Annotated in this window: 49 protein-coding genes (1 of these 49 running past the window's edge); 35 read left to right on the forward strand and 14 right to left on the reverse strand. The window is 62.7% G+C overall.

The annotated features are described in order from the left end of the window. From SO139_RS14680 to SO139_RS14700, 5 genes are all read left to right on the forward strand, one after another. Positions 1–339: extracellular solute-binding protein (locus SO139_RS14680; protein ID WP_498540182.1), on the forward strand; the 339-nt coding region annotated here is incomplete at its 5' end. 11 nt (positions 340–350) lie between these two features. Next, a complete protein-coding gene (locus SO139_RS14685) occupies positions 351–1,445 on the forward strand; it encodes an ABC transporter ATP-binding protein (protein WP_449381271.1) in 1,095 nt (364 codons plus the stop codon). A 215-nt stretch (positions 1,446–1,660) separates the two neighbouring features. Continuing rightward, positions 1,661–2,356 (forward strand): 5-oxoprolinase subunit PxpB, encoded by a 696-nt coding sequence (gene pxpB / locus SO139_RS14690; protein WP_449381272.1) that lies wholly within the window; start codon positions 1,661–1,663, stop codon positions 2,354–2,356. Continuing rightward, positions 2,353–3,330, forward strand: a complete 978-nt coding sequence (locus tag SO139_RS14695; RefSeq protein WP_449381273.1) for a 5-oxoprolinase subunit C family protein — start codon at positions 2,353–2,355, stop codon at positions 3,328–3,330. The genes pxpB (SO139_RS14690) and SO139_RS14695 overlap by 4 nt, the downstream gene beginning before the upstream one ends. A 37-nt stretch (positions 3,331–3,367) precedes the next feature. Continuing rightward, positions 3,368–4,135, forward strand: a complete 768-nt coding sequence (locus tag SO139_RS14700) for a LamB/YcsF family protein (protein WP_449381274.1) — start codon at positions 3,368–3,370, stop codon at positions 4,133–4,135. 26 nt (positions 4,136–4,161) lie between these two features. Here the strand turns inward: SO139_RS14700 and SO139_RS14705 are convergent, their stop codons facing one another. From SO139_RS14705 to SO139_RS14730, 6 genes are read right to left on the reverse strand one after another with little or no spacing between them, the layout of a single operon-like run. Further along, positions 4,162–4,584, reverse strand: a complete 423-nt coding sequence (locus SO139_RS14705) for an acetyl-CoA carboxylase biotin carboxyl carrier protein (RefSeq protein ID WP_449381275.1) — start codon at positions 4,582–4,584, stop codon at positions 4,162–4,164. After that, positions 4,575–5,543 (reverse strand): 5-oxoprolinase subunit C family protein, encoded by a 969-nt coding sequence (locus SO139_RS14710; protein WP_449381276.1) that lies wholly within the window; start codon positions 5,541–5,543, stop codon positions 4,575–4,577. Before SO139_RS14710 ends, SO139_RS14705 begins: the two co-directional genes overlap by 10 nt. Positions 5,544–5,551: 8 nt before the next feature. Further along, positions 5,552–6,214, reverse strand: coding sequence for a 5-oxoprolinase subunit PxpB (gene pxpB, locus SO139_RS14715; protein ID WP_449381277.1), 663 nt, complete (start codon positions 6,212–6,214; stop codon positions 5,552–5,554). Next, positions 6,211–7,566, reverse strand: a complete 1,356-nt coding sequence (gene accC / locus SO139_RS14720; RefSeq protein ID WP_449381278.1) for an acetyl-CoA carboxylase biotin carboxylase subunit — start codon at positions 7,564–7,566, stop codon at positions 6,211–6,213. The genes pxpB (SO139_RS14715) and accC overlap by 4 nt, the downstream gene beginning before the upstream one ends. Continuing rightward, on the reverse strand, positions 7,566–8,018 hold the full coding sequence (locus SO139_RS14725) for an acetyl-CoA carboxylase biotin carboxyl carrier protein (protein WP_449381279.1): 453 nt from the start codon (positions 8,016–8,018) through the stop codon (positions 7,566–7,568). Before SO139_RS14725 ends, accC begins: the two co-directional genes overlap by 1 nt. Before the next feature lie 44 nt (positions 8,019–8,062). After that, on the reverse strand, positions 8,063–8,821 hold the full coding sequence (locus SO139_RS14730; RefSeq protein WP_498540183.1) for an SDR family oxidoreductase: 759 nt from the start codon (positions 8,819–8,821) through the stop codon (positions 8,063–8,065). Between the two features lie 130 nt (positions 8,822–8,951). On the opposite strand from SO139_RS14730, the gene SO139_RS14735 reads away from it, so the two are divergent. The 9 genes from SO139_RS14735 to arfA all read left to right on the forward strand — a co-directional run bounded on the left by SO139_RS14735 (position 8,952) and on the right by arfA (position 19,340). Continuing rightward, positions 8,952–9,938, forward strand: a complete 987-nt coding sequence (locus SO139_RS14735; RefSeq protein ID WP_449381281.1) for a LysR substrate-binding domain-containing protein — start codon at positions 8,952–8,954, stop codon at positions 9,936–9,938. Between the two features lie 97 nt (positions 9,939–10,035). Then, complete coding sequence (locus SO139_RS14740; protein WP_449381282.1) at positions 10,036–10,707, forward strand: 4-carboxy-4-hydroxy-2-oxoadipate aldolase/oxaloacetate decarboxylase; 672 nt, start codon at positions 10,036–10,038, stop codon at positions 10,705–10,707. A gap of 112 nt (positions 10,708–10,819) precedes the next feature. Beyond that, the gene (locus tag SO139_RS14745; RefSeq protein WP_449381283.1) at positions 10,820–11,800 is read left to right on the forward strand and encodes a peptidyl-alpha-hydroxyglycine alpha-amidating lyase family protein; all 981 of its coding nucleotides are present in this window, start codon (positions 10,820–10,822) and stop codon (positions 11,798–11,800) included. 256 nt (positions 11,801–12,056) lie between these two features. Continuing rightward, positions 12,057–13,958, forward strand: a complete 1,902-nt coding sequence (locus SO139_RS14750; RefSeq protein ID WP_449381284.1) for an ABC transporter substrate-binding protein — start codon at positions 12,057–12,059, stop codon at positions 13,956–13,958. A 74-nt stretch (positions 13,959–14,032) separates the two neighbouring features. After that, a complete protein-coding gene (locus tag SO139_RS14755) occupies positions 14,033–15,037 on the forward strand; it encodes an ABC transporter permease (protein ID WP_449381285.1) in 1,005 nt (334 codons plus the stop codon). Further along, on the forward strand, positions 15,037–15,900 hold the full coding sequence (locus SO139_RS14760; protein ID WP_498540184.1) for an ABC transporter permease: 864 nt from the start codon (positions 15,037–15,039) through the stop codon (positions 15,898–15,900). Before SO139_RS14755 ends, SO139_RS14760 begins: the two co-directional genes overlap by 1 nt. Then, positions 15,900–16,931 (forward strand): ABC transporter ATP-binding protein, encoded by a 1,032-nt coding sequence (locus SO139_RS14765; RefSeq protein WP_449381287.1) that lies wholly within the window; start codon positions 15,900–15,902, stop codon positions 16,929–16,931. The genes SO139_RS14760 and SO139_RS14765 overlap by 1 nt, the downstream gene beginning before the upstream one ends. After that, a complete protein-coding gene (locus SO139_RS14770; protein WP_449381288.1) occupies positions 16,928–17,758 on the forward strand; it encodes an ABC transporter ATP-binding protein in 831 nt (276 codons plus the stop codon). The genes SO139_RS14765 and SO139_RS14770 overlap by 4 nt, the downstream gene beginning before the upstream one ends. Before the next feature lie 37 nt (positions 17,759–17,795). Further along, positions 17,796–19,340, forward strand: a complete 1,545-nt coding sequence (gene arfA / locus SO139_RS14775) for an arabinosylfuranosidase ArfA (RefSeq protein WP_449381289.1) — start codon at positions 17,796–17,798, stop codon at positions 19,338–19,340. A 58-nt stretch (positions 19,341–19,398) separates the two neighbouring features. On the opposite strand, the gene SO139_RS14780 is transcribed toward arfA, so the two are convergent. Both SO139_RS14780 and SO139_RS14785 read right to left on the reverse strand, forming a co-directional pair. Then, complete coding sequence (locus SO139_RS14780; protein ID WP_498540185.1) at positions 19,399–25,638, reverse strand: AAA family ATPase; 6,240 nt, start codon at positions 25,636–25,638, stop codon at positions 19,399–19,401. Positions 25,639–26,114: 476 nt separating this feature from the next. Then, complete coding sequence (locus tag SO139_RS14785) at positions 26,115–27,107, reverse strand: LacI family DNA-binding transcriptional regulator (protein WP_449381291.1); 993 nt, start codon at positions 27,105–27,107, stop codon at positions 26,115–26,117. 112 nt (positions 27,108–27,219) lie between these two features. Here SO139_RS14785 and SO139_RS14790 point away from each other — a divergent pair, with 112 nt between their 5' ends. The 5 genes from SO139_RS14790 to SO139_RS14810 all read left to right on the forward strand — a co-directional run bounded on the left by SO139_RS14790 (position 27,220) and on the right by SO139_RS14810 (position 34,127). Beyond that, positions 27,220–28,518, forward strand: coding sequence for an ABC transporter substrate-binding protein (locus SO139_RS14790; RefSeq protein WP_449381292.1), 1,299 nt, complete (start codon positions 27,220–27,222; stop codon positions 28,516–28,518). 151 nt (positions 28,519–28,669) lie between these two features. Next, positions 28,670–29,587 (forward strand): carbohydrate ABC transporter permease, encoded by a 918-nt coding sequence (locus SO139_RS14795; protein WP_449381315.1) that lies wholly within the window; start codon positions 28,670–28,672, stop codon positions 29,585–29,587. Continuing rightward, positions 29,584–30,633: a carbohydrate ABC transporter permease gene (locus SO139_RS14800; RefSeq protein ID WP_449381293.1), complete on the forward strand. Its 1,050-nt coding sequence runs from the start codon at positions 29,584–29,586 to the stop codon at positions 30,631–30,633. Before SO139_RS14795 ends, SO139_RS14800 begins: the two co-directional genes overlap by 4 nt. A gap of 16 nt (positions 30,634–30,649) precedes the next feature. After that, a complete protein-coding gene (locus tag SO139_RS14805) occupies positions 30,650–31,723 on the forward strand; it encodes an ABC transporter ATP-binding protein (RefSeq protein WP_449381294.1) in 1,074 nt (357 codons plus the stop codon). 49 nt (positions 31,724–31,772) lie between these two features. Beyond that, a complete protein-coding gene (locus SO139_RS14810) occupies positions 31,773–34,127 on the forward strand; it encodes a glycoside hydrolase family 31 protein (RefSeq protein ID WP_498540186.1) in 2,355 nt (784 codons plus the stop codon). A gap of 37 nt (positions 34,128–34,164) precedes the next feature. On the opposite strand, the gene SO139_RS14815 is transcribed toward SO139_RS14810, so the two are convergent. Genes SO139_RS14815 through SO139_RS14835 form a run of 5 tightly spaced genes read right to left on the reverse strand, consistent with a single transcriptional unit; the run spans position 34,165 to position 39,093 of the window. Beyond that, complete coding sequence (locus tag SO139_RS14815) at positions 34,165–35,262, reverse strand: Gfo/Idh/MocA family protein (RefSeq protein ID WP_498540187.1); 1,098 nt, start codon at positions 35,260–35,262, stop codon at positions 34,165–34,167. Positions 35,263–35,310: 48 nt separating this feature from the next. Continuing rightward, complete coding sequence (gene nagA / locus SO139_RS14820; protein ID WP_449381297.1) at positions 35,311–36,447, reverse strand: N-acetylglucosamine-6-phosphate deacetylase; 1,137 nt, start codon at positions 36,445–36,447, stop codon at positions 35,311–35,313. Continuing rightward, on the reverse strand, positions 36,447–37,472 hold the full coding sequence (locus SO139_RS14825; protein WP_449381298.1) for an SIS domain-containing protein: 1,026 nt from the start codon (positions 37,470–37,472) through the stop codon (positions 36,447–36,449). The genes nagA and SO139_RS14825 overlap by 1 nt, the downstream gene beginning before the upstream one ends. After that, positions 37,469–38,224, reverse strand: coding sequence for a GntR family transcriptional regulator (locus SO139_RS14830; protein WP_449381299.1), 756 nt, complete (start codon positions 38,222–38,224; stop codon positions 37,469–37,471). The genes SO139_RS14825 and SO139_RS14830 overlap by 4 nt, the downstream gene beginning before the upstream one ends. After that, a complete protein-coding gene (locus SO139_RS14835; RefSeq protein ID WP_449381300.1) occupies positions 38,215–39,093 on the reverse strand; it encodes a glucosamine kinase nucleotide-binding domain-containing protein in 879 nt (292 codons plus the stop codon). The genes SO139_RS14830 and SO139_RS14835 overlap by 10 nt, the downstream gene beginning before the upstream one ends. A gap of 90 nt (positions 39,094–39,183) precedes the next feature. Between SO139_RS14835 and SO139_RS14840 the strand changes: the two genes are divergently transcribed. The 10 genes from SO139_RS14840 to SO139_RS14885 all read left to right on the forward strand — a co-directional run bounded on the left by SO139_RS14840 (position 39,184) and on the right by SO139_RS14885 (position 50,121). Next, entirely contained in the window at positions 39,184–40,131 is a 948-nt protein-coding gene (locus tag SO139_RS14840) for an N-acetylmuramic acid 6-phosphate etherase (RefSeq protein ID WP_449381301.1), read from the forward strand. Between the two features lies 1 nt (position 40,132). Next, positions 40,133–41,395 carry an ABC transporter substrate-binding protein gene (locus SO139_RS14845; RefSeq protein ID WP_449381302.1) on the forward strand — a complete coding sequence of 421 codons (1,263 nt, stop codon included), beginning with the start codon at positions 40,133–40,135 and terminating at the stop codon, positions 41,393–41,395. Positions 41,396–41,571: 176 nt separating this feature from the next. Continuing rightward, positions 41,572–42,489: a carbohydrate ABC transporter permease gene (locus tag SO139_RS14850; RefSeq protein WP_449381316.1), complete on the forward strand. Its 918-nt coding sequence runs from the start codon at positions 41,572–41,574 to the stop codon at positions 42,487–42,489. Between the two features lie 10 nt (positions 42,490–42,499). Next, on the forward strand, positions 42,500–43,333 hold the full coding sequence (locus SO139_RS14855) for a carbohydrate ABC transporter permease (protein ID WP_449381303.1): 834 nt from the start codon (positions 42,500–42,502) through the stop codon (positions 43,331–43,333). A 9-nt stretch (positions 43,334–43,342) separates the two neighbouring features. Further along, complete coding sequence (locus SO139_RS14860; RefSeq protein ID WP_449381304.1) at positions 43,343–44,434, forward strand: ABC transporter ATP-binding protein; 1,092 nt, start codon at positions 43,343–43,345, stop codon at positions 44,432–44,434. A gap of 3 nt (positions 44,435–44,437) precedes the next feature. Then, complete coding sequence (locus SO139_RS14865) at positions 44,438–45,016, forward strand: histidine phosphatase family protein (RefSeq protein WP_449381305.1); 579 nt, start codon at positions 44,438–44,440, stop codon at positions 45,014–45,016. Positions 45,017–45,392: 376 nt separating this feature from the next. Continuing rightward, positions 45,393–47,024 (forward strand): 3-(methylthio)propionyl-CoA ligase, encoded by a 1,632-nt coding sequence (locus tag SO139_RS14870; protein WP_498540188.1) that lies wholly within the window; start codon positions 45,393–45,395, stop codon positions 47,022–47,024. Between the two features lie 33 nt (positions 47,025–47,057). Beyond that, positions 47,058–48,188: an acyl-CoA dehydrogenase family protein gene (locus tag SO139_RS14875; protein WP_449381307.1), complete on the forward strand. Its 1,131-nt coding sequence runs from the start codon at positions 47,058–47,060 to the stop codon at positions 48,186–48,188. After that, positions 48,188–48,964, forward strand: a complete 777-nt coding sequence (locus SO139_RS14880; protein WP_449381308.1) for an enoyl-CoA hydratase/isomerase family protein — start codon at positions 48,188–48,190, stop codon at positions 48,962–48,964. Before SO139_RS14875 ends, SO139_RS14880 begins: the two co-directional genes overlap by 1 nt. After that, positions 48,964–50,121 carry an acyl-CoA dehydrogenase family protein gene (locus SO139_RS14885; RefSeq protein WP_449381309.1) on the forward strand — a complete coding sequence of 386 codons (1,158 nt, stop codon included), beginning with the start codon at positions 48,964–48,966 and terminating at the stop codon, positions 50,119–50,121. Before SO139_RS14880 ends, SO139_RS14885 begins: the two co-directional genes overlap by 1 nt. 8 nt (positions 50,122–50,129) lie before the next feature. On the opposite strand, the gene SO139_RS14890 is transcribed toward SO139_RS14885, so the two are convergent. Next, a complete protein-coding gene (locus SO139_RS14890) occupies positions 50,130–50,945 on the reverse strand; it encodes an IclR family transcriptional regulator (RefSeq protein WP_449381310.1) in 816 nt (271 codons plus the stop codon). A 148-nt stretch (positions 50,946–51,093) separates the two neighbouring features. Between SO139_RS14890 and SO139_RS14895 the strand changes: the two genes are divergently transcribed. The 6 genes from SO139_RS14895 to SO139_RS14920 all read left to right on the forward strand — a co-directional run. Next, positions 51,094–51,855 carry an SDR family NAD(P)-dependent oxidoreductase gene (locus SO139_RS14895; RefSeq protein ID WP_449381311.1) on the forward strand — a complete coding sequence of 254 codons (762 nt, stop codon included), beginning with the start codon at positions 51,094–51,096 and terminating at the stop codon, positions 51,853–51,855. A 76-nt stretch (positions 51,856–51,931) separates the two neighbouring features. Beyond that, entirely contained in the window at positions 51,932–53,161 is a 1,230-nt protein-coding gene (locus tag SO139_RS14900) for an ABC transporter substrate-binding protein (protein ID WP_474798952.1), read from the forward strand. Positions 53,162–53,252: 91 nt separating this feature from the next. After that, complete coding sequence (locus SO139_RS14905) at positions 53,253–54,146, forward strand: SMP-30/gluconolactonase/LRE family protein (protein WP_449381312.1); 894 nt, start codon at positions 53,253–53,255, stop codon at positions 54,144–54,146. Between the two features lie 9 nt (positions 54,147–54,155). Further along, positions 54,156–56,279: an acetate--CoA ligase family protein gene (locus tag SO139_RS14910; RefSeq protein ID WP_498540189.1), complete on the forward strand. Its 2,124-nt coding sequence runs from the start codon at positions 54,156–54,158 to the stop codon at positions 56,277–56,279. 26 nt (positions 56,280–56,305) lie between these two features. After that, complete coding sequence (locus SO139_RS14915) at positions 56,306–56,842, forward strand: nuclear transport factor 2 family protein (RefSeq protein ID WP_474798949.1); 537 nt, start codon at positions 56,306–56,308, stop codon at positions 56,840–56,842. A gap of 33 nt (positions 56,843–56,875) precedes the next feature. Further along, positions 56,876–57,671, forward strand: partial view of an SDR family oxidoreductase gene (locus SO139_RS14920; protein WP_449384409.1) — the 5' portion only. Its footprint extends 785 nt past the window's final position; the window shows 796 of its 1,581 coding nt (coding positions 1–796); it begins with the start codon at positions 56,876–56,878; its stop codon lies beyond the right edge, outside the window.

Raw genomic sequence — 57,671 nt, forward strand, 5'->3', positions numbered from 1 at the left:
CATACGGCGAAGGGAATGCCCCTCGACATGACCTTCCCCAAGGAAGGCGCGTTCACGGGCATCAACAGCATGACGGTGGTCAAGAATGCGCCCGAGCCGGAACTGGGAGCAGCACTCATCAACCGCATTCTCGAGCCGTCGGTTGCCAAGATGCTCTCTGAGCAGACGCTGAGTGCGCCCTCGGTCAGCGGCATCGACTTCAAGCCGGAGACGGCGAAGTTCCTCGCATATCCGGATACCAAGGCGACCGATCTCGGGCTCTTCACGCCGGATTGGAATTTCATCGTGCCGCGCCGCGGCCCCTGGCTGGAGCGTTACAACCAGGTCTTCACAAGCTAAGGCGGATAATCATGAGGTCCTCCGAAGTCAGGCTTGAACGTCTCAGCAAGGAATACAACCGCGTCGTCGCGGTCGATGAGGTGTCTCTGACGATCGAGCCGGGTCACATGGTGGCCCTGCTCGGTCCAAGCGGATGCGGGAAAACGACCTGCCTTCGCATGATCGCTGGGTTGATCCGCCCGACATCCGGTGATGTCCTGGTGAACAACGCGAAGATCACCGATGTGCCGGTGCATCGGCGCAACATCGGGATGCTGTTCCAGAACTACGCGTTGTTTCCGCACATGACGATCGAGGAGAACATCGCATTCGGCCTGCAGATGCGAGGGATCGCCAAGGCGGAGGCCGCCAAGAAGGTCGCCGCGGCGCTGAGCCTTGTCCAGCTTTCGAACTTCGGGAAGCGATATCCGACCCAGCTCTCGGGTGGCCAGCAACAGCGCGTTGCGCTCGGGCGAGCGCTGGTGATCGAGCCTGCGATGCTGCTGCTCGATGAGCCGTTGGGTGCGCTCGACAAGGGGCTTCGCGAAAGCATGCAGGTCGAATTGCGAGCCCTTCAGCGGCGACTGGGCCTGACCACGATCATGGTCACGCACGACCAGGACGAAGCCCTGACGATGGCTGACAAGATCGTCGTCATGCGGGACGGCAAGCTCGAGCAGGTCGGCTCGGCGACCGAGATCTATCAGCGGCCAGCCTCCAAATTCGTCGCGAAGTTCATCGGTGCCTCCAACCTGTTCGAGGGCAAGGTCGAGCAGCGCAACGGAAATGGCGCGATCATTCGCGTGTCGCAGGATCTGAAGCTCCAGGTCGATCAGGTACCGGCTTCTGCCGCGGACGTGATGGTCTCGATCAGGCCGGAAGCGATCATCGTCGAGGGAGCCGATCAGGTTGGTGCGGCGGATCGGCCAAACAGTGTGGCTGCGCGGATCGATCAGGTCGTCTATCGCGGCTTCGTCAGTCACTATTATCTGAAGACGGCGAGCGGTGAGCAACTGATTGTATTCGAGCAGAACCAGTCGCAGCAATCGGAGCTCCGCTACGCGGTAGGGCAGCAGGTCGTTGCGCGATGGAACGCACCGAGCAATCACGTCATTGCGCGGCACTAAAATTCGGGGTCGCAAGCCCGCGGATCATCAAACCGGATAGCGAGCGCAACTCATGCGCTCGCCGGCGTGCGCCCCGGTGCAGGCGGCAGGACATCTCGCCAGCAATCAATATCCCCTATACCCGCAGAGCGACAACGTGTTGGTTCGGCTCGCGCGGGTCATCTAGATTTGGGCGTAGCGGCCACGAGGCCGCGCGTCGATCTCCGGAGCGCTGTTTGTCGATCACCCACCGCGTTTCTCCCTTCATCGGCGTGCTCGAGAAGGACCCAAAGATCAGCTTGATCGGCACACTGGCCATGCTGGTGGAGGCGCCGGGGGAGTTCGACCTTGTTCAGCAGGGCCGCATCTGGTCGCTTGCCGATGTACTTTCGTCCTGGCCCAATGTCGAAGAAGCCGTCGTTGGCGTGACCAACGTCATGCTCACGTTTGTGCAGCCGCCGAACGACATCGGCGCGCTTGCAGCAGATATTATCGAGCTCTGGCATCGTTTGAGCCCGCGTAATGCGGACGGCAAGCTGATCGAGATTCCCGTCGTCTACGGCGGCGAGCTTGGCTTCGACCTGCCGGCGGTGGTGGCGCGCTCGGGATTGTCGGCGCAGGAAGTGATCAGGATCCACAGTGAGGGTGAGTATACCGTCTGTGCGATCGCTAGCTCCCCGGGATTCGGTTATCTCCACGGCCTCGATCCCCGCATCTTCATGCCGCGCAAATCGGTCCCCTCGCTCAACATGCGCGCGGGCTCGGTGACGATCGGCGGGATGCAGACCGGCGTTGCGGTGCTCACGAGCCCGAACGGCTGGAACGCGATCGGCTGGGCCGAGATCGCGATGTTCGATCCCCACAAGACACAGCCGTCGCTGATGGCACCGGGCGATCGCGTCAAGTTCAGAATCGATCGGATCGAACTGTGATCGAAATCCTGACCAGCCACGCGTTCAACACGATCCAGGACCGTGGTCGCCGCGGCGTGCGCCGCTTCGGTGTGAGTACGTCCGGCGCCATGGACCCGGTCGCTCTCGAAGCCGGCAACGCGCTTCTCGGCAACGATGGTGACGCCGCGGGCATCGAGGTGCAGACGTTTCCCTTCCGCCTGCGTTTCAATGCGGACATCTCATTTGCGCTCACTGGAGCTGATTGTGATGCGAGGCTGGGGCAGCGAGCCGTTCCGCCCTGGTGGCGGATGCGGGCGAGAGCAGGAGATGTCCTCACGATCGGCTCGCCCAAACGCGGTGCCCGCGTCTACGTCTCGCTCGAAGGTGGTATCGACGTTCCACCGGTGCTTGGCTCACGGAGCACGCATCTTCGCGCGGGATTCGGCGGATTGGACGGGCGTGCCTTGCAGTCGGGCGACGTCGTGCCGATCGGAAATCCGCGGCGGGACTCCTCGGGGCGCGTCGAGTTTGGTGCCGAGCCACCCGAGATCGCTATCGCGGAGTCCGATCCGCGGGAGGATCGCGTTCTGCGGGTGCGCGTCATCCGCGCTGGAGAGCACGACCTGTTTTCCGAGGAGATGCAGGCGATGTTCTGGTCGACAAGATGGAAGATCAGCGCGCAGAGTGATCGCGGCGGGTATCGGCTCAGCGGAGCGAAGCTGACATTGGCTGCACCGGTCGAGATGCGTTCGCATGGCGTGGTGGCCGGCGTCGTACAGGTGCCGCCGGGCGGTGAGCCGATCATCCAGATGAGCGACGCCAACACGGCGGGGGGGTATCCGAAGATGGCCGCGGTGATCCAGGCCGATCTGTGGCGCCTCGGCCAGGCGCGGTCGGGATCATTCATCGCATTCAGCGAGATCAGCTACCAGGATGCCGTTGCCGCCATGGCTCCCGTCAACGAGTACATCGGCAGGGTGCGCGCGACGGCCGATCTTTATCGAGCTCTTTGAGTGGAACTAAGCAACAATCAAGAAGGATGGTTCAAACATGAAAATCGGCATCAACTCGGACATGGGCGAAGGCTTCGGCAACTATCGCATTTGTGACGACGAGGCGCTCATGGGAATCGTCTCCTCCGCCAACGTGGCGTGCGGCTTCCATGCCGGCGACCCCATCATCATGGATCGCACGGTCCGCATGGCAAAGACCAAGGGGGTTGAAGTCGGCGCGCATCCGGGTCTGCCGGATCTGCTCGGATTTGGCCGCCGCGTGATCCAGATGGATGCGGCCGAGCTCGAGAAGCATATGGTCTATCAGATCGGTGCACTCCAGGGCATCGCGGCCAATGCCGGCCATCGCGTGACCCATGTCAGCTTCCATGCAGCGATGGGCAACATGGTGAACGCCGATCCGGATATGGCCGCCGTCGTCGCCCGCGCAATCGCAACCATCGATCGTGACTTCATCGTGTTCTCGCAGCCCGACGCCGCGATCGTACATGCCGCCCGCAAGGTCGGCCTGCGGGTGCTGACGCTCTTTCTTGCCGATCGTGCCTACGACGAGAACGCCCATCTCGTGTCCCGCAAGCTGCCCAATTCGGTCATCACCTCGTCGGAGGCAGTGGCGGAGCGGGTTCAGAGGTTTTTGGACAGCGGCACGGTGAAGACGATCGAAGGCAAATCGATCAAGGTCGAGGCGCGCTCGATTCTCATTCACAGCGACACTCCCGGCTCCGTCGATCTCGCGGCCACGGTGCGGCGTGTGGTGGAGCAGGGCGGCGGCGAGGTCGCCCCGGCGGCGGTGCTGGTCAACTAGCTGCGCGGGACCTCGCGGGCCCTCGCTCAGGTCGAGCTGGCCTCGACAAAGGGGCGAATTCTGGCGATGGGCGTTCCGTAGCCGACCATCGCGCCCGTCTCGGCGAGGACAGCATCGAGGATACCCTCGGCCGGAGAAAGAACCGGCGCATAGATCAGGCCAACCTTGACGAGGCCGACGATCGCGCCGGCCTCGATCCGTTGGCCCGATTCGACGAACGGCTTTGTCTGCCAGGGATGCCCGGCGAGGAAATGCCCCGCGATATCAGCCGTCGCGACGACGTGCGGATCCTCATGAGGGCTGGATGCTGCGACCGGCGCCGGCGAAGACCCGCCAGTCTCCACGACGAGTTTCAACGACTGGTCCTTGTCTTCGATCTCGATGGAGGCGACGCCGTATATCTCCAGGAGCCTGGCCAGACGTTCGATGTGGGATGCATCTATCGGCATCTGCGAAGCTCCTCGAGAAGTCGAACGTTGGTCCTGAGCCGGTCAAGATAGGCTGACATATCGGTCTCGGCAGCAAGCGCATCCGGATAGGCCGTTTGCTCGAAGCGCAGTCTACTGCCGAGCCTTGCCTGCCCGACGCGCCAAAGATCAGCCTTGATCACGGTTGCGATTTTCGGGTAGCCGCCGGAAGTCTGCGCATCGCGCATCTGGATGATCGGCTGTCCATTGGGCGGGATCTGGATGACGCCCGGGACGATGCCGTGCGACCGTTTTTCGATCGGTGAGATCGGTTTCACGGCGGGACCTTGCAGGCGGTAACCGTAGCGGTTGCTCTGCGGCGTGATCTTCCAACTGCTGCGCCAAAACAGGTCCTGCGTGGCGCCGTCGAACGCATCGTATTCGCCGGCGATCACGACCCTGACCGGGATATCGTCCTGCGCATCCGGCCGGGCGAGGGCGATGTCGGCCGGTTCGATCCCGAGTTCGCCGATGCCCGTTGCCGGGCTGGGCTCGGCGCATGGCAGCATATCCCCCGGCTGGAGAGGTCGCCCGTGAAGGCCGCCGAACTCACCGCGGAATTGGGTGCTCCGTGATCCCAAGACCACTGGCACGTCGATACCACCACTGACGGTCAGATAGCATCGTGCGCCACGAGGCATCGCCTTGAGGGTGAGAACGTCGCCGGCGCGTGCCTGCGACCGCCACCAGGGCGGGATCATTCGTCCTCCGATCTGGGCTTCGACCTCGGCGCCCGTGAGCGCAAAAGCCATGCTCTGGGAGAAACGGAGCTTGAACGGTGTCATCGGGATCTCAATGCCCGCGGCGTTCTCCTCATTGCCAAGCAGGATATTGCCGGCGCGCAAGGCGATGTCGTCCATCGCGCCCGAGGTGCCGACCCCGAACCGATATTGGTCGAAGCGGCCGAGGTCCTGGACACTGGTCGGGCCGAGGACTGACATGATCTCGATCAACGGATCACCCGTTCGATCTCGAAGCGGATGGTGTCGCCCGGCGCGAGCGCGGCCGGCGTCGGCCAGGATGAATCGAAGAACGTCCAGGTCGTGTGTCCGATGGCATGCCAACCACTGGGGCCCGGTGAAGCGGAGACCCCGGTCTGCGATCCACCGATGGACACCGAGCCGCCGGCGGAACGTTGCAGCGGCGTCTGACGGCGCGGCATCGTTATGCGAGGGTCCATGCCGCCGAGGTAGCAATAGCCGGGATGACTTCCCAGCGCGAACACGGTGTAGAGAGGCGCAGCATGGATCGATACCACGTCGTCAACGGACAGCCCGGAGTGTTCGGCAACGGCCTGGAGTGACGATCCGATCTCTCCGCCATAGGTGACGGGCAGCCTGATCTCGCGACCGCCGATCGCAAACTCCTTCGCTTCGTCCCATCCGTCGTTGAGGGCGGCGATCAGAGAGTCCAGTTCGCGGGGAGGTGTTTCGAAGGTCAGCATCAGATTGGTGATGCCCGGGATGGCTTCGCGGATTCCCGGCCACTTCGAAGCCGCCGCGGCGAGCGCCCAGATGCGTTGCTGGTGCGGCAGGTCGAACGTGCCGGGCGCCTCGAAAAGAAGAGCTGACGTGCCGAGCAGGCTGATCCGTGGTCGATCGCGAGCCGTCATTTCGCGGCTCTCCGCTCAGCCATCCAATGCTCCAGATGATGGATGTCGTAACCACCCCGGCAGAACGTTGGATCTGACAGAATAGCCTGATGCAGCGGAACATTGGTTCGAACGCCCTCGGCGCGTAGCTCGGAAAGCGCGACGCGTGCGCGTGCCAGTGCTTCGTCGCGGGTAGCGCCATGGGCGATGAGCTTGCCGATCAACGAGTCATAATGACGCGGAACATCGGCGCCGGTGACGATGTGCGAGTCGACACGGATGCCGATGCCGCCGGGAACATCCCAGCGCGTCACCGCGCCTGGTGAAGGTGCAAAGGTGATCGGGTCTTCCGCGTTGATGCGAAATTCCACGGCATGACCGCGCCGCGCGATATCCGCCTGCGAGATCAGCACCGGCTCGCCGCGTGCAATGCGGACCTGCTCCCTGACGATGTCGATGCCCGTGGTCATCTCGGTAACGGGGTGCTCGACCTGCACGCGCGTGTTCATCTCGATGAAGAAGAACTGCCCGTCTTCATAGAGGAATTCGAAGGTGCCTGCGCCGCGGTAGCCGATCCGCCGACAGGCTTCGACACAGCTCTCTCCGACTCGTTCGACGAGCGCGCGGTCGATGCCGGGGGCGGGGGCCTCCTCGACGACCTTCTGGTTCCTGCGCTGGAGCGAGCAGTCGCGGTCCCCGAGCCAAAGATGGTTATTGTGCTGATCGCACAGGACCTGAATTTCGATATGGCGCGGCTTTTCGAGGAATTTCTCGATGTAAACGGCGGCGTTCTTGAAGGCCTGGCTCGCTTCGGCGCGCGTCAGCGCGAGCGCGTCAGCGAGTTCATGCTCGGCGCGCACGATCCGCATGCCGCGCCCGCCACCGCCGCCTGCGGCCTTGATGATGACGGGATATCCGATCTCCCGTGCGATGGCGCGTACCCCGACCGGATCGTCGGGCAAGGCGCTGTCCGGGCCAGGCACGCAAGGAACGCCGGCCATCCGCATGGCTCGTTTGGCCGCGACCTTGTCGCCCATGATCCGGATACAGTCTGCCGGTGGGCCGATGAAGGTGAGGCCGGCCTGTGCGACCTTGTCGGCGAAATCAGCGCTTTCCGACAGAAATCCGTAGCCCGGATGAACCGCCTGCGCGCCGGTAACTTCCGCCGCGAGCAGGATCGCTGCAGAATTCAGATAGGTGCTGCTCGCCGCGGCCGGTCCGATGCAGAGCGCTTCATCTGCGAGCGCAACGTATCGCGCATTCCGGTCCGCCTCGGAGTGAATGACGACGGTCTTGAGGCCCATCGTCCGGCAGGCGCGCTGGATGCGAAGCGCGATCTCGCCGCGATTGGCGATCAGGACCTTGTCGAACATCAGGATGGGCCTGCAGGTCGGATCCGGAACAGCGCCTGTCCCGCTTCGATCTCGTTACCGTCCTCGGCGAGAACGGCCAGAACGACGCCGGATGTCTCGGCGGTGACGTCGATGAAGGTCTTCATGGCTTCGATGATGCATATTTTCTGGCCTGCTTCGATGGTGGTGCCGATCTCCACCAGCGGCGGCTCATTTGGCGCGGCAGCCCGATAAAACACGCCATGCATCGGCGCGGGTACGACGATCTCTTCGGCATCGGGCACGGCCGGCTCATGCCTGGGAACGCGCATCCCGTCTGATCCATGCGGGACACGAGGCGAGACCGGATTCGCCTCGCGCGGCACAGAGCCTTTCAGGATGCGGACGCGCGTCCCGTCTTGCGTCAGCTCCAGCTCCGCGATACGCGATCGCGAGACCAGATCGACCAGTTGCTCGATTTTAGCGAGGTCCACGGTCATCGCCCCTGTCTAGCGTATCGATATGCGCCTCTCGACCATCAGGTCGTGGTCTGCCGATGTCTCTGCGCGAAGTTGAGGCCGCCAACCACCTGCTGGGTCGGCAGCACCTCCATGAATGCGACGTTCATGCGCGCGGGCGAGCCGACCGCGAAAGCAATGGAATTGGCGATGTCCTCGGGCTGCAGCGCGTCGTAGTCGTCGAAAAAGCGACGCTTGGCCTCGGCAAGATCGCCCAGCAGCCGTCCGAAGACTTCCGTCTCCACGCGGGCTGGCGAAACTTCGGTCACGCGGACCCGGGTGCCATAGAGATCGACGCGAAGCTGCTGCGAGAGCGAATGGATGCCTGCCTTCGTTGCGTGGTACACGGTATTCCCCCCGCCGAAAGCATAATGGCCGGCGATCGACGAGATGTTGACGATGTGGCCACGGTCGCGCTTCGCCATACCGGGCGCGATCAGCCGCGTCAGATGCAGGACGGCGCGCAAATTGACGTCGATCAGGGCATCGACATCGTCAGGCGTGGTGTCCAGGATATTGCCACGCCGGGACTGGCCGGCATTGTTGACGAGAACGTCGAATTCGGCCGAATTTGCCAGCGCCGTCAGCGCTTCCAGGTCGCTGACGTCAACGGCGCAGGCGTGGCAACCGGTCTCGGCCGAGAGGGCCGTCAGCCGGTCCGCATCGCGCGCCACCGCATAGACGTCCAGCCCCTCGGCGCTCAGGCGGCGAACCGTCGCAGACCCGATGCCCGAGGACGCGCCCGTCACCAGCGCCGTTCGATAGTCTGAAAATCCCATTCGTTCGGCTCCTTCGTGCAGCGTTACCTATAGGCCCGGCGGGTTCCAGGTGGTAAGAATATTTCGTTCTAGTCCCATAGCCCCAGCGTATTGCTGCCGCCGTGATGACCTTGTTGTTGGGAACCCCGTATTGGATACGCGCCGCCTCGAAGCCTTCGTCAAAGTCGTCGATCTCGGAAGCATGTCGCGTGCGGCGAAACTGCTCAACATTGCCCAGCCGGCGCTGAGCCAGCAGATCGCCAGCCTGGAGGTCGATTTCAAGCGAAAGCTGCTGGACCGCAGCGCCCGGGGCGTCAGGCCGACCGACGCGGGGCAGATCCTCTACCGCTATGCCAAGTCGATCCAGCGGCAGATCGACGAGGCGCGGCGTACTATTCTGGAGAACCGATCGGGGCTGACCGGCAACGTTACGATCGGCCTGGCGCCCCTCAGCTCGGCGGCATTGCTCGCGATCCCGTTGCTGATGCAGCTACGTGAACGCTATCCCGGAATCGTGCTGCACATTTACGATAGTTCCGGGGTCATGCTCAGCGAAATGGTGCTGAAGGGCAGCATGGACATCGCCCTCCTGTACGGCGAACGTCCGGTGACCGGTCTCGATTACAAGCCGCTGATGCGCGAGCACTTTTATCTGGTCGCGCCCCGCAGCATGTATTCGAAGCAGGTGCCTCCGGAAGAGGTTTCGGCGGCGGAGCTCGCGCAATTCGACCTGCTTCTTCCATATCGAGAGTCCTTCCTGCGACAGGCGGTCGAACGGGTCTGCGCCGAGGTGGGACTCCGCCCGCGCGTCATCGCCGAGATTCATTCGCAATCGACTCTGTCCTCGGCGATCGCAGCCGGAATGGGTGCTGCCGTGCTACCCATGTCGATCGCAAAGGCATTGCCAAACCTCGATGAACTCAGCATTCGGCGGATCGATGCGGCGTCGGCGTCGCAGCAAATGTCGCTATGCATTTCCGACAACGTCGCTTTGTCCGATGCCGCATTCGCTGTCTACAAGATATTGCTCGAGATCATCGTCAAGAATTGGGGGCCGTTCGATTGCCCCTCCGACTCGGCTGCCGTCGCTAGTGGCAGCCCAACTTCGCCTCTGGGCGCTTCCAAGGACGAGCCATAACGAAATACGATGCGGCAATCCTAAAATCTGAAATTCTCCGACATGAGGCGGTCGACTATCTCAGGTGAAGCTCAGATTGCGGACCCTTGGAGGGATCATGGTTCACGTTGTCAGAACGTTCGATCGGCCTGCCGCTGACCTCGTCGAGCGCATCAAGCAATTTCCTCCATCCACCCTTCATGAAGCGCAGGGGCGTTCGGGTGCTCTGACGTCGCGGATCAAGCCGATCTATCCGGGAATGCGGGCCTGCGGGCCGGCGTTTACGGTGAGCTGCCACCCCGGCGACAACATGATGCTCATCACGGCGATCTCGCTGGCCAGACCGGGCGATGTGCTCGTGGTGAGCGCAGGTGACCATCCGGAGCAGGGCGGTTTCGGCGAGGTGCTGGCCACGGCCTGCGTCGCCAAGGGGCTCGCTGGCCTGGTCACGGATGCCGGCGTGCGCGATGGTCCGGCGATCCGCAACACCGGCTTCAATGTTTTCTCCTATGGGCTGTGCATGAAGGGAACCGTCAAGGAGACCCTCGGCTACATCAACCAGCCGATCGTCATTGGCGGCATCGCAGTCCGTCCAGGCGATATCGTCAGCGCTGACGATGACGGCGTGGTCATCGTGCCCAAGGAGAACATCGCAGACGTTTGCGTCAAATCCGCCGCACGCGAGGAAAAGGAAGCCGCCGTGATGAAAGCGCTCAAGGCGGGTGGCGACATTCTCGAATTGTCGGGCATTGGCAAGGTGCTCGAGGCCAAGAATTGTACCTTTGCCTGAGCAAGCAAACGACAATCGACTAGCACGCGGCTCCGGCAATCCGAACGTTAGAGCGTGACGTTCTGCGATAGATGCGGATCCATTGGCGCGACGCGACGGGCAAGGAGACTACATGCCGGCCTTTCTCGGCTCGGGTGAGCATCGTTACCGCGTCGTCGAGGACTGGGCGAAGCTGCCGGATGGCTGGCAGCTCACCGATGTCGCGTCCGTCGCGGTTGACAGCAAGGACCGCATCTACGTCTTCAATCGCGGCGCCCATCCGATGGTGGTGCTCGACCGCGAAGGCAATTTCCTGCGGAGCTGGGGTGAAGGGTTGTTTGCCCGCGCCCACGGCCTGCATATCGACGCCGACGATAATCTCTATTGCACCGATGATGGCGACCACACCGTGCGCAAATGCACGACCGACGGCAAGGTGCTGCTGACGATCGGCGTCCCCGAGAAGCCTGCGCCGTTCATGAGCGGCGATCCCTTCCATCGCTGCACCCATACCGCGCTGTCGCCGAAGGGCGAGATCTACGTCTCCGACGGCTACGGCAATGCCCGCATCCACAAGTTCACCCCGGACGGCAAGCTGATGATGGGCTGGGGCGAACCCGGCACCGATCCCGGCCAGTTCAACATCGTTCACAACATCGCCACCGACGCGGATGGTTATGTCTACGTCGCCGACCGCGAGAACCATCGCGTGCAGGTGTTCGACGGCAACGGCAGATACGAGACGCAGTGGAACAACCTGCACCGGCCCTGTGCGCTGTGCTGCTGTGGTGGAAGGAAACCAACCTTCATCATTGGAGAGCTCGGCCCCGCCATGCCGGTGAACCGCAAGGTGCCCAATCTTGGCCCGCGGTTGTCGATCGTCGATGCCAAGGGAAAACGCATCGCGCGGCTCGGCGGCGAAGATGGTCCGGGTGTCGCGAGCGGCAAGTTCCTGGCGCCGCATGGCATCGCGCTGGATTCGCAAGGTGACCTGTATGTCGGCGAGGTCGGCGTCACCGACTGGAAGACGAGCTTTCCCGACGATGAGATGCCGGCTGTCGTGCGCGCCACGCGCTGTCTGCAGAAGCTGGAGCGGGTGCAGGAAGGCTCCTAGCGTTCGGTGCCAGAATGCGAAAAGAACGGGTCGGCGCAGTCAGACCACGCGGGCGGTGACGGCCTTTCCTTCGATGCTTTGATGTTGCGATGCGGCGCGTGATAGCGGCCTTCCTATCCTCCTGGGCGAGCTGCGCGGGCAGACGAGCGAGCAGCCCATCTTTCCCGCGGCTCAAGATTTCTGTTGTTCGACCGATTTGGCGCCTCTAGCATCGCGCCAAAACAAGCGTTGAGACAAACCGCGCCGGGAGGACATGATGCGCTGCATTCGAGCATTTCTGCTGGTTGCGTGCGCGCTCGGCTCGCTGCTGGTGCCGCTGGCGGCTTCAAGCCGTGCTCAGGGCATTCCGCAAAACATCCCGAGAAAGGATTTGCTGATCCTGGAAAACCCGGAAGGAACCGTCAAGAACGCGGGCTGGTTCAACATCTGGGCGATCAATGCCGGATCGCAGTCGAACGGACTGCAGCAGGTCGGGCTCGATACGCTTTGGTACATCGATCCCGAGAGCGGCCTCGACGGTGTCTGGGACAATTCGCTCGCTGCCGACAAGCCGCAGTACAATGCCGACTTTACCGAAATGACGGTCAAGCTCCGCAGCGGCATCTTCTGGAGTGACGGGGTCGAATTCACCGCCGACGATGTCGTCTCGACGGTCACGACTCAGATCAAAAATTCGGGCATGCGCTTCAGCGCAGTGCTGGCGAGCAACGTCGCATCCGTGGCTGCACCGGACGCCCATACGGTTGTCTTCAAACTCAAGAAGCCCAATTCACGCTTCCATGCCAATTTTACGGTGCGCTGGGGGGCGGTGTGGATCCTGCCCAAACACGTCTTCGACAAGGTCGAAGATCCCGTCAAATTCGATTTCAACAAGCCGATCTCTCTCGGTGCCTACGTGCTGCACAGCTACGATCCGGACGGCAAATGGTACATCTGGCAGCTTCGCGAAGACTGGCAGCGCACCACGCTAGCGCGCTTTGGCAAGCCTGGTCCGAAATATCTCGCTTATGTCGATCCCGGACCGCCCGAGAAGCGGGTGATCGCGCAGCTCAACCACGAGCTCGACGTGATCCACGATATCGCGCCGGAGGGCATGTTTGCCCTGGCCAAGCAAAGCAAGACGACGCGGGCATGGTTCAAGGGCTTCCCCTATGGCCACCCCGATCCGACGCTTCCCGCCGTGATCTTCAACACCCAGAATGAGAGTTTCAAGAACCCAGACGTGCGATGGGCGCTGGCGCTGTTGATCGACATCAAGGCCGTGACCATGGCGGCCTATCGCGGTGCCGCCACGATATCGGCGATCGGCGTACCGCCGACCGGAACTCATCCGGCAACCTATCATGGGCCGATGGAGGAGTGGCTTAGGGCATTCGAGATCGATACCGGCAAGCGCAAGACCAAGCCCTACGACCCCACGATTGGCAGGCAGATCGCCGACATGCTGCGACCTTCCATGGGCGAACAGATCCCATCCGATCCTGCGGAGATTGCCAAGGCGTTCGGCAGGGGCTGGTGGAAGACCGATCCGCAGGCGGCGCAGGAACTTCTGGAAAAGGCAGGCTTCACCAAACGAGGCGGCACCTGGATGACGCCTGATGGGAAGCCCTTCAGCGTTCGCGTCATGGTCGAAGGGGATTTGCGCCCAGTGATGACCCGGGCCGGAACGATGATCGTGCAGCTATGGAAGCAGGCGGGCATCGACGCTAGGATCGATGTCGCGCAGGGAACGCTGCCCACGCGACGGGCGGCTGGCGATTTCGACACGTTCATCGGCTGGAGCGTCGAAACCTGGGGCGGCCACCAGGACTTGTCCTATTTCCTCGACAGCTGGCATTCGCAGTTCGTCGCCGAGCCAGGCAAACCGCAGCCGCTCCGCAACTGGCAGCGCTGGTCCAATCCCGCGCTCGACAAGATCATCGAGGAGATCCGGACGGTCGGCTTCGACGATCCGAAATCGATCGAGCTCGGCAAGGAGTACGTCAAGCTCGCCGTCAAGGAGATGCCCACCATACCGCTGATGGCCTACAACGTATTCACCGCAATGGACCAGACCTACTGGACCGGCTTTCCGACCGCGGAAAATCCCTACACCAACCCGGTGCCGAACTGGGGCAATTCGCGCTACATGTTCGTCAAGCTGAAGCCGGCCAGTTAAGACGCGATGATAGAAGAGCGATCGCATTTGCCGTGCCTGGCTGAACGACTTTGGCAGACAGCCCTGGGGCCCCCATGAGCGGATATCTCGCCTATGTGGGTCGGCGGCTCGGGCAGTTTCTGCTGGTTGTCTTCATCGGCATCAATATCGCTTATGTCGTCACGCATGCATCGCCGATCGATCCCGTCGAGCAGTCGATCTCGGCGGTGACCTCCTTCGGCAACACCGCCCCGGGGGCGATCGAGCAGATGCGCAACTCCTTGCGCGAGCTCTATGGTCTCAGCGGCACGCCTGTTGAGCAATACCTGTTGTTCTGGAAGCGGATCCTGCGCGCTGATTTCGGTCCATCGATGTCGGCGTTTCCGACCCCCGTCGGCACGCTCATCGGACGTGCGCTGCCCTGGACCGCCGGGCTCCTTGTGGTTTCGACCATTGTCGCCTGGGGGCTCGGAAATCTGCTGGGTGGGCTTGCCGGCTATTACCGGCAGAGCCGGGGTCTGAAGCTGATGGGGGTGATCGCCATGGGCCTCCATCCGATCCCTTACTATATTCTGGCGATGCTGCTGCTGATCGTGTTCGGCTTCCTTTGGCCGGTACTCCCGATTACCGGCGGATCCGCGATGAACCTGCCCCAGACGTGGACGCCCGAATTCGTTGTGAGCGTGCTGCAGCACGCGATCCTGCCGGCCCTTTCTCTGATCCTGATTGGCGTGGGGAGCTGGTTCCTCGGCATGCGCTCGCTGGTATCCAATGTCCTCGCCGAGGACTTCGTCGTCTACGCCGAACTCGCCGGCGTAAGGTCCTGGCGCATCCTGACATCCTACGTGATGCGTAACGCGCTCACGCCGCAGGTGACGGGACTTGCCATGTCGCTGGGCGGAATCTTCAACGGCGCCGTGATCACCGAAAAGGTGTTCGGCTATCCCGGTCTCGGCTCGCTCCTGGTCGACGCCGTCTATGCCGGAGATTACGGGCTTGTCCTCGGCGTCACCACCATCTCGATTCTCGGCGTATCGATCGGCGTGCTTGCGATCGATCTTCTCTATCCTCTGCTCGACCCGAGGGTGAAGGTCAGCTGATGGCCGTGCTCCTGCGTGATCTGCTGCGCTACAGCCCTGAATTTCGGATCGGGGCCGTGCTGCTCGCCTTCGTTCTGTTGCTGTCCGTCCTGGCGAGCTTTTCGCCCTATCCGCCGGACAGCGTGTATGTGGTGCCGCCCGATGTGCCGCCGTCGCTGACCTACTGGTTCGGAACGACATCGCGTGGCCAGGACGTGTTCTGGCAATTGAGCTTTGCCATCCGAAATACATTGTTGTTCGGATACACGGTGGCTTTGATCAGCCGCGTGATCGCGCTCGTGGTCGGACTCGTCAGCGGCTACAAAGGGGGCTGGATCGATCGTACCCTGATGTCGGTGAACGATACCTTCATCGTCATTCCTCTGCTCCCGATCCTGGTGCTGTTTTATTTCGTGATGCGCGACCGCATCTCCTGGCTGATGCTGGCGCTGATCATGGCCTGCTTCGGTTGGGCCTACGACGCCCGGCTGATCCGTTCCGTGGTCATGAGCCTAAAGGCGCGCGAATTCACCCAGACCAGCCTGTTCTCGGGGATGACCACGCGCCAGATTCTGACACAGGAGCATCTGCCCTATGTCATGCCGATCGTATTCTCTACGACGATGAACAACATGGTGTGGTCGATCGGGCTCGAGGTGACGCTCGCGGTGCTCGGTTTTACCGACATCAACACGCCGACGATCGGCGGCATGATCTATTGGGCCAACCAGCACACCGCATTGGTGGCGGGAGTCTGGTGGTGGATCGCCTTTCCGACCATCACGGTGATCATGGCGTTTATCGGGCTGTTTCTGCTCGCGGTATCGGCGAACGCCTACATCGATCCGCGAAGCCGCCTCTGGAGCCTCGGAGAGGCCTCGTGATGCGCGCCAATGTTGAGCAGCCGCATGCGCGCCAGGACGCCAAGCCGGTTCTCCGGGTTCACGACCTGCAGGCCTATTACCGGACCAGCCATTTCGGTGTCAGACGCGGCGTCAAAGCGGTTGATGGCGTCAGCTTCGCTGTTCGTCGTGGCGAGATCTACGGGCTTGCCGGAGAATCCAGCTCCGGAAAGACCACGCTGATCAAGAGCATCGCAGGAGCGATCAGACCGCCGCTCGAGATCGTGGGCGGCAGCGTGGAGTTTGCATTTCTGCCTGGCTATGGCGGATTGCACCGCGCTCCACCAGTGGACGTGGCGCGAATTCGCTGGCGTCACCTGTCCTATATCATGCAGGGATCGATGAACGTGCTGAACCCCGTTCGCCGCGTCGAATCGGCGTTCGTGGATTTCGCGTACCCGCATATCGGTGGCAGCCGGAAGCAGTTTGAGCAGCGGGTGGTCGCCCATCTGGCGCGGGTGAGGCTCGACCCGTCGGTGCTCGCTGCCTTTCCGCATGAGCTCTCAGGCGGCATGCGTCAACGCGCCACGCTTGCGCTTGCAACGATTTGCCGTCCTGATTTCATCATCGCCGACGAGCCCACGACCGCACTGGATGTGGTGGTGCAGAAGGAGGTGCTCGGCATGATCCGTGACATTCAGCGGGAGACCGGCTCGTCGGTCCTGTTCGTTACCCATGACATGGGTGTGCACGCGCACATCACTGACCGCCTCGCCATCATGTATGCCGGACGTCTCGTGGAAGAGGCTGCAACCGCGGAGATTTTCGGGAATCCGCTACACCCTTACACCAGGCATCTCATTTCGAGCCTTCCGCGCATCGGCGATGACGCGCCCCGCGAGGGACTTGGTGGCGCACCGCCAAATCTAGCCGATCCACCCGCCGGATGCCGCTTCCATCCGCGCTGTCCGCTCGCAAGCGAAATATGCAGGAATGAGGTCCCTGCGATGCTGGAGGCCGCCGCCGGGCATCGCGTTGCCTGCTTTGCCGTCGATCAGGGCAACCGAGCATGAACGAACTGCTCCTCGACATTTCCGAGGTCAGCAAGACGTTCGTCCGGGGAGGACTGTTGTCGAGGCAGAAGATCGCTGCGGTGAGCCAGGTAAGCTTCCAGCTTGCCACCCGGCGACCGGAGATCCTGGCGATCATCGGCGAGTCCGGGAGTGGCAAGACGACGCTTGCCCGGATGATCCTGAACATCGAAACGCCGACCAGCGGCGAACTAGTGCTCGATGGCATCAATCTTGCTGCCGTTCGAAACAGCGCCGGTCGTACGGCCTTCATGCACAAGGTGCAGCCGATCTTTCAGAATCCCTTTGAGTCCTTCAACCCGCTGAAGCGCCTCGATCGATATCTGTTCATGACGCGGCGCCGGTTTTCCGGCGTGGCCGGGCAGGGCACGGCTGAGGCTGCCGTCGATGCGGCGTTGCTCAAAGTCGGTCTGTCGCTCAAAGAGGTGAGCCATCGATACCCGCACGAACTGTCCGGGGGACAGCTTCAAAGGGTCGCGATCGCCCGAGCATTGCTGGCCGAGCCGAAACTGATTGTGGCGGATGAGCCAGTTTCCATGATCGATGCGTCGCTGCGCATATCCATCGTCAATCTGTTCAAGACGCTGCGCGACGATCTTGGGATATCAATCATCTATGTCACGCATGATCTGGCCACGGCCTATTATATCAGCGACCGCATCATGATCATGCAGAAAGGCCGCGTCGTCGAGAGCGGTGATGCGAGAACGGTGCTGAAGTCGCCGGAGCATCCCTATACGCGCCAATTGCGCGAAGCCGTGCTATTACCTGAAGTCGCCGATGCCACGGCAGACGTATCTCTTGCATGAACGATCTCACCAGCCCCGGGACATCCGAGAGAAGAGCATGAGGAAAGCCAGAGTTCTGATCGACCGCGACTTCGCCATCGGCCACACCGATCCTCGCCTGTTCGGTGCATTCATCGAACATTTGGGCCGGTGCGTCTATGGCGGCATCTACGAGCCCGGCCATCCAACCGCCGACGAGAACGGCTTTCGGAAGGATGTGCTCGCGCTGGTGAAGGAGCTTGGGCCAACGCTCATTCGATATCCCGGCGGCAATTTCGTCTCGGGATACAATTGGGAGGACGGCGTTGGTCCGCTGGAGGCGAGGCCGGGGCGCCTCGACCTTGCCTGGTTCAGCACGGAGCCGAATAGCTTCGGCACCAATGAATTCATGGAGTGGTGCAAGGTCGCCGCCGTCGAGCCGATGATGGCGGTCAATCTCGGCACCCGCGGTGGCGATGCGGCCCGCAGCCTGGTCGAATACTGCAACCACCCGGGCGGAACGACCTGGTCGGAGCTGCGCCGCACGCACGGCTGGGACAAGCCGCATGGCATCAAGCTGTGGTGCCTCGGCAACGAAATGGATGGGCCCTGGCAGATGGAGCACAAGAGCGCCGCCGCCTACGGCGCGGTCGCGAGCGAAGCGGCCAAGATGATGCGCTGGTTGGATCCGACCATCGAGCTTGCGGCGTGCGGTTCGTCGGGGCGCAACATGCCGACCTTCGGCCAGTGGGAAGACACGGTCCTCGAGCACACCTTCGATCATGTCGACTACATTTCGCTCCATACCTATCTCAACAACTACCGGCAGGACACGGCATCGTTTCTCGCGAGCCCCGACCTGATGGACCGCTTCATCGATGAGGTCGTCGCCTTGGCCGATGCGGTGGCGGCCAAGCGGCGCTCCAACAAGCGTCTCATGCTGAGCTTCGATGAATGGAACGTCTGGTATCGAACGCGCCGCACCCGGGCCGACCGGGTGAAGGAGGGCTGGCCGGTGGCACCGCCGATCCTCGAGGAAATCTATACGATGGAAGACGCTCTCGCCTTCGGCGGCGCCTGCATTTCCTTGCTCAATCACGCCGATCGGGTGAGGGTCGCCTGCCTTGCGCAACTCGTCAACGTCATCGCGCCGATTATGACCGAGACGGGCGGAGGCGCTTGGCGTCAGACCATCTTCTTTCCTTTCGCGCATATGAGCCATTTCGGCCGCGGCAGGGTTTTGCGTACGCAAGTCGAGTCGGAGACCTACGATTCATCCTACTACGATCCCCGCGGTACCCAGGATCTGACCTTTCCGGTACCTAACGTGCCGTATCTCAAGTTGGCGGCAGTCGCGGAGGAGGGCGGTGGCCTATCGCTCTTTCTGCTCAACCGCGACTTGAAGCAGGAATTGGAGGTGAGTATCGAGGCCCGAAGCTTCGGCCGCCTCACGGTGGGCGAGCGGCTTGAACTCCGGCACGATGATCTCAAGGCGACGAATACCAAGAATGCGCCTGGCAAAGTCAGGCCGGCGCCGTTGCAGAGTGTGAGCTTCGATGGTGGACGGTTGCTGGCGACGCTCAAGCCGGCGTCATGGAATGTGATCCATCTGTCGGCAAACTGAGGACATCGAACGGTAGGCCGCGAATGCAGGCCGAAGAGAATACTGATCGCTGACGCAATCAACTCGAGCGGTTGCGGTGCGCCCGTGAGTCGAGGACCTGACGAATCGACCGCGCCAAATCTGCCGGCCGGTAGGGCTTGCTGAGCAAGGTAATGCCAGGGTCCAGCCGACCGTCATGCATCATGGCGGCTTCCGGATACCCCGACATGTAGAGCACCGGCAGGCCAGGGCGCTGCCGAGCGACGGCTTCGGCGAGTTCGCGTCCGTTCATCCCGCCAGGCATCACAACATCGGTGAAGAGCAGATCAAACGCTGTGCCTCGGTTCACCAGGACGAGTGCATCGGGACCATTGGCAGCGGCGATCGTGCGATAGCCAAAACTCTTGAGCTGCGCCACTACATAGTTGCGCACCAGCTCGTCATCCTCGACCACGAGGATGGTCTCATTGCCGCGTTGTAGTTCGCTCCTCGGTGCAGCGTCTGAAATTGCCGCGGCCCGAGCCGAGCGCGGCAGATACAGGTTGATGGTCGTTCCGCGCGCTTCCTCACTATCGAGCCTGATGTGACCGCCGGATTGCTTGATGAATCCATAGACCATGCTCAATCCGAGGCCCGTTCCCTTGCCAAGCTCCTTGGTCGTGAAGAATGGCTCGAATATCTTGTCTCGTATCGCCAGCGGGATGCCGGCCCCGGTGTCGCTCACGGTGACCAGGACGAAGTCGCCGAGAATTCCGTCCGGGCCGGTGTTGTCCGCATCGAAACTCACATTCGCAGTGCCGAAGGAGATCTTGCCACCCCCTCCCATCGCGTCGCGGGCGTTCACCGCCAGATTGATCAAAGCGGTCGAAAGCTGACTTGGATCGATCAGCGCGTGCCAGCCATCGGCTTGCAGCGTCGAGCCGATCTCGACATGCTCGCCGAGCGTCGGCCGCAGCAGCCTGGCGGTATCGACAATGAGGTTGTTGACGTCGATATTGCGTGGTTGGAGGGGCTGCTTGCGGGCGAAGGCCAGGAGTTGGCTCGTCAGATCGGCGCCGCGCGTGGCGGCCTCATCGATCATGTGAGCGATGGCAACCAGCTCTGGTTGGTCCGAAAGACCATCGATCAGGATCTGTATGGTCCCAGTGATCACGGTCAGGATGTTGTTGAAGTCATGAGCCACACCGCCGGTGAGCTGGCCGATCGCATCCATCTTTTGCGATTGGCGCAGCTGCTGCTCTAGGCGCAGGCGATGGGTGATGTCGCGCCCGATGACGATGATCAGTTCTCGTTCTCCCGTCGACACGTGAGCGGCGGACAGCTCCGCATCGAGACCCTTGCCGTTAGAGCCATCCAGACGCAGCTGGAGCAGGACAGCTGAACCCGGCGCGAGCAGGCTGTCCACGTCGATCGCTCCCGCAGGATCCAGGACGGTTTGCAACGGGGCGCCGATGATCTGCTCGCGGGGCCGTCCCAGCATGACTCCGGCCGTGCGGTTTGCCTCGATCACCAACCCTTTCTGATCAAGCACCAGGATCGCATCACGCGCCTGCTCCATCAGCAGACGGTATTTCTCTTCCGCCTGCTTGCGCGCAGTGAGATCGAGTACGAACGAGACGCACTGATCGGCTGATGCGGCGAGCGAGGCGGAGCCGATCAGGACTGGGACGCGGCTGCCGTCTTTTCGGATAAACTCCTTCTCACGAGGTGCGTTCTGCCCCCATATCCGCAAGTGCTCGATCCGCTGCCTATCCTCGTTCCGGTACTCCGCCGGAGTCATGTCATTCCAGCGGACCGTGCCCGATACCAGCTCCTGCCTGGAGTATCCGGTCATGCTCAGGAAGGCATCGTTGGCGTAGCTGATATCGCCGCTACCGTCCCAGAAAAGTATTCCAATGATGTTGGAGTCGACGAGCCGTCGGATGCGGGCTTCGCGCTCCTGAAGGTCACGGTAGAGGAGCGTGTTTTCGAGCGAAATCGCAGCCTGAGCTGCTAGCAGATCCAGCACCGCAACACGATCGGGCGTGAACGCGTGCGTCGTCAGTGTGTTCTCGAGATAGAGCAATCCGGTGAGCTTGGCCTGCTTCATGAGCGGTAGGCAGAGGATCGATCTGGGAGGTCGGCGATGCACGTACCTTTCGCCGTAGAGCGGATCGGGCCGCGTTGCATCATCTACGATGAGCGGTTTTTGCGAACGAATGACGTAACGTACCAGTGCCTCTGGACAGTCAGGCGCCGAGAGAGGACTCGGATGCATCACAACCGTAAACTCGTCGCCCTTGGACTGGCCTTCGGCCTCGATCCAGAAGTCATCATGCCGCGACATGATCAGCAAGCCGCGATCCGCGCCTGCGTTCTGTAGCGCGATCTTCATCAGTGTTTCGATGAGCTTTGCCAGCTCAATTTCACTGGAGACCGCCTGAGACGCTTTCACCACGGTGGTGACATCCATTTGCTGGACGGTCGGCCTGCGGGCGGAACTGGTGTCCTCGGCGACGTGGAGGCGAGGATAGAGGCGTTCGAGCTGTCTTACCTTGGCATCGGCTCCCCAGCGGAGAAATCCGTAGTGAGCATCGCGCAGATAGGCATGGGCGATCTTCTCGAACCCGCGCGTCGCGTAGAAGCGCCCGGCGAGTTCGTTCGCGATTGCCTCATTCTGAGGAAACCCGTTTGTGCGCGCGGAGGCGACAGCCTGGTCGTAAAAGCGCATCGCATCGAGCTCGCGACCTTCAATCCGTGCAATCTCCGCGGCGACGAGAGCGGCGCGATCGGCGAAGTCTTCAGGGCAGATCTCGGCCCATTGCTGAAGCTGGCGATGATGGACCGCTAGCGCATCGAGACGTAGAGCTCGTTCGCTGGCTGTTGCGTTCTCGCCCGATGCGGCCTGCGCCAGCGCAGCATAGAAGTGAAATTCGACCCGGTCGAAAAGCGCCTTCGACGTCCAGAGCAGTTGATCGGCCTTCGTCGCCGCAGCGATCGCGCCGGGATCGTCGGCGAGCACACGAGCCTGCAGCTTGCGGACCCAGTACCAGAAGCCAGCCTGTTCCAGACGTGGGTCCTCCTCGAGGCGGCGTTCAAACTGCGTCTCGTTGAACTCGGCTTGATCGAAACAGCCAAACTTTGTGGTGAGGCCGCGTAGCGTCCGGACCAGCTGAAGCTGCCCGGCGAGTCGGTCGGCCGCCAGATCAACGCACGCCCGATGTGCGAATTCGAGTCCGGCCTCGGCCTCGCGCTGCACGTCGGCGAGTGGATCGCCGCAGGCGAGAAGATGCGTCAAGAGGTGATGACAGGTAAAGCTGGCGTAGTTGAGGTCGCCGACCTGCTGCGCGGCGTCGAAGGCCCGCCGGAGCCAGGGGCGGCCTGTCCTCACATGCCGCGTCCAGCTCCCGAAGCCGAGATAGACGCGAGCCTTGAACCGATCCAGTCCCTGTCGTTCGACGAGGTCGAGGCCGAGCTGGGCGAAGCGGTATCCGGCAGCATAGTCGCCGAAGTCGGGGCCAAGCACGGTGCCAAGCACGATATAGGCGAGACATGAGGCATCGGAGTTGCCGTATTCCATGCTCAGATTGGCCATGCGTCCGATGATGAGACGGCGCAGGCTCTCGTCGATGTACCAGGCGGGTGAGACAAGGACCGTGAGAACGTCCATCGTTCCGCGCGCGATCGGGTCGAACATCCGGGGCAGCTCGAGCAGGGCCTCGATCGGGCGCTCACCGATCTGTTGCCACATCCGCTCATATTCCCGCTCGACCTCCTCCGATGTGGGATGCGACGACCAGGCGATGCCGACGCGACGCAGATAGTCGAGAGCAACCTCGACGTCACGATCACTTGGCTCCATGCGCAGCCGGGTGACGGCGGCGAGGTCGGGTAGGGTGGCTGCACGGCTCGACAGCTCGGCAAGGCGGTCTTTCGCCGTTGCCTGCTCGCCAGCGAGGAACTCGCACTCGGCCCGGTGTAGCGCCAGAGCGAAGCTGAGCGCGTAGCGCTGCTCCCAGCAATCCTCTGGAAGCGTGGCCTCTCCGGCAGCGAAGTGAGCGAGTGCCATAGTCAAGGCGGACGCCCCCTTGGCACGCCGGCCGGCCAACAGGTTCAGCTCCGCTACCTTCACGCGCTCCTCGACCGCGGTGATCAAGGTCGCGCCGCGGTTGAGTTGGCTCACGATCTCGAAGACGTTTTCCTCGACCGCTCCCGGCGGGGTTCGCGCCGCGAACAGGCGGCCAATACGCAGATGGGCGGCGTCCCGTTCTCTCTCCGGGATAAGTGCGTAGGCCGCCTCTTGGAATCGATCGTGTACGAACCGATAGGCGTCGGCTTGGGGCTCTACGAATTCCTGTCGAACGGCGGGCCATAGGTCTGCGTGGACTTGCTGCTCTGATGTCCCGAGGACGATCGAAAGCACCGCGACCTCGGCAATATTTCCCAGACAGGCCATCTGCTGCAAGGCTGTACGCGTTGCAACGGGGAGCCGAGTGAGCTTTCCGAGCATGAGATCGATGACGTTGTCGGTATATCGCTTGGCATAGATGCGATCGAGATCCCAGGACCAGTGCGCCGCATCATGGTCAAACGCGAGCACTCCTTCTTCGACCAGCGAAAACAGGAACTGGATAGCAAAAAACGGGTTACCACCAGTTTTCTCGTGCACGAGCTGCACCAGCGACGCGGCGCGCTTCGGTTCGCAGCGAAGCGCATCCGCAAGCAACTGGGCGAGATGCCTGCTGCCGAGCGGCGCGAGCGTGATCTCCACGACCCGGCCATCCCGCGCCTTGATGGCCTCACGCATACGCATCACGGGATGAGCGGAATCCACCTCATTGTCCCGATAGGCGCCGATCAGCATCAGGTGCTTCAGATTCGACCGGGTCAAGAGATCTTCGAGCAGCTCGAACGTCGCCAAGTCGAGCCATTGCAAGTCATCGAGAAACAGCACCAAGGGATGTTCGGACCGGGCAAACACGCCGATGAATTGCTCGAACACACGGTGAAAGCGGCTTTGCGCGTTCTGGAGCGGTAGCTCTGGGACGGGTGGCTGTTCACCGATGATCGCCTTCAGCTCCGGGATCAGATCCACGACGAGCTGTCCGTTTGGACCGAGCGCGCTCAGGAGGTCGTGGTGCCACTTGCCGAGCTCGGTCTCGCTCTTGCCCAGGATGGGCCGAACGAGGCTCTGGAACGCCTTGGCGAGTGTCGCGTACGGGACGTCGCGCTTGTGCTGGTCGAACTTGCCCGATGCAAACAGCCCGCGTGAGGGCACCAGCACTTTATGGAGTTCGTTGACGACAGAGGATTTGCCGATCCCGGAATATCCCGAGACCAGCGCCAACTCGGGCGCGCCAGTCTTGACGATGCGCTCGAACGAGGCGAGCAGCATCTCGCGCTCGCGCGTTCTTCCATACAATCTCTCGGGAACGAGCAGCCGGTCGGGCGTGTCGTGCTGGCCCAGCTGGAAGTCGTCGATGCGGCGCCGAAGCTCCCACTCCGCGAGACAGCGCTGCAGATCTCTCTCGGCGCCGGCTGCGGTCTGGTAGCGCTCCTCGGCCATCTTGGCGAGTAGCTTCATGATGAGCTTGGAAATCGCGGCGGGGATGTTCGCAAATCGCCTGTTCGGCGGCTCCGGTTCTCTCGCGACATGGCAGTGCACCCACTCCATCGGATCGGACGCGGTGAATGGAAGCGTGCCGGTAGCCATCTGGTAAAGCGTGACGCCGAGTGAGTACAGGTCACTTCGGGAGTCGATCGAGCGGTTCATGCGCCCGGTCTGCTCGGGCGACATGTAAGCGAATGTGCCGGCTATCGACTCGGGCGTGGCTGGGGCCTGCCGTTCGCGCGGCCGGCGCGAAGCAAAGCCGAAGCCGGTGAGGTGCACGCTTCCCTCGCTGCGGTTCACCAGGATATTTGCTGGTTTGATATCCTTGTGCACCAGACCGCGCTGGTGGACCTTGCTCAGGGCCGCGGCGATCTGGGACGCCAGGCGCAGGAAGCTCCCCGTCTCCATGGGAGTGTCCAACAGCAGCCAGGTGAGCGGCTCGCCACCGAGATCTTCGAGAACAAGGATGGTACGGTTGCGATCTTGCACAAGCTCCATCGGCTTCGCGGCCCAGGCACTGTCCAATTCGTCCTTCAGTGCAAATTCGTGCGCGAGCCGATCAAGGCTTTGCGGGGGCGGATGTTCCGCCGCCGGGACGACGGCCAGCACAACCTCTCGTTCGCCGTCGATGCGTTCGCGGGATGTTCGGCACAGGAGAAGCCCTTCTTCGTCGCACAGAACCTGCGGGCCGTGGGCCCAGCCAGCGCCCATAAACGATGAAAGGTTCATATCGGTAAACCATGCCGCGGCCGAGCCGAGTCCAGCGCCTGAGGGGCTCGCCCGGTACTCCGCATTATCCCCCAAAGAGCTGCCCGGATGCGGCAAGGCGCGCCGTCACCGAATCTCCGTTTCCACGCGAGCGAGGTATGAGGGGGAGGACGCACGTACGACCCGTAACACCACGAGGCTGGCCCCTCACGCCTTCATTCCGCACTTGGTTCGATCGGCGAAACCGGGCGCTTTCAAATCGTATCATTTGGCTCAATCTCGTCAACGTGCCGCCTTCGCGAGGCAGGGCGAAGCGCATTCGAGCGGAAGGACGGATTGCCGCATGCCGGCATGCAGCAGGGGTCTGCTTCAAGCATTGCGTCAACTTAGAGGGGAGCATTGCGCACAGGATGCCGAGGACATTGCGAGCGCCCCCTTGCTCGAGATCTATCGCGAAGGACGATGAGTGTGACAAACGAATTAGGAGATGAGGGCTTTCATACCACACCGTGCGGCATGATCCGCTCCGCTTGGCCTCTGCCGTGCCAGACCTGGTCGAGCAGCTCGACGATCGGCTCGCCAAAATCCTCGTATTTCACCTCGATAGATCGCAGCCACGGTGCAATCCAGCGGTTGAGTGGGTTGCCATCGATACCGACAAGCCCGCAGCGTTCCGGAACTCCAATGCCGCTTTCACGAGCAAAGCGATAGGCGCCGTAGGCGATCTGGTCGCTGACACACATCAGTCCCTCGAGCCAGCCGCTGCGCGCCGCGAGCCGCCGGGCAGCCTCGTAGCCGATCTCGATGTGAGAGCGGCCGGCCGCCTCGGCCTTCAGGATTTCTGTGGCGCCGAGCGCACGCATGCGGCTGCAGAACCCCTTGAGGCGATCCCGCGTGACGGACGATCCCTTGGCGGGCGCCAGCACGCCGCAACGCCGCAGTCCCGCGGACCACAACATGTCGGCGGCGTCAGCGCCTGCCTTGATGTTGTCGATACCAACGAAGGCACCGCGCCCGAACGGCGGGCGGCGGTTGACGAAAACCATTGGGGCGCCGTCAGCGACGAAATCCTTCAGCACAGCGCTCGGCACGCTCGCGACCATGATGTAGCCGCGCACCACCTGCGAACGCATGACGTTGAGATATTCGTCTTGCAAATCAGGCCGATCGTGCGTGTCGCAGAGGATCATCACATAACCGGCGGCGCGCAGCGCGGCTTCGGTCGAAGCGGCGATGGCGGCCATCACGGGATTGTCCAGGTTGGGGGCGAGCATCGCGACGAGGCGGCTTTCCCGCCTGCGCAACGTCCGGCCGGCGTGGTTGGGGTGGTAGCCCACGACGGCAATGGCCTTGCGGACGCGCTCGACGGTCTCGGCAGAGGCCCGGCGCGTTTCGCCGTTGACGATGCGCGAGACGGTGGCGATCGAAACCCCAGCGGCGGCAGCGACGGTCGCGAGTGAAGGGGGTGCGGAGCGTTGTTTGCTCGTCATTGATCGGCTCGGTTGTGTGATCCGCTGAACAGGAAGAATACAGCGATTGACAATTTAGGCAAACGTTTGCCAAACTACCCCTAAGAACCAAAGTATCGCCGGGGAGGACGTAATGAGAAGTATTACCCGACGCGCTATCAGCGCCTCTGTGCTCGCGGCCTGCCTCTTGGCCGGTAGTTCGGGCGTTCGCCCCGCCGAGGCGCAGACGGTCCTGCGGATGACCTGGTACTCGGACGGCAACGAGGGCGAGGTGATGGCCGATCTCCTCCGCCGCTTCGAGGATAAGAACCGCGACATCCACGTCGTTCTGGATCAGGTACCTTTCAAGGCCATCAACGAGAATCTGCCGGTGCAGCTGGCTTCAGGGCAGGGGCCTGACATCGCCCGCGTCGGCGACATGGGCGGCCTTGCCCGCTATATGCTCGACCTGCGCCCTTACTTGAAGAATGCCGACTACTGGGAAGCGAATTACGGTCCTTTCCTGAAGTGGATGCGGGTGCCGGGCGACACGTCCTCGATCCCCGGATTCATGACCCAGCTGACCGTGACCGGTCCTTTCGTCAACAAGACGCTCTTCGAGCAGGCAGGCGTCGCAATGCCCGCCTCGAAAGCGTCATGGGAGGACTGGGCAAAGGCGACAAAAGAGGTGGCGGACAAGGTCCAGGCGCCGTTTCCGATCGCGTTCGACCGTTCCGGTCACCGCTTTTTCGGCATGGCGATTTCGGAGGGCGCCGCCGTGTTCGACGACAAGGGACAGCCGGCGGTCATCGACGACGGGTTCAAGCGCGCGGCCAAGCTGATCTATGACTGGCACAACACAGGCGTGATGTCGAAGGAGTTGTGGGGCTCGGTGGCGGGGGCGACCTATCGCGGCGCCAACGAGGAATTCAAGAACGCCCAGGTCGTGATGTATGAATCGGGCTCCTGGCAGATCAGCCAGTTCGACAAGACGATCGGAACTGCGTTCGACTGGGTTGCGGTGCCGACCCCGTGTGGGCCGGCCAACTGCTCCGGCATGCCGGGCGGTGCTGCGCTCGTCGGCATCAAATCGACCAAGCACCCTGAAGAAGTGGCGCGCGTGCTCGATTACCTCGCGAGCGAGGACGTCGTCGCCGAGTTCTATGCCCGCTCCCTGTTCGTGCCGGGCCATCTCGGCCTCGCCCGCAAGGGCCTCGACTACAAGGATGCGTCGCCTGTTGCGAATGCTGCGCTCAAGGTCTTCAGCGACGGTGTCAACCAACTCGCGCCGGCGGCCAATCAGTTACAGGGCTATCCGGCGAGTCGCGTCATCCTCAACGCGGTGATCAGCCGGCTTGGCCAGGCCGTCTCAGGCGAGATCACTCTCGATGAGGCCTATAAGCGCATCTCGGGCGATGTCGAGCAGCAGCTCGCCGAGCGCAACAAGAAGTAGGCGCTGGACACATCGCGGCATGACCGATTTGCCAACTGGCATTGAACCGCAGGCCGCGCCGACGGCCACGCTGCTCGCGCGCTTGCGCCGCGCGGGCGAGACGGCGCTCGGTGTGGTGTTCGGTACCCTGCTGCGCCTCATCGATCGTCCGATGCGCCTGTTGCAGGAGCTCATCGGCGAGCGGCGAATGCCCTATGTCTTTCTGCTGCCGAATCTCATTTTCTTCTCGTTGTTCGTGTTCGTCCCCCTTGCGATCGATCTGGTGTTTTCGTTCACCGGCGGGGAGTCGCTGTTTCCTTCGCAGCGACCCTATGTCGGAACCGATCAGTACGCCTATCTGTTCGATTGCGGCTCCTTTTTCGATCCCGCTTCGTGCCGGGTCGATCATTTCTGGCGCGGCGTTGCGAATACGCTGCGTTTCACCATCTTCCAGCTCGTATCCATGGTGACGTTTTCGCTCGTCACTGCGCTGGTCCTGAACATGCGGATCCGCGGCCGCGGCTTTTTTCGCGCAGTCTTTTTCTTTCCGGTGCTGCTGTCACCGGTCGTGGTTGCGCTGGTCTGGAAATGGATCCTGCAACGCGACGGCCTGCTGAACGCCGGGCTCACCACGATCGGCGGGCAGAAGATCCTGTTCTTCGTGGATCCCGGCTGGGCGATGTTCTGGTCGGTGTTCGTCTCGGTCTGGGCGCATATGGGGTTCTACACGCTCATCCTGCTCGCGGGGTTGCAGGCCATTCCAGCCGATCTCTACGAAGCGGCGCAGATGGACGCGACGCCGCGCTGGCGTGTGTTCTGGCGGATCACGCTGCCGCTGCTCTGGCCGAACCTCATCGTGGTGATCGTGCTGGCGCTGATCCGCGGCGTGCAGACATTCGACGAGGTGTTCGTGCTGACCGGCGGCGGACCGGGTACCGCAACTCTGATGATCGTGCAGTACATCTACGAGACGGCTTTTGCGAGCCAGGTGCAGAATTTCGGCCTCGCTGCGGCGGCTTCAATCGTGCTCGGCGTGGTGCTGTTTCTGCTCACGCTGGCGCAGTTGTCTCGCACCCGGAGCGCCTCATGAAGCCAATTCAGCTGCTGCGCGCCCGCCGTCGGAGCGGGCACTGGCATTGGACCGACATCGCGGCCTATGCCTATCTCGGGCTCGGCGTCTTGCTGATGTTCGGGCCCGTCGTGTGGTTGGTCCTCTCCTCGTTCAAGACCCAGGCAAGCCTCCTGGAATTTCCGCCCTCGCTGCTGCCACGGTCCCAGCAAGAGGTCAGAGTGCAGGGCTTTCCGCAGCCGCTGCCACTTTTTGCAGCCACTCTCGACAATGGCGAGCGTCGCGAGCTCGCACAAGTTCGGCGCATCGGCTTGATCGCACAGATGATCGATCCGGCCGATCCCAAACAGCAATATCGCGTGCCAACCGCCAAGCTCGCGCCGGTTCGGAACCTGAGTTTCGTGACCGCGAATTACACCGAGCCACTCCAGAAATTCGCCTTCACGCGCTATCTGTGGAATTCGGTGTTCGTCACGACGATCGCAACTCTGATTACACTGCTCATCAATTCGATGGCAGCCTACGCTCTCTCCATCTATGAATTCAGAGGTAAGACCGCTGCCATGCTGATGGTGATCGGCACGCTCATGATCCCGATCACCATCATTCTCGTGCCGGTCTATCTTGTCGTCACGAAACTCGGCCTCGTCAATTCGCTCTGGGCGGTCATTCTTCCGGGCGCCGCGACGCCCACAGGCGTCTTCCTATTGCGGCAATACATGCTGACGCTGCCGCGAGACCTCATCGAGGCGGCGCGCATGGACAAGGCAAGTGAGTGGCAAATCTACTGGCGGATCGTCATGCCGCTGGCGGCACCGGCTCTGGCGGTGCTCGCCATCTTCTCCATCATGTGGCGGTGGAATGAGTTTCTGTGGCCGCTCGCGGTGCTCACCAAGTCCGAATCCTTCACGCTGCAGATCGGTCTCAACGCCTTCCAGGGTGAGCTGCAGACCCAGTGGAATTATCTCCTGGCGATGACGGTGGTGTCGCTGCTCCCGGTGGCGCTCGTCTTCGTCTTTCTGCAGCGCTTCATCGCGACGGGAATAGCCAATACGGGGATGAAATGATGGCGGGGATGTCGTCATGGCTGGCCTGACTCTCAAGGGCGTCCGCAAGGCCTACGGAACGATCGCCGTGATTCACGGCGTCGATCTCGCGATCGCCGACGGCGAATTCATTGTCTTCGTCGGCCCATCCGGCTGCGGCAAATCGACCTTGCTGCGCATCATCGCCGGGCTCGAGGAGGTGACCGACGGCGAGATTGCGATCGATGGCCTCGACGTCACGCGCGTGGCTGCGTCCGACCGCGGTCTCGCCATGGTGTTTCAGTCCTATGCTCTCTATCCGCACATGACTGTCTACAGGAACATGGCGTTCGCGCTTGAGAACATGGGTCTTGCTGGTTCCGAGATCGACGCTCGGGTTCGGCGCGCGGCCAAGATGCTGCGCCTCACCGAGTATCTCGAGCGCAAGCCGAAGGCACTGTCGGGCGGTCAACGGCAGCGCGTGGCGATTGGTCGTGCGATCGTCCGAGATCCCAAGATCTTCCTGCTCGACGAGCCGTTGTCCAATCTCGACGCCGAACTGCGCGTTGCAACCCGCAAGGAGCTAGCGGCGCTGCATGCCGAGATCGGCGGCACCATGATCTACGTCACTCACGATCAGGTCGAGGCGATGACCATGGCAGACCGCATCGTCGTGCTACGCGGTGGCCGGATCGAGCAAGTTGGTACGCCGCTCGAACTGTACAATCGGCCGGACAATCTCTTTGTGGCCGGCTTCATCGGCTCGCCGCGCATGAATCTGCTGCCGGTGCAGGTGGTGTCGCCGGGGCTGGTACGCATCGGCCAGGCCGGTGAACCGATCAAAGTAACGACGGGCTCGCTCGCTGCGGGCGCATCGGCCACGCTTGGCGTGCGCCCCGAGCATATCACGCTCGCCGACGGCGCGGCCGATCTGTCACTCATCATCGACCTCGTCGAACAGCTCGGCGGCGACACGTATTTCTATGGCAGCGCGCCCGGCCTGCCGCAGATCACGGTGCGCCAGGGCGGTCAGTCGCTACGGGGGCGCGGCGAGGCTCTCCCGGTCCGTTTCGAGCCGGCCAACCTTCACCTGTTCGACGCCGAAGGGGTTGCCGTGCGGCCAAGCCGCTGAATCCTGAGGCAGGCACGATAGAACAAGATCAATGATGGAGTGCTGAGACATGAAAGCCCTGGTTGAGGGTCGCTATCGCGGTTGCGAGGGCGGAGCCGCAATGTTCGACGTCGGGCAGGGAGCCACCATTGTGGTGCGCATCCTGGAGCGCGATCTCGGCCGGGTGACGCTTCGCCGCGCTGGCGGCTTTCGACTTGACCGCGGCTGGTCGCTGGCGCCCGGCGGCATCGAGCCGCCGTATGGGGGACGCGACCGCGATGATGTTTCGGGATTCGCCAATCCCACAATAGCGGTCACAGTGGGCGAGGGTACCGTCACCCTCGCGGCGGAGGGGCTGACGGCCGAGGTCACGCTTCTTCCGTTTGGCATCGCCTGGCGTCGCGACGGTGAGGTCGAGCCATTCCTGCGCGACCGGCCGACCCAGGCCTATTTTGTCTCCAACAAAACCCCGGCCATCGCGCACGTGATGGCTCGCCATCCGGACGAACGCCATTTCGGCCTCGGCGACAAGGCTGGACCGCTGGACCGCACGGGGCGGCGCTTTGCGATCGACGCCGTCGATCCCTGCGGATTCGATGCGGAACTGAGCGATCCGCTCTACAAGATGCTACCGTTTGTCATCGTCGATGGGCCGCAAGGCGCTCACGGCATTTTCTATGACAATCTCTCGACCGGATCGGTCGATCTCGGCTGCACGATCGACAACTACCATGGCACGTTCCGGTCTTATCGCGCCGATGACGGCGACCTCGACTTCTACGTGCTGGCGGGACCCAATGTGCGCGATGTCGTGCGTCGTTTCTCCTGGCTCACCGGGGGCCAGGCGTTTACGCCGCGCTGGTCGCTCGGGTTCGGTGTCACGTCGATGGCGATCGCGGATTCGCCCGACGCGGACAGGCGGGTTACGGAGTTCATCGCCGACTGCCGGCGCCACGCCATCCGTTGCGACAGCTTCCATTTCGGCTCCGGCTATACCTCGATCGGAGGGCGGCGCTACGTATTCAACTGGAACCGCGACAAGTTTCCCGATCCATCGGCGACCATGGCGCGACTCGTCGATGCGGGCACGCAGCCGGTGACCAACATCAAGCCGTGTCTGCTCGACGATCATCCGCGGCTCACCGAGGCCATCGATGCCGGCATTTTGGTGAAGGACAAGGTGACGGGAACTCCGGCCGTCGCGCAGTTCTGGGATGGCGTCGGCTTTCACGTCGACTTCACCAATCCCGATGGGCGCGGCTGGTGGCGCGCGGGCATTGAGCATGCGCTGCTCGATCATGGCGTGGTTTCCATGTGGAACGACAACAATGAGTTCGAGATCTGGGATGAGGACGCGGTCTGTGCCGGCGACGGTCGCCCCTTCGCCCAGGCGCTGGCGCGCCCGGCCCAGGCGTTGCTGATGACGAAGCTCTCCTTCGAGACACAGGCCGACCGATCGCCATCGCGACGGCCCTATGTCATCACCCGTGGTGGGCCGGCGGGGCTTGCGCGCTATGGCCAGACCTGGTCGGGCGACAACGAGACCGCCTGGAAGACGCTGCGCTTCAATCTCACGCAGGGCCTCAACATGAGCCTATCCGGGTTGTTCAACATCGGCCACGATGTCGGTGGTTTTCATGGCCCGAGGCCAAGCCCGGAGTTGCTCTGTCGTTTCGTCGAGTTCTGCGCACTCTGGCCGCGCATGATCATGAACTCCTGGAACGACGACGGTTCGGTCACTCTGCCCTGGATGCACGCATCCGTGCTGCCGCAGGTGCGCGCGGTGATCGGGCTGCGGCACCGGCTGCTGCCCTATCTCTACACGCAGATGTGGCGCGCCAGCCGCGACCATGAGCCCGCGGTGCGTCCGCTGTTCTGGGACTTCCCGGACGATGCGGCGGCGAGAGACGTCGAGGACGCCTTCATGCTCGGTCCCGACTTGCTCGTCGCTCCCGTGCTCAAGGAGGGCGCTTCCGAACGCCGCGTCCAGCTGCCTGCGCACGAAGGTGGTTGGTACGATTGGCACGATGGCCAACATTTCTCCGGCGGGCAGACGGTACAGGTCGCCGCGCCCTTGGGACGCCTGCCCGTGTTCGTCCGCGCGGGAGCCATGATCCCGGTCGTTGATATCGATTCGGCCGGCAGTCCGGGTGAGCGGTCACTTATGATCTTCGGCGCACCAGCGGTGCATTCAACAGCCGATCTCTACGAGGACGACGGCGACACGGCAGCTTGGCGCACCGACGCCTTGCTGTTGTCCTTCCGCTTGTGCCGGAAAGCGACCGGCCTGGAATTGACGGGAAGGGCGCGAGGCGGTTTCCGCCCGACGTTCGACCGTTTGCATGTGAGGCCTGTTGGAGTGGCGGAGCCCTTGAGCGTCGGCACGATCGAAGGACCTATAACACTTGAAGTTCGGAGCGGCTAAGTAGCGTGCGCGTGACGCCAAAGCTCTTATGCCGGCGTTACAGACGCACAACTTCGCCGCTTCGGACGCTGGCATCGGCGGCAAAGACAATGCTCAGCGAGTTGATCGCGGCCTCGTGATGCTCGGATAAATCGATCTCGCCACGGATGGCCCTGAGAAATAGCCGCTGCTCGCGCTCGCACAGCTCCTGATGGCCTGGTTCGTCCTCGGTCGAGAGGAGTTCGTCAGGCCTCGCGAAGCGGCCTTCCAGGGTGCGGGCTGCGTGATGGATACGGAGCGCGTTGGTGCGCGTATGCGTGTCATGGTCCGCTGAGCTCACAGTCATATCGGCGCTTTCCTTCGCAACGATCGACACGCTGCCATTCGGTCCGATGATATCCTTCACAAAATGAGCGGTCTCGCTCATCATCGGTCCCCAACCGACCTCGTACCACCCGACCGATCCGTCGTCGAACAAGATGTGAAGATGGCCGTAATTGTACATGCCAGATGCGATCTCGTCCGTGAGCCGCGCGCCGACCGCATGCACCGCGGCCGGCCGAGCGCCCGTGACCTGACACATGATATCGACATAGTGGACGCCGCAATCGACGATCGGCGAGGTCGACAGCATGAGTTTCTTGTGAACCTCCCAGAACGAGCCGGCGGATTGCTGGTTGAGATTCATCCGCATCACGAGCGGCTTTCCGAGCGTGCGGCCTATCTCGACGAAGCGCGACCATGACGGATGGACGCGCAGGATATAACCGATCAGCAGCGCCTTTCCGCTCTCTCGCGCGGCGTCGACGACGTGCCTCGCAGCCTCCAGCGTGTCGGCCAGCGGCTTTTCGCAGAACACATGCGCACCTGCAGCGAAAGCCTGAAGAGCCATGGCGGCGTGATGTTCGGTGTAGGTACAAATCGCGACGGCGTCCGGACGCAGTGTCGCGAGCGCCTCGTCGTATCGTTCAAAGCGCGGCAGACCAGGAAACTCGGCCTCGAGGTCCTGGCGATCAGCCGCGCGAGACGTGCAGAGGCCAATAAGTTCGAAGCCTTCGATCGCTGCGTAGGCGCGAGCGTGGCTCGTTCCCATGGTACCGAGCCCGACCACGAGAACACGGATGGGGTACGCTGTCGACAAGGATGAAGATGACATGGCTCAATCGCGTCCTTCAATCGAGACAACGGCTGCCAGATACGTGCGTCAGGAGCCGTCAGATGGTCGACCCTCGATCCAGGTTTCGAGCACGCGCAGATCGTCGTCGAGATGCACGAGGCTCGCCAGATGTCCCGGCGCGATGCGGCCAAGCTCCGTCTCGCGTCGCAGAAACGTTGCCGGAACGCGCGAGGCCATCGCGAGAGCATCGGCGAGATCGAGCCGTAGGACGTTGACGGCATAACGCACTGCCTCGTCCATGGTCAGCACGGAGCCGGCGAGCGTGTCATCGTCGAGCCGCAGGCAACCATCAACGCTTGTCACGCGGCGGCCCAGCAGATTGAATTGATCGGGACCACCGGCCGCTGGCGGCATCGCGTCGGTAATCAGCATGAAACGATCGCGCCGCTTGGCGGCAAGCGCGATGCGCAGGTTCGCCTCATGCACGTGATGGCCGTCGGCGATGATGCCAACGAACGGCTCGTCGAGATCGAGCGCGGCACCGACCATGCCCGCCTCACGCACGGCCGGCGCACTCATCGCATTGAACAGATGGGTGAATGCCCGCGCGCCGGCTTCGACCGCGGCGCGCGCCTCCTTGTAGGTCGCCTCGGAGTGGCCGAGCGAGACGAGCACGCCATGCCGGGAAAGTTTGGCGACGCTCTCCACCCCGACCCGATTGGGCGCGAGCGTCAGCATGACGGTGCCGCAATTCGCTCCGACGATTGCCGCGACGTCGTCCGGCTCAAGGTTGCGGATGTATTTCAGCTCATGCGCGCCCTTGCGGCGCGGATCCAGGAATGGTCCTTCCAGATGGATTCCAAGCGAAGCTGGCGTCAGACGCCGCGCCTCGCGCGCGGCGGCAATGGCGGTGGCCGTCACTTGCGGCGCGTCGGTTATCAGCGTCGGCAGCAGCCCGACGGTGCCGTGCTTGCGATGCGCGGCGGCGATACGGGCAATACCTTCGGGCGTCGGATCCTCGTTGAACAGGACGCCGCCGCCGCCATTGACCTGCACATCGATATAGCCGGGCGCCAGCAGGCCGCCGTCGAGATCGCGTACGGCGCCGTCGGGTCTCTCGGCGTAAGGGACGATTGCCGTGATACGCTCGCCTTCGACGACAACGGCATGGTCGTCGAGAAAGCGTTCGCCATCGAAAATCCGCGCGCCGGACAGAACGATCATCACACAGTCTCCGTCACCTTGCGCAGGTTGCGCGGGTGGTCAGGATCGCGCCCGAGCCGGAGCGCAAGCGCCTCGGCAAGGCGGTAGAAGCGATGGATCATGATGATGGGTTCCAACAGCGTTGCCTCGACTTTTGCCGTAGCGAGACGATCGGTCTCGTCAGCGCCCCCCGCCTCGATTGCAATCACCATCGCACCGGCATTGGTCAGGGCCGTGAGCGTCGGTAGCATGCCCTCTCGCGCCGCGTCGGACGGCAGGAAGGCAATGACGGGAAAGCCGGAGGCCACAAGTTCGGCCGGACCGTGCAGCACCTCCGCCGCGGAGTAGGCCTCGGCGTGAATTGCGCAGGTCTCCTTGAGTTTCAGCGCCGCCTCCGCGGCGATCGCAAGCGTCGCGCCGCGGCCGAGCACGAAGGCGCTCCGGGCATTTGCCAGTCTCTCCAGCATCGCCGAGGGCGGCGGCGCCGCTTGCCCGAGCAGGACGCCCGGCAGGCCGGCGAGGGCGTCTGCGAGCTGCCGATCCTCGCGCCAGGCCGCGACGAGGCTCGCGCCCGCGACGAGGCCCGCAACCATCGATTTGGTCGCGGCGACGGAACGTTCGGTGCCGGCGCACAACGGCAGCAGTACTTCGGCCTCTTGCGCGAGCGGTGAGGCCACGTCGTTGACCAGAGCGACGGCCAGCGCACCGCCACGTCGTGCGGCGCGCTGCATTTCAATGATGTCGGGGCTGCGTCCCGATTGCGAGATCGCGACGGAAACGCCGCCTTCGAGCCGCATCGGCGTACGATAAAGCGTCGCGATGGAGGGGCCGATGGAGGCACAAGGCACCCCCGAAACAATCTCGACGAGGTATTTCAGATAGAGCGCGCAGCAATCAGACGAGCCGCGGGCGATCGTTGCGACGAGCGGCGGATCGAGGGTACGCAGACGCGCCCCAAGTTCGGCGAGCCGCTCTGCATTCTGGCTAAGCTGGCGCGCGACCGCATCGCCTGCCTCGTCGATCTCCTGAAGCATGTGGGTCGTCATCGGTGCGCCTTTCGGGTCGGTGGCGACAGCGTGAGTTCGGAGACGAAATCATAGGCGTCGGCGCGGTACCAGGATTTCGTGAACTCGACGCAGGATCCGTCGGCGAGGTAGGCGATACGCTGGATATAGAGCGCCGGGCTGTCCGGTGCGACGCCGAGCAGCTCCGCATCCGCATGATCGACGAGCGTCGCGCGCAAGCGCTGCAGGCCGCGGGTGGGCTTGAAGCCTCTCGTGGAAAGCGCCTCGTAAAGCGAGCCGCCGACCGAGTCCTGTTCAGGAAGAAAGCGTATCGGCACGGCGGCGCGCTCGATCGCCATGGGCGAACCGTCGGCGAGGCGCAGGCGTCCGAGCCGGAACACGCGTTCGTTCGGTCGTACGCCAAGCATCATAGCCTCTTCCGGCGTCGGCAGGAACACACCGCGCTCAAGCTCGCGCGAGCTCGCCTCCAATCCGCGCAGCCGCATGTCTTCCGTGAAACTCGTCAGGCGCGAGGAGGGCTGTTCCACGCGCGGCGTTGCGCGATGGATGAAGGTGCCGGCGCCATGGCGGTGAAACAGCACTCCTTCGGCGATCAGATCGGCAATCGCCTTGCGCAGTGTGGTGCGCGATACGTCGAGCAGCTCGCACAATAGGCGCTCGGCCGGAAGCAATTGTGTCTCCGCGAAGCGTCCGGTCTCGATCTCGCGCCGAAGCGCGTCGACCACCGCACGATACAGCTTCTGGCCCGGAGCGGTTTCGACCGTTAGGGACATGCCGCGTCCTCCGCGAGCGTTCCGCCGGCCAGCAGGATTGCGCCGTCGACCGCGTCGCGCCGCGGCGGGGCGAGGCGCTTGGCCACATCAGGCGGCAAAAAGGGCCGCAGGGGCTCGCCGAAGCCGCCGGCGAGCGCAATGCGCTCCGCGCCGAGCGCATTCAGCGCGTTCGCAAGTGAAGCTATCGCGCTGGCTGCCTCGCCGACAATTTCGCGTGCGCGCATGTCTCCGGACCTGGCGACGTCCAGGATCTGGGGCGCGAAGGCGCCGTAGTCTCTGGGCCTCGCGTCTGCTGCCCAGCGGCTCATCCGCAGTGGATCGTCATCGAAATGGCGCCCGAGCGCTTGCGCCAGGCCGCTCATCGGCTCGAGGCCATCGATCGCACGCAGCGTCGCGCGCAACGCCGACTCGCCGAGGCGTGCGGCAGATCCGTCGTCGCCGAGCCAGAAGCCGCGTCCGCCGATGATCGTCGTTCGAGCTCCCACCCGAGCGATGCCCGCCGAGCCCGTGCCCGCGATGATCAGGCCGCCGTCGCCGAGGCCATTGGCACCGACGCAGGCGGCGACAGCATCATTGACAGCGACGATGCGCGCAAAGCCGGGCAGGGCAGCGGAGACGCGCTCTGCTTCCTTGTCGTCCGAAAGCCCGGCAAGGCTAAGGCCGATTGCGATCTCCTGCTTTGGCGCGCCGGCAGAGATCGCGGACTCGATCGTTTCACGGACGACCCGCATGGCCTCGTCGAAATCGAGATAGATGTTCGATGCCGGCCCGAGACCGCGCCCGAGCTCGTGGCCCGACGAATCCCGCAGTCTCGCGCGGCAGCGGGTCGCGCCGCCGTCCACACCGAGGAAGAACTGGGCCGTCGCCAAGGAGCCTCCTAAAAAATTTCTTAACGCCTCTAGACAAGTGGTATGTCACGTGGCTAAAACAAATACAAGAGGTATCTACCATTGGTATTCATGATGCCGGTATTGCCGAGCTCGGAGACGGACGGGGAGGGGCGGCGCGCCGCCGGCGGTGTGGTGATGATCGATGAGGCGATGTTCGCGGAAGCCATGCTCGCATCCTACCGCCGCGCGATTGCTTCGGTCGCGGCTGTCTCCCCCGACATCCGCGCCGCCGCACTTCGTCTCGCCGCGATCTGGCGGGCAGGCGGGCGTCTGGTCTATGCGGGAGCAGGCTCCTCCGGTCTAGCTGCGGCCGAAGATGCAGCCGAGCTTCCTGGCACGTTCGGCCTTGAGCAGAGCCGCATCGCGATTGTCCTGCCGGGCGGGACCGCCGAGCCGTTCCGCATCGATGGGGCTGCGGAGGACGATGCCGCCGCCGGTGAACGGGCTATGACCGGGCTCGGTGACCTCTCTCGTGATGCTGTGATCGTCGTATCCGCGAGCGGCTCGACGCCGTTCACCGTCGCGGCCGCCGCCGTGGCGCGCCGTCGCGGCGCCTTTGTGATCGGCATCGCGCATCGTCCAGGTTCGCCTCTGCTCGTCGGTGCCGATGCGTCGATCTTGCTCGAGAGCGGGGAGGAGGCGCTGCGCGGCTCGACACGGCTCGCGGCCGGAGCTGCGCAAAAGGTCGCGCTCGGCATGCTCTCATCATTGATGGGATTCGAGCTTGGTCACATCCATCGGGGCCTGATGGTCAATCTGAAGGCCGATAATTTGAAATTGCGCGAGCGGGCGCGCGGGATCGTAGCAACAATCGCCGGCGTCAGCGATGCCAAAGCGGAAACGGCGCTGCGCGAGGCCGGCGGAGAGGTTAAGCCGGCCATCCTGATTGCCTGCGGCGCCGTCAGCATGAGCGAAGCCGTTAGGTGGCTCACTGCTGCGGAAGGCCGCGTCGACGAAGCGTTGCGCCGCGCAAGCGTCAACGGGATCAAGGGCGAAGGCCCGAACAAGGGAGCGTAGCATGAGACGGACTTTCAAGGCTGCAATGGGAGCTGAGGTTGCCGCGTTGGCGTTGCTTGCGGGGCTTGCTTCAGCTCAGGCGGGTTCGTTGAAGATCGAGAGCTGGCGCAATGACGACGCCGATATCTGGAACTCAAAGATCATCCCCGCCTTCAACAAGCACTATCCCGACATCAAGATCGAATTCGCGCCTTCAGCCCCCAAGGAATACAACGCCGCCCTGAACGCGCGGCTCGATGGTGGCACCGCCGGCGATCTCATCACGTGTCGTCCGTTCGACGCCTCGCTCGCGCTCTATCAGAAGCATCAGCTCGATGCGGTCGACGGCCTCAAGGGCATGGACAATTTCTCCGATGTCGCGAAGGCCGCATGGCAAACCGACGACGGCAAAGCCACCTTCTGTGTTCCGATGGCCTCCGTCATTGCGGGGTTCATCTACAACAAGGAGGCATTCGCCAAGCTCGGCGTGTCCGAGCCCAAGACGCTCGATGAATTCCACGCCGTACTCGAGAAATTCAAGAAGGACGGCACCTATGTCCCGCTGGTGATGGGCACGGCCGACCAGTGGGAGGCCGCCACCATGGGATTCCAGAACGTCGGGCCCGATTACTGGAAGGGAGAGGTCGGCCGCGCCAATCTGATTGCGGGCAAGGAAAAACTCACTGATCCGCAATACGTCGCCGCGTTCAAGGAGATCGCAAGCTGGGCGCCGTATCTCGGGTCAGGCTTCCAGGCGCAGACCTACGCCGATAGTCAGAACCTGTTCTCGCTCGGCAAGGGCGCGATCTATGCGGCCGGCTCGTGGGACATCTCGACATTCCGTGGCCAGGCAAAATTCGCCATGGGTGCATTCCCGCCGCCGCAGCCGGCCGGCACGACCGATTGCTATATCTCCGATCACACCGACATCGCGATGGGCGTCAACGCCGCGTCGAAGAACAAGGAGGACGCGAAGAAGTTCCTGGAATGGCTGACGACGCCGGAATTCGCAACGATCTACGCCAACGCGCTTCCTGGCTTCTTCCCCCTCGCCAAGACTCCGGTGAAGGTCGAAGACGACGTCGCGGCGACGATGGTTGGATGGCGCCAGACCTGCAAGTCGACGATCCGCAACTCGTATCAAATCCTGTCGCGCGGTACGCCGAATCTCGAAAACGAGATGTGGAACGTGTCCGCCCAGGTCGTCAACGGCAAGCTCACGCCTGATGCCGCCGGCAAGCAACTGCAGGACGGCCTCGACAAGTGGTACAAGCCGGCCAAGTGACGTCAGTCCCTCTCTCCGCTCTTGCAGGGAGAGGGACTTTCCTTGTTTTGTTCGATAGTTGCTGCACACTCCGCTGATCCCCGGCACGCGCCGCAGGCGCGGAGAGGGGCGATAACGCACGGCAGGTTTTATCTCTTTCCATCATGCCCGAACCGGTCTCGAACATCACCGCCCAGATGCCTCGCGCAAAACTCGCGGGCCTGCTGCTGTTCTTTCTCGGGCCGGCGGTCGCGATCTACACCCTGTTCTCGATATATCCCCTCGTCGCGACGATGGCGCTGTCCACCTACACAAGCGAGCCGTCCGGAACGCGGTATTTCGTCGGGCTTGCCAACTTCGAAACGCTGCTCGGTGATGCGTTGTGGTCGAAGCCGTTCTGGAATGCCTTCAGCAACAATCTCATATTCTTCGCCGTACATATGTGCGTGCAGAATCCGATCGGTATCGCGCTCGCAGGATTGCTGAGCCTGCCGGGCCTGAGGCTCAAGGGCTTTTATCGCACCGTCATGTTTCTGCCGACGATGCTTTCGGTTGTCATCGTCGGGTTCTCCTGGAACCTGATCCTATCCCCGCTCTGGGGCGTAGCTTCCGGCGCTTTGAAGGCCGTGGGGTTGGGCTCGCTGTTCGCTCCCTGGCTGGGCCTCGAATCGAGCGCGCTCGTTACCCTGTCCCTCATTTCCGTTTGGCAATTCGTCGGCATCCCGATGATGCTAATCTATGCCGCGCTGCTCAACATCCCCGAAGAGTTGATCGACGCGGCACGCGTCGACGGGCTCGGACATTTCCGCATCTTCTTCCACATCAAGCTTCCGCTCGTCCTGCCGACGATCAGCCTGGTCTCGGTCTTGACGTTCGTCGCCAACTTCAACGCTTTCGATTTGATCTATTCGGTCAAGGGCGCGCTTGCGGGGCCGAATTTCGCGACCGACATTCTCGGCACGTTTTTCTACCGCACCTTCTTCGGCAATCAGCTCCAGCTCGGCAATCCGACGATGGGCTCCGCGGTCGCGACCGTGATGTTCTTCATTATCCTCGTCGGCCTCTGCCTCTATCTCTTCCTCGTGCAGCGGCGCATCCGCCGTTACGCTTTCTGAGGGGGCCGGCATGACTGCTGAGCAACGCGCAAGGAGCCTCAGTGTCCATCTCGTCTTGATCGCCTACAGCCTGCTTGCCGTCGGTCCGATTCTGCTCGTCGTGATGAATTCGTTCAAGGTGCGTAGCGCCATCTTCGGTAGTCCGCTTGCGCCACCGGATTCTACAACCTTCAGCCTCATCGGCTATGAGAAGGTCTTTCGCTCCTCCCATATTCTGACCTACTATTCAAATTCGTTGATCGTGACCCTCGTCAGCATGGCTCTCGTGCTGCTGTTCGGCGCGATGGCGGCCTGGGCACTGACCGAATACCGCTTTCGCGGTTCGACGGCGCTCGCGCTGTTTCTGTCGATCGGAATCATGGTGCCGATCCGGCTTGGCTCCGTCGCGATCCTCAACATGATGCGGTCGGCTGGCCTCAACGACACGCTGACGGCCCTGGTTCTCGTCTACGTCGCGCAGGGCCTGCCGATGTCGATCTTCATATTGAGCGAGTTCATCCAGCAGATCCCCAAGGATTTGCGCGACGCCGCGCGCTGCGACGGCGTGCCGGAAACCCGCATCTTCTTCGAGGTGGTCGCGCCGCTACTGCGGCCGGCGATTGCGACGGTCGCCGTTTTCACCATCGTGCCGATCTGGAACGACCTCTGGTTTCCGCTGATCCTGACGTCGAGTGACTCGACGCATACCGTCACGCTCGGCGTGCAACAGTTTCTGGGCCAGTACATCACCGACTGGAATTCCGTGCTCGCGGCGCTGTCGATGGCGATCCTGCCGGTCGTCGTGATCTACATCATCCTCTCGCGCCAACTCATCGCAGGCCTCACCTCCGGCGCAGTCAAATAGGTTGTTAGAATGGCCAATCTGCGCATCGAGCACCTCAACAAACGTTATGGCGCGACGACCGTGCTCAACGACGTCAACCTGGACATCGAGGACGGTGAATTCGTCGTTCTCGTTGGACCGTCGGGGTGTGGCAAGTCGACGCTTCTGCGGATGATTGCCGGGCTCGACAGTGCGTCGGGCGGCGACATCCATATCGCCGGCAAGCTCGTGAACGCGCTCGCACCCGCCGAGCGCGGCATTGCGATGGTGTTCCAGTCCTACGCGCTCTACCCACACATGAACGTCCGCAAGAACATGACGTTCGGGTTGAAGTTCACCGGGGTGGAGCAGACTGAGCGCGAACGGCGCGTGGCGGAGGCGGCCCGCATGCTGCGGCTCGACGAATTACTCGAGCGTTATCCGCGCGATCTCTCCGGCGGACAGCGTCAGCGCGTGGCGATCGGCCGTGCGATCGTGCGCGAGCCCGCCGTTTTCCTGTTTGACGAGCCGCTCTCCAATCTCGACGCTGCCTTGCGCGTCTCGACACGCGTCGAGATTGCGAATCTGCATCGAATGCTGAAGTCGACGATCGTCTATGTCACGCACGACCAGGTCGAGGCGATGACGCTCGCCGACCGTATCGTCGTGATGAACAAGGGCTGCATTGAGCAGGTCGGCAGACCGCTCGATCTCTACTACGCGCCGGCCAATTTGTTCGTTGCCGGCTTCATCGGTTCGCCTGCGATGAATTTTTTCGAGGCAAGGGTTGCCAACTTCGAGGGTGGACGCGCACGCGTCGCGGGACCCGGCTTTCGCAGCTTCGATCTGCCGGCGACCTCATTGAAGGTCGGCGACACGCTGACGGTCGGTGTCCGTCCGGAGCATCTTGGTCGAGGGGAAGACGGTCCTTTCGCCGTCGAAGGCGTCGTCGAACTGGTCGAACGGCTCGGCGAAGCCTCCTTTGCTTATGTGCGCCGCGCCGACGATAGGCTGTTCGTTGCCGAGGTGCGCGGCAGGCAGACCCCGATGCCCGGCGAACGAGCTACGCTCACTGCCCCAGCTCGGGACGTGCACGTCTTCGATGCCGCAGGCCTGCGGGTCTCGACGCAGAACGATGTCTAGCTCATGTCGAGCCTCGTACGCTATCTCACGCATCCCCAGGTGAACATTGATCCGGCGATCCCCGTCCCATCCTGGGGCCTGAGTGAGATCGGCCGGGCTCGCACGGAGGGAGTGGTGGGTACGAGGCAGCTCTCACGCACCACGCAGATCATCTCCAGTGGTGAGCGCAAGGCGATCGAGACAGCCGAAATCATCGCCGCAAAGCTGAATCTCGAGGTAGAGGTGCGGGAGGCGATGCATGAGAATGACCGATCCGCAACGGGCTTCTTGATGCCTGACGAATTTCAGGCGGTGGCCGATCAGTTCTTTGCCCAGCCCCAGATCAGCGTTCGAGGCTGGGAGCGGGCGGTTGACGCCCAGTTGCGTATCGTCAACGAGGTCGAACACGTCTTGGCCCGGAATAAGCCGGGCGATGTGCTGTTTGTCGGGCATGGTGGCGTCGGCACTCTGCTGTATTGCCACTATTCGGGCGTTGCGATTGATCGAAAGCATGATCAGCCCGGCAGTGGGGGGTATTATTTTGCGTTCAGCAGAGATGACCGCCACGTGCAACATTCATGGCGTCGCCTCGAAGACCTCTGATCTTGCGGTGGGGGCGAATCTCGATCGCTAGTGCCGTGTGACGAGCATCTGGCAAGCAGCTTCGCATCGCGCGAAGGCGCAGTTCGCAGCACAAGCAGGGTGAGTCTATGGGCGGCCCTGCTTTTGGGCGTCCCGAAGCGATCCTGTCCTATGGTTGCCTCACTCCCACAACGTGGCTTGTGTGCCATGATGGCGCAGGGAGAACTCCGAGCGAAGATGATGCGATCGTCGCTCATGCTTTTTCAAGGATGTGAAATTCGCCTTCGCGCGGATCGTTTCGTTTGACAGTGTGCACCTCCACCAAGAAATGTCCGGGAGAGGACGGCAAGATCAAACAAGGGCCGCCCGCAGCTGGGGTTACGGAGGAGGCGGCTCAGTGCTTGGATTGATGCAGGATCGACCGTTATTGATCTCGAGCCTGATCGAGCATGCGGCACGTTTTCATCCCAAAACGGAGATCGTGAGCAAGACCTGCGAGGGAACGTTCCATCGTAGCGATTATGCCGGGTTGCGGTCGCGCGCTGCAAAGCTCGCAAAGGCGCTGATCAAACTCGGCGTCGGGCCAGGCGATCGTGTCGCGACGCTCGCCTGGAACGCCCATCGTCATATGGAGCTCTATTTCGCTGTATCCGGCATCGGCGCGGTGCTTCACACCGTCAACCCGCGCCTGTTTCCCGAGCAGATCGACTACGTCATCAATCACGCCGAAAACCGGGTGCTGCTGTTCGACATCACTTTCGCCGATCTCGTTCAGAAGCTGCGGTTCAATCTGGTCACCGTCGCGCATCTGGTGGCGATGACGGACGAGGCGCACCTCCCGATCCAGCTTCCCGATTGCCTCTGCTATGAGTCGCTCGTCGAAGGGGAAGACGACATCCTGACCTGGCCAGTGTTTGACGAGCGAACAGCGTCGTCGCTCTGCTACACATCCGGCACGACCGGCAACCCGAAGGGGGTGCTCTACAGTCATCGCTCGACCATCCTACATTCGTTTGTCGCCTGCGCGAGCGATGGTCTCAAACTGTCCAGCGGTGACAGCGTTCTTCTCGTCGTGCCCTTGTTCCACGTGAACGCTTGGGGAATTCCCTATGCTGCTGCGATGTGCGGGGCCAAGGTCGTGCTGCCCGGTCCTGCCCTGGACGGCGGGAGTGTCTACGAACTGGCGGCGCAAGAAGGCTGTAACTTCTCGCTCGGCGTGCCGACCGTTTGGCTCGGCTTCTTCAAGTACGTCGAGGAAAACCCAGGGCTCGATCTTTCCGCGATCAAACTAGAGCGTGTAGTCGTCGGGGGATCCGCCGCGCCGCGCAGCATCATCGAGAAATTCCGCAGTATCTTCGGTGCTTTCGTTATCCATGCCTGGGGCATGAGCGAAACAAGCCCGCTGGGCTCGATCGGCAATCTTCTGCCGGTTCATCGCGATTTGCCGGTCGCCGACCAAGTATCTGTCCAGTGCAAGCAGGGGCGCGCGATCTACGGCGTCGAACTCCGGATCGTAGGCGAAGACGGAGCGCCGCTGCCGCATGACGGCGTAAGTGCCGGAAACCTGATGGTGCGCGGGCCTTGGGTTGCGTCGGGCTATTTCAAGGGCGAGGGCGGGGGAGTGCTGGATGCTGAGGGATGGTTTGCGACGGGAGACGTCGCGACCATCGATCCCAACGGTTACATCCAGATCACGGATCGCTCGAAAGATGTGATCAAATCCGGCGGCGAGTGGATCTCTTCGATCGACCTCGAGAATGTCGCGGTCGCCCATCCGGCCGTGCAGGAGGCGGCGGTCATCGGATTGCCGCATCCGAAATGGCAGGAGCGGCCGCTCCTGGTCGTGGTCCGAAAACCGGACACCGATCCCGCTCGCGAGGACATCCTGGACTACATGTCCGGCCGCGTCGCGAAATGGTGGCTTCCCGACGATGTCGTCTTCGTGAACGAGTTGCCGCACACCGCGACCGGAAAGCTGCAGAAGACCAAGTTGCGCGAACTGTTCAAAGACCACGCATTGCCGACCTAACGTCGGCGCTGGCGTCACCGAAAAGCAGAGACCATGCCCGAACTGATGCTCGACGATCCCGACGGTACGCTGGTGATGCTTCGCGACAGCGTCACCGGTTTTGCCGCGCGTTTTCCAGGTGCAAAGGCCATGCGCGAAAAACGCGGGCGTGGCGGGACCATGGATCCGCTGATCTGGTCCGCAATGGCGGAAGCCGGATGGATCGGGCTGTTGCTGCCCGAAGAATGCGGCGGCGCGGGTCTCGGGTTGCGCGAGCAGGCTGTCCTCAGCGAGGCGCTGGGCCGCGCCTTGATCGCCGAACCGACCGGAACGGCCTCGGTCTTTGCCGCGACGCTGCTCGGCGGTGCTTCGCCAGGCGCAGAGCGCAGCCGCCTGGCTGCCGGATTGGCCGGCGGCGAGATTGTCGCGGTGCCGGCATGGACGCCCGGTGCGAAGTCGATTGTCGCACGCTACACCGATGGCAGCATCGTGCTGTCCGGCGAAGCACGCTTCATCGATGCTGCGCGTTCCGCAACGGATTTCCTTGTGGTCGCCCAGGATGCCGACGGCGTCATGCTTCTGAGCGTCGCCGCCGATGCGGACGGGGTGACGATATCGGAACGGGCCGCGGTTGATGGCGGTGCGCTTGCGACCATCTCGCTATCCGATTGCGCCGTGCCGGCGGGTCGTATCCTGTCGCGCGCGAACCGATCCGAGGATCTTCTCCGTCAGGCGATTCTGCATACGCGGCTGGCGCTCGCGGCCGAGTTGACCGGCGTCGCGTCGAAAGCGCTCGAGCTCACGATTGCCTATACCAGCGATCGCGTGCAGTTCGGCAAGCCGATCGGCAGTTTCCAGGCCATCCAGCACCGCTTGGTCGACATGTGGATCGAGGCGGAATTCGCAGCCGCTGCCGTGGTCAACGCGGTCGATGCAGTGCAGGCGGACGATGACGACGCGGCGCAGCTGGCAGTGTTGGCGGCCAAGGCGCGAGCGGGCGAAGCCGCATTCTCGATCTGCCGCCGCGCGGTGCATCTCCATGGCGCCATGGGTTACACCGACGAGTGCGATATCGGCCTCTATCTGAAGCGCACCATCAATCTCAATGCCATGCTGGGACAGCCTGAACAGCTGCGCCTGGAGTTTGTCGAACGCGAAAGCGGCTACCGCCGCGAGAGGACCTAATGGATAACAATCTGATCAAGACGGAAATCAAGGATCACATTGCGGTCGTGACGATGGATGCGCCGCCAGTGAACGCGCAATCCAAGGAGTTTGTCGAGGAGTTCATCACGGTTTTCGACGAATTGAACGAGACGCCGACGGTACGGGTGATCGTTTTGACCGGTGCCGGAAAGACTTTTTCGGCAGGAGCCGACATCAAGTCGCGCGGTAAGGTCGGAGCGGTGCCAGGCGACACGTATCGCCATCTGCGGCGGGCGCGCGAGGTTGGATTCTGCATCATCGAGTCCAACAAGCCGGTGATCGCCGCCGTGAACGGCCCGGCGCTGGGCGCTGGCCTCGGCCTCGCGCTCTGTTCGGACATCATCATGGCGTCCGAGAACGCGGTGTTCGGCTTGCCGGAGATCGACGTCGGCTTGATGGGCGGGGTGCGGCATACGATGCGCATCATTCCGCATACGCTGGCGCGCCGTATGGTGCTGACCGGCTACCGGGTGCCGGCGGCCGAGCTCTATCGCCGCGGCATCATCGAGGACTGCCTGCCTCGGGAAGAGCTGATGCCGGCCGCCCTCAAGATGGCTGCCGAGATCGCAAAAAAGAGCCCGATGGCACTCAAGCTCGCCAAGCGAGCGATCAATACGGTCGAGACCATGGGCTTGAAGGACGGCTATCGCTTCGAGCAAAACCTCACGGTGGAGATGACGCAGCACGAGGATTCCAAGGAGGCGATGCGGGCGTTCATGGAGAAGCGCACCCCGATCTTCAAGGATGTGCTTTGATGGCGGCCGACTGGAACGACATTCCCGACGAGGAGTTCAGGTCGATCTTTCGCGCGTGGGTGGACCAGAACTGCCCGGTCCATCTGCGCTACATGCGCAAGCAGCGTCCGCTCTTCAACGAGGTCGCCGAGTGGTATCATGCGCTGGCCGCCAAGGGCTGGCTGGCGCCCACCTGGCCGCAGCAGTATGGCGGCATGGGCCTTTCGGCGGCCAAGCACATGATCTATGTCGAGGAATGGGGACGGCTCGGCTGTCCACGAATTCCGGATCATGGCATCGGGCTAGTCGGTCCGCTCCTCATCGAGTACGGCACCGAAGAGCAGAAGTCTCACTACCTGCCGCGTATCCTATCCGGCGAGCACGTCTGGTGTCAGGGCTACTCCGAACCCAACGCGGGATCTGATCTGGCAAGCCTGAAGACATCAGCGGTGCTGGATGGCGATGAGTTCGTGGTCAACGGACAGAAGATATGGACGACGCTGGCCCATTGCGCCAACTGGATCTTCGTTCTCGTTCGGACCGAACGTGATGCCAAGGTGCGCCAGAAGGGTATCACGGTCCTGTTGCTTGACCTGACCTCGGCTGGTGTTCGCGTCCGACCGATTGCAAATCTGCGTGGCGAGGCCGACTTTTGCGAGGTTTTCTTCGACAATGTGCGTGTGCCACTGAACAACCTGGTCGGCAGGGTCAACGAAGGCTGGACCGTCGCGAAGTCGGTACTTGGCCACGAACGCATCTTTCTGGGGGCGCCGACGCGCCCTGAATATGCGCTGGAGCGTCTGCGACGGCTTGCGGAAGCCCGTGATGCGTTCGAAGATCCCGCGTTCATGTCGCGCTTCGCACGCCTGCGGCTCGACCTCTACGATCTAGGATCCGCCTTCGAGCGCTATGCGAAGGTTCTGCGGGCCGGCGGAGAACTCGGCGCCGATGTCTCTGCTCTCAAGATCTTCACGACCGAGCTCTACCAGCGGATCACCGAGGAAATGCTCATGGTCGCAGGCGAAGAGGCGCGGCTTGCCGACGATCTCATCGCGGGGGATGTCGAGATCGATGCGATGAACCTCTTTCTCGACTCGCGTTCGCCGGCAATTTTCGGCGGCTCCAACGAGATTCAACGCAACATCCTCGCCAAGGCCGTGCTCCGGCTTCCCGGTTGAATGTTGCGTCAGAACTCGACGTCGATCAGCTTGTCGAACTGGTCGTCCGTCTTGACCGACCTCGCCGCCCGCTGCAGGACGGCGAGGTAACGATTGAAATTCTGGCGGATCCGCTCGGCGGCACCGCCGAGGCCGATGACCATGGGCTGATTCTGGATCGTCACGGGCAGCAGGACGCAGATCGTCGCGCCGCCCTGAATGGGAATGTCTTCGGCAGAGCAATATCCCTTGCCGCGGAGCTGTCGAATGCGAGTCATCATCTCGGGCAGCTTCACGCGATCCGATGCGTTGGGCGTTGCAATGTTCGCACGGCGAATGATGTTGTCGACCTTCTCGTCCGACATCGTGGACATCAAGAGCCAGCCCAATGCCGATTGAGTCAGCGGGCGCAGCGTCCCCTCGTCGACGTGGAAGCGAAGCGGGTGGATCGATTGCACGATCTTGACGTATTGAAGGTAGACATCGTTCGTCGTGCCGATCGAAACGGTTTCGCCGGTGGCCGCGTGCACGTCATGCATGGCTTCGATCGTCCGGCTGTTGCCGAACAGAGCCCGTGGAATCCAATCGCCTAGCGATGTCACCTTGGGTGTCGGGAAGTAGACGCGCATGCGCCGGTCGTAGTTCAGATAGCCCATGCCGACGAGTGTCTTGAGCAGAACGGTCGTGCTCGACGGCGGATAACCCAGCGCGAGACCGATCTCGGACATCGCGCGCGGTTGTCGAACGTTCATGAAGAACTGGAGGATCTCCAGCGCGCGTAATGCTGACTTCACGGTGGATGGTCCACCCGGTATCGCTGCGGATTTCGTGACCGCCGCCTGCATGCTTCGCATCCCCATCGCCGCTAAAATTCACGGATGTGAAAGTCGGCTTCACAAATGAATTATATTTTGTTTGACCCAACTGCGCATGACAAGGTGCCTCCAGTCAAGGCCAAGAACACGAAAGAGTGGCCGAGCTGGAGAGGGCGTCGTGGGAAGCGGCAGGTTGCAGGGGCGCGTGGCGCTCGTCACGGGCGGAGGGCGAGGCATCGGCCGGGCCATCGCGGAAGCCTTTGCCCGCGAGGGCGCAGCGGTCGGGGTGCTCGATCTGAAGGTCGACGTGGCGGAGGCCGCAGCGCACGCCATTGTCGCGGATGGCGGCCGGGCTACTGCGATCGTCGGCAATGCCGGCGAGCGAGCCGCCGTTTTTGCCGCGGTGGACCGTCTTGTCGAGGCATTTGGTCCGCCGACCATCCTGGTCAACAACGCGATGTGGAATCGTTACGGCCCGCTGGAGCAGCAGACCGAGGAGATGGTCGGCCGGATGATCGATGTCGGCCTGAAGGGTGTGATCTGGGGCTATCAGGCGGTGCTGGCGCCAATGACCGCAGCCGGCGGCGGAGCCATCGTGAACATCGGATCGCCGTCTGCCGTGCTCGCGATGGCGAATGGTGTGATGTACAGCGCGGTGAAGGCCGCGGTGGCGGGCGCAACACGCTCCGCCGCAGCCGAATTCGGTCCACGCGGAATCCGAGTCAACGCGATCGCGCCGGGGCCGACACCGACCGATGGCGCCAATCTCGTCGTTAGCGAGGAGGCGTGGGAGCGACGCCGGGCGCGTGTGCCGATCGGGCGGCTCGGCGAACCGCGCGACGTGGCGAATGCAGCAGTCTTTCTTGCAAGCGACGAGGCGAGCTTCATCACCGGCGACATGTTGTTCGTCGATGGAGGAATTACCTACGCGTTCTCTTGAGCGCACATCAATCGATCTTGGTCGCCCGCAACAACAAGAAGGTCCGGGCAGATCCGCGGGCTATAGGGAGGAAGAAATGAGACTGTCGGCTGCCTACCTCGCCGTCATGGCGATCCTATCGGGTGCAATAGCGTTTGCCACGTCACCGGTCTTGGCGCAGGGGATTTCCGGAGACGTCATCAAGATTGGCGTCATGAACGACCAGACCGGTCCTTACTCCGACAATTGCGGGCCGGGTTCGGTTGTCGCCGCGCGACTTGCGATCAGCGACTTTGGCGGTGCCGTCAACGGCAAGAAGGTCGAGCTCGTCGTGGCCGACGACCAGAACAAGCCGGACATCGGCGTTTCTATTGCGTTGCGTTGGCTAGACAATGAAGGCGTGGATGCGATCGTCGGATGCTCGGCCTCCTCGATTGCGCTCGGCGTGCAGGACGTCATGAAGAACCGGAAGAAGCCCTATCTCCTGGCGGGAACGGCGGCTTCGGTGTTTACCAACGAAAAATGTTCGCCGATGACGACGCAATGGACGATGGACACCTATGCGCTGCCGAAGGCGACGGTGAAATCATTGTTGGCGCGGGGGTTGGATACCTGGTTCTTTGTCACCGTCGACTACTCGTTCGGCAAGGCCTGGCAGGCCGACACCACGAACTTCATCAAGGCCGACGGCGGCAAGGTCGTAGGTTCCGTCCTGCATCCGCTCAATTCTTCTGACTTCTCCTCGTTCCTGCTGACGGCCCAATCGAGCGGAGCGAAGGTCATCGCGCTGGCGAATTCGGGTTCGGACTTCGCCAATGCCATGAAGCAGGCCCAGGAATTCGGGCTCACGCAGAAGCAGCAGCTTGCCCCACTGGGATTGATGATCAATCAAACACATAGCATCGGCCTGCAGCCGCTGCAGAACGTACGCCTGACGACGCCCTTTTACTGGGATAAAACAGATGAGACGCGCGCCTTCGCAAAGCGCTATCAGGCGGCGTTCAACGGCCGGGTCCCGAACGAGGCGCAGGCGAGCACGTACAGCGCTGTGACGCACTATCTCAAGGCAATTGCCGCGACGCAGACCGACGACGGCGAGGCGGTGATGCGACAGATGAAGAGCACGCCAATCAATGACTTTGAGATGAAGAATGTCAGCATCCGTGCCGACGGTCAGGTGATGCGGCCGCTTTATGCCGCTCGTATCAAGACGTCGACCGAGTCGAAGTATCCTTACGACTACTACGAGATCACCGACACAATTCCTGCCGATGACGCCTGGCGGCCGACAGCCGAGAGCGCCTGCGATCTCCTGAAGACGCAATAAGCGCGGCGGCGGGCCGGCGTGACCCGTCACCCGCTTGCATACCCCAACTTCGCGAGATGACACGAGACGAAACTTAGCCGGAATTCCCTTGATGGCGCTCCAAGTGAGCAAGATATCAGCGACGGCCGCACAGCTTGGCGAAAGCCCGGTCTGGGATGTCACGCGGCAGCGGCTCTACTGGGTCGATGGTGTCTCGCGCCGGGTCCACGCCTTTGAACCCGAGCGCGGGATCGGGCGGCACTGGGATGTGCCGTCCATGATCGGCTCGGTCGGACTGGCCAAGGGCGATACTCTCGTCGCAGCGCTCGCGGATGGCATCTACCGGCTCGATCTCGGCTCAGGCGAACTGACACCGCTGTTCCGGCCAGATCCGTGCGATCCGCGCGTGCGCTTCAATGACGGCAAGGTCGATCGTTGGGGGCGGTTTCTCTGCGGCACGATGGGCGTGCATGCCGAGCCGCTGGGGCAGCTCTTTCGCATCGACGCCAGCGGAGCGCACACGGTGCTTGCCCGCGATATTCGCATTTCGAATGCGCTCTGCTTCAGCCCCGACGGCCGCACCATGTACTTCGCCGATAGCCTCGATCGGGCGATCCGCGCCTATAGCTCCGAGTCGGGCGACGCGTTCGATCCGGAACCGCGGATTGTCATCGACACCGCGCCATATCAGTCGGGGCCCGACGGGGCGACGGTCGATTGCGAAGGCTGCCTTTGGGTCGCGCTCGTGCAGGTGGGCAAGATCGCGCGCTTCACCCCGCAGGGCGCGCTCGATCGCCTGATCGACGCGCCGACCGACTTGCCCTCATCGGTTGCCTTCGGCGGTCCTGATCTGTCAACGCTCTACGTGACCTCGATCAAGGATTCAGGATCGGGACGCGCCGTCTCGCACCACCCGGACGGTGGCTTTCTGTTCGCGATCGACGGCCTCGGCGTGACCGGCCTACCTGAAGCGCAATTCGGGCTCCAGCCAATCCCTTCCAGTTGAGAACATGCCTTGATACGCTATCATCCAGCCTCGCTCGATCCTCTCTTCAAGCCACGATCCATCGCCCTGATCGGAGCATCTGATGATGTTGCGCGCATTGGCGGCCGTCCCTTGCGCTATCTGCGCGAAGGCGGTTTCAAGGGCGCTGTCTATCCGGTCAATCCGAAGCGGGACACCGTCCAGGGGATCAGGTCCTACGACTCGGTCGCAGCGCTTCCGGAAGTGCCGGACGTCGCCATCCTCGCAGTGCCGGCGCAGGGCACGGTTCAGGCGCTGAGAGACTGCGCGGATCGCAAGGTCAAGGCGGCCGTGGTGTTCTCGGCCGGCTTTGCTGAGGCGAGCGAGCAGGGACGTCTCGCACAGGACCAGATCGCCGGCATCGCCCGCGAGAGCGGCATGCGCGTGCTCGGCCCGAATTGTCTCGGACTGTTCAACGCTGGCATGGGCTACTACGGAACATTCTCGGCGATCCTTGATGCTGCATTCGTCGAACCAGGTCCGGTCGCCGTCGTCTCGCAAAGCGGAGCTTATGGCTCCCACATTGCCCACTTGGCGCGCCAGCGCGGCCTCGGCATCGGGCAATGGATCACGACCGGAAACGAATGCGATATCGACGTCGCGGAAGCGTTGCGTTGGGTGATCGAACAACCCGAAGTCAGGGTCGTGATGGCCTATGCGGAGGGCATTCGCGATCGCGATACTTTCATCGAGGCGCTGGAGGTTGCGCGGGCGAAAGAAAAAGCCCTTGTCTTTCTGAAGGTCGGCCGCTCCGATGTTGGCGCCCAAGCGGTTAGCTCGCACACCGCGGCGCTGGCGGGATCGGATGCCGTGTTCGATGCGGTGTTGCGGCAATATGGTGCCTATCGCGCGCGGACCACTGCGGAGCACCTGGACGTGACCTATGCCTGCGCACGGGGGCTTTATCCCGCCGGCAACAGGTTCGGCATCTTCACGCTGTCCGGCGGCTTCGGCATTCAGATGGCCGACGACGCATCGGCGTGCGGGCTCGACGTCGCGCCCATGCCCGAGGCGGCGCAGGATGAGCTGAAGGCGATGCTGCCCTACGCATCGCCGCGCAATCCGGTGGACGCGACGGCGCAAGCGCTCACTGATCTCCCGCTGATGACGAGCTATATTGCCGCAATGCTCGAGAAGGGCGGCTATCACCTCTTCGCCGGCATTTTCGGCAGCGGACCGGCGAGCCCCACTTTTTCGGCCTCGCTGCGCCAAGTGTTGCGGACTGCGACGGCCGGGCATCAAGGCCGCGTCTTGGCGCTGTCGATGTCGGCGCCGCCGGAGATCGTCCGCGCCTATGAGGACGACGGCTTTCTGATCTTCGAGGATGGCTCTGCCCTGGTGAACGCGTTGGCGGCGCTGGTCTGGTTTCGCCGCAGCTTCGACGCGGCGAAGCATGCGCGCACGGCCTCGACCGTTGCGTCGCGAATCGCGCCGTCGGATGGCCCGCTCAGCGAGCACGAAGCGAAATCGCTGTTGCAGACGGCCGGTATTGCGTTTCCGAAGGAAGCGCTGGTGCGACCGGATGAGGATGCCGGCACGGCCGCCGCGGCAATCGGCTTTCCGGTGGTGGTGAAGATCTCATCGCCGGACATCGCACACAAGACCGAGATCGGTGGAGTGATCGTCGGTCCCCGCGACGAGGCGCAGGCCCGCGAAGCCGCCCGCACCATCCTGTCCCGTGCGCGTGACAAGCGGCCCGACGCGCGGATCGATGGTGTCGCCGTCTCACCAATGATCAGGGGAGGCGTAGAGACCATTGTCGGGGTGGTGCGGGATCCGTCCTTCGGTCCTGTAGTGATGTTCGGGCTCGGCGGCATTCTCGTCGAGGTACTCAAGGACGTGACCTTTCGCGTTGCGCCGTTCGATGTCGCAGAGGCGCAGCGGATGATCCGCGAGATTCGAGGCTTTGCCGTGTTGGAAGGCGTGCGTGGTGCGCCGCCGGCCGACGTCGATGCGCTGGCGGCGATGCTGTCGGGCCTTTCGCAATTTGCTGCCGACAATGCCAGCGTGATCGAAAGCATCGACCTCAACCCGGTTCTAGTGATGCCACGCGGCGAGGGCGTCATGCCTCTCGACGCGTTGCTGGTACCGTGCAGCGCCGCGTCTCGCGATTGACGGCTAGTGGTTAAGCAGAGGGAAATATGGCCGACGAAGCAAAGCTGACCGAGTTCTTGGACCGGGAGGCGATCCGCGATTGCATCTACCGCTACTGCCGGGGGATCGACCGAGCCGACGAAGCCACGCTGCGAAGCTCCTATTGGCCCGATGCGACCGATCGACACGGCGTCTATTCCGGACCGGTCGAGGGCTTCTTTCTCTGGGCCCGCGAGGTGTTCAAGAGCGGCGCGCGCAACGTCCATCAGGTCGGTAACATCTTGATTGAACGCGTCGGGCCGGCGCGTGCCGCGGTCGAGACCTATTTTCTTGCCCTGCAGCGTGGTCCAGGCAAGGACGGGATCGTGCGGCAATTTCTCATAGCCGGACGCTATTGCGATCTCTTCGAGAAGCGTGGTGGTGAGTGGCGCGTCGCGCGGCGCATCGTGGCGTTCGACTGGGTTGAGGAGCAGGCGGTGCCAACCGAGAGCGAGGAGGTGCGTTTTGGCCCGCGCATGCCGATCGGAGCGCCGCACCCGAACGATCCTATCCATGAAATTCTGGCCGAGGCCCGCCGCACGTAAGATGTATGCCATCGCGGCGAGGGAAAAACGATAATGCAAAAGCCAAGGCGCGTCGTCGTGATCACCGGAGCGGCCGGCGGCGTCGGCTGTGCGCTACTCGAAGCGTTCCATCGGGACGGCGATATCATCGTGGCCGTCGACCTGCCAGGCACCGACGTCGTCAACGTCACGGCTTCACTCGGCGGCGAGCACGTGGCGTTCCACTGCGATGTGGCTTCCGAAGACGAAGTCGTGGGCCTCGTCGCCGCGATCGAGCAGCGATTTGGGCGGATCGACGTCCTCGTCAACAACGCCGCACTCGGACCAACCATGGCAGCGACTGTCGACACGGACGTCGCCTCTTTTCGCAAGGCGTTGAGCGTCAACCTGTGCGGCCCCTTCGTGCTCGCGCGCGAGGTGGCGAGACGCATGATGGGGCTCGGCGGTGTCATCGTGAACATCGCGTCGCTGGCGGGCGTGCTCGGCAATCCGAAGCGCAACGCCTATGCGGCGTCCAAGGCTGGATTGATCTCGGCGACGCGGTCGCTTGCCTGCGAATGGGCGAAGCATGGCATTGGCGTCGTGGCGATTGCGCCGGGCTATGTCCGCACTCCGATGGTCGCGGAGCTCGAGCGCTCAGGCAAGGCGAATCTCGATCTGGTTCGGCGGCGCATTCCGCTCGGGCGCATGGGACGGCCGGACGAGATCGCGGCCGTGGCGCGCTTCCTCGCCTCGCCGGAGGCAGGCTACGTGACAGGGGCGGTTCTCGCCGTCGATGGCGGCTGGCAATCCTTCAATCAGCCGGGCGATGCGCATCCACCCGTCATCGGGACGCCGGACGCCGAACTGG

This window comes from Bradyrhizobium sp. UFLA05-89 (assembly GCF_059803475.1).

Excerpts from the sequence above, each read along its gene's own strand:
- SO139_RS14765 (WP_449381287.1), top strand. The coding sequence starts at position 15,900 with ATGCGCGCCAATGTTGAGCAGCCGCATGCGCGCCAGGACGCCAAGCCG.
- SO139_RS14890 (WP_449381310.1), bottom strand. The coding sequence starts at position 50,945 with ATGCAGGCGGCGGTCACGAAATCCGCAGCGATACCGGGTGGACCATCC.
- nagA (WP_449381297.1), bottom strand. The coding sequence starts at position 36,447 with ATGATCGTTCTGTCCGGCGCGCGGATTTTCGATGGCGAACGCTTTCTC.
- SO139_RS14845 (WP_449381302.1), top strand. The coding sequence starts at position 40,133 with ATGAGACGGACTTTCAAGGCTGCAATGGGAGCTGAGGTTGCCGCGTTG.
- SO139_RS14850 (WP_449381316.1), top strand. The coding sequence starts at position 41,572 with ATGCCTCGCGCAAAACTCGCGGGCCTGCTGCTGTTCTTTCTCGGGCCG.
- SO139_RS14685 (WP_449381271.1), top strand. The coding sequence starts at position 351 with ATGAGGTCCTCCGAAGTCAGGCTTGAACGTCTCAGCAAGGAATACAAC.
- SO139_RS14875 (WP_449381307.1), top strand. The coding sequence starts at position 47,058 with ATGCCCGAACTGATGCTCGACGATCCCGACGGTACGCTGGTGATGCTT.
- SO139_RS14865 (WP_449381305.1), top strand. The coding sequence starts at position 44,438 with ATGTCGAGCCTCGTACGCTATCTCACGCATCCCCAGGTGAACATTGAT.
- SO139_RS14760 (WP_498540184.1), top strand. The coding sequence starts at position 15,037 with ATGGCCGTGCTCCTGCGTGATCTGCTGCGCTACAGCCCTGAATTTCGG.
- SO139_RS14860 (WP_449381304.1), top strand. The coding sequence starts at position 43,343 with ATGGCCAATCTGCGCATCGAGCACCTCAACAAACGTTATGGCGCGACG.
- SO139_RS14810 (WP_498540186.1), top strand. The coding sequence starts at position 31,773 with ATGAAAGCCCTGGTTGAGGGTCGCTATCGCGGTTGCGAGGGCGGAGCC.
- SO139_RS14790 (WP_449381292.1), top strand. The coding sequence starts at position 27,220 with ATGAGAAGTATTACCCGACGCGCTATCAGCGCCTCTGTGCTCGCGGCC.
- SO139_RS14905 (WP_449381312.1), top strand. The coding sequence starts at position 53,253 with ATGGCGCTCCAAGTGAGCAAGATATCAGCGACGGCCGCACAGCTTGGC.
- SO139_RS14880 (WP_449381308.1), top strand. The coding sequence starts at position 48,188 with ATGGATAACAATCTGATCAAGACGGAAATCAAGGATCACATTGCGGTC.
- SO139_RS14795 (WP_449381315.1), top strand. The coding sequence starts at position 28,670 with ATGCGCCTGTTGCAGGAGCTCATCGGCGAGCGGCGAATGCCCTATGTC.
- SO139_RS14805 (WP_449381294.1), top strand. The coding sequence starts at position 30,650 with ATGGCTGGCCTGACTCTCAAGGGCGTCCGCAAGGCCTACGGAACGATC.
- SO139_RS14855 (WP_449381303.1), top strand. The coding sequence starts at position 42,500 with ATGACTGCTGAGCAACGCGCAAGGAGCCTCAGTGTCCATCTCGTCTTG.
- SO139_RS14800 (WP_449381293.1), top strand. The coding sequence starts at position 29,584 with ATGAAGCCAATTCAGCTGCTGCGCGCCCGCCGTCGGAGCGGGCACTGG.
- SO139_RS14840 (WP_449381301.1), top strand. The coding sequence starts at position 39,184 with ATGATGCCGGTATTGCCGAGCTCGGAGACGGACGGGGAGGGGCGGCGC.
- SO139_RS14740 (WP_449381282.1), top strand. The coding sequence starts at position 10,036 with ATGGTTCACGTTGTCAGAACGTTCGATCGGCCTGCCGCTGACCTCGTC.
- SO139_RS14745 (WP_449381283.1), top strand. The coding sequence starts at position 10,820 with ATGCCGGCCTTTCTCGGCTCGGGTGAGCATCGTTACCGCGTCGTCGAG.
- arfA (WP_449381289.1), top strand. The coding sequence starts at position 17,796 with ATGAGGAAAGCCAGAGTTCTGATCGACCGCGACTTCGCCATCGGCCAC.
- SO139_RS14730 (WP_498540183.1), bottom strand. The coding sequence starts at position 8,821 with ATGGGATTTTCAGACTATCGAACGGCGCTGGTGACGGGCGCGTCCTCG.
- SO139_RS14900 (WP_474798952.1), top strand. The coding sequence starts at position 51,932 with ATGAGACTGTCGGCTGCCTACCTCGCCGTCATGGCGATCCTATCGGGT.
- accC (WP_449381278.1), bottom strand. The coding sequence starts at position 7,566 with ATGTTCGACAAGGTCCTGATCGCCAATCGCGGCGAGATCGCGCTTCGC.
- SO139_RS14815 (WP_498540187.1), bottom strand. The coding sequence starts at position 35,262 with ATGTCATCTTCATCCTTGTCGACAGCGTACCCCATCCGTGTTCTCGTG.
- SO139_RS14825 (WP_449381298.1), bottom strand. The coding sequence starts at position 37,472 with ATGACGACCCACATGCTTCAGGAGATCGACGAGGCAGGCGATGCGGTC.
- SO139_RS14830 (WP_449381299.1), bottom strand. The coding sequence starts at position 38,224 with ATGTCCCTAACGGTCGAAACCGCTCCGGGCCAGAAGCTGTATCGTGCG.
- SO139_RS14705 (WP_449381275.1), bottom strand. The coding sequence starts at position 4,584 with ATGCCGATAGATGCATCCCACATCGAACGTCTGGCCAGGCTCCTGGAG.
- SO139_RS14710 (WP_449381276.1), bottom strand. The coding sequence starts at position 5,543 with ATGTCAGTCCTCGGCCCGACCAGTGTCCAGGACCTCGGCCGCTTCGAC.
- SO139_RS14755 (WP_449381285.1), top strand. The coding sequence starts at position 14,033 with ATGAGCGGATATCTCGCCTATGTGGGTCGGCGGCTCGGGCAGTTTCTG.
- SO139_RS14700 (WP_449381274.1), top strand. The coding sequence starts at position 3,368 with ATGAAAATCGGCATCAACTCGGACATGGGCGAAGGCTTCGGCAACTAT.
- SO139_RS14780 (WP_498540185.1), bottom strand. The coding sequence starts at position 25,638 with ATGAACCTTTCATCGTTTATGGGCGCTGGCTGGGCCCACGGCCCGCAG.
- SO139_RS14750 (WP_449381284.1), top strand. The coding sequence starts at position 12,057 with ATGCGCTGCATTCGAGCATTTCTGCTGGTTGCGTGCGCGCTCGGCTCG.
- SO139_RS14785 (WP_449381291.1), bottom strand. The coding sequence starts at position 27,107 with ATGACGAGCAAACAACGCTCCGCACCCCCTTCACTCGCGACCGTCGCT.
- SO139_RS14885 (WP_449381309.1), top strand. The coding sequence starts at position 48,964 with ATGGCGGCCGACTGGAACGACATTCCCGACGAGGAGTTCAGGTCGATC.
- SO139_RS14770 (WP_449381288.1), top strand. The coding sequence starts at position 16,928 with ATGAACGAACTGCTCCTCGACATTTCCGAGGTCAGCAAGACGTTCGTC.
- SO139_RS14915 (WP_474798949.1), top strand. The coding sequence starts at position 56,306 with ATGGCCGACGAAGCAAAGCTGACCGAGTTCTTGGACCGGGAGGCGATC.
- pxpB (WP_449381277.1), bottom strand. The coding sequence starts at position 6,214 with ATGACGGCTCGCGATCGACCACGGATCAGCCTGCTCGGCACGTCAGCT.